At 66.6% G+C, this 51,201-nt stretch carries 45 protein-coding genes and 1 pseudogene; 26 read left to right on the forward strand and 20 right to left on the reverse strand.

Features of this window, described 5'->3' with window-relative positions:
• Positions 1–183: 183 nt before the first annotated feature.
• Together ABC766_RS32405 and ABC766_RS32410 are read right to left on the reverse strand one after the other, a co-directional pair.
• Positions 184–573, reverse strand: coding sequence for a PIN domain-containing protein (locus ABC766_RS32405; RefSeq protein WP_043388473.1), 390 nt, complete (start codon positions 571–573; stop codon positions 184–186).
• Positions 570–812, reverse strand: coding sequence for an AbrB/MazE/SpoVT family DNA-binding domain-containing protein (locus tag ABC766_RS32410; protein WP_043388476.1), 243 nt, complete (start codon positions 810–812; stop codon positions 570–572). Before ABC766_RS32410 ends, ABC766_RS32405 begins: the two co-directional genes overlap by 4 nt.
• A gap of 264 nt (positions 813–1,076) precedes the next feature.
• Between ABC766_RS32410 and ABC766_RS32415 the strand changes: the two genes are divergently transcribed.
• The 4 genes from ABC766_RS32415 (at position 1,077) to ABC766_RS32430 (ending at position 4,725) form a co-directional block, all read left to right on the forward strand.
• Complete coding sequence (locus ABC766_RS32415) at positions 1,077–1,673, forward strand: recombinase family protein (protein WP_059409752.1); 597 nt, start codon at positions 1,077–1,079, stop codon at positions 1,671–1,673.
• Positions 1,674–2,060: 387 nt separating this feature from the next.
• Positions 2,061–2,318: a hypothetical protein gene (locus ABC766_RS32420; protein WP_043388532.1), complete on the forward strand. Its 258-nt coding sequence runs from the start codon at positions 2,061–2,063 to the stop codon at positions 2,316–2,318.
• Positions 2,311–2,928: a hypothetical protein gene (locus ABC766_RS32425; RefSeq protein ID WP_133250946.1), complete on the forward strand. Its 618-nt coding sequence runs from the start codon at positions 2,311–2,313 to the stop codon at positions 2,926–2,928. Before ABC766_RS32420 ends, ABC766_RS32425 begins: the two co-directional genes overlap by 8 nt.
• 114 nt (positions 2,929–3,042) lie before the next feature.
• A complete protein-coding gene (locus tag ABC766_RS32430; RefSeq protein ID WP_059409751.1) occupies positions 3,043–4,725 on the forward strand; it encodes a type IV secretory system conjugative DNA transfer family protein in 1,683 nt (560 codons plus the stop codon).
• Positions 4,726–4,889: 164 nt separating this feature from the next.
• On the opposite strand, the gene ABC766_RS32435 is transcribed toward ABC766_RS32430, so the two are convergent.
• Genes ABC766_RS32435 through ABC766_RS32445 form a run of 3 tightly spaced genes read right to left on the reverse strand, consistent with a single transcriptional unit; the run spans position 4,890 to position 6,796 of the window.
• On the reverse strand, positions 4,890–5,489 hold the full coding sequence (locus tag ABC766_RS32435; protein ID WP_043388345.1) for a hypothetical protein: 600 nt from the start codon (positions 5,487–5,489) through the stop codon (positions 4,890–4,892).
• Positions 5,473–6,279, reverse strand: coding sequence for a hypothetical protein (locus tag ABC766_RS32440; RefSeq protein WP_043388347.1), 807 nt, complete (start codon positions 6,277–6,279; stop codon positions 5,473–5,475). The genes ABC766_RS32435 and ABC766_RS32440 overlap by 17 nt, the downstream gene beginning before the upstream one ends.
• 4 nt (positions 6,280–6,283) lie before the next feature.
• Positions 6,284–6,796, reverse strand: coding sequence for a hypothetical protein (locus tag ABC766_RS32445; RefSeq protein ID WP_043388350.1), 513 nt, complete (start codon positions 6,794–6,796; stop codon positions 6,284–6,286).
• Positions 6,797–7,067: 271 nt separating this feature from the next.
• Here ABC766_RS32445 and ABC766_RS32450 point away from each other — a divergent pair, with 271 nt between their 5' ends.
• Positions 7,068–7,361: a hypothetical protein gene (locus ABC766_RS32450; protein WP_043388352.1), complete on the forward strand. Its 294-nt coding sequence runs from the start codon at positions 7,068–7,070 to the stop codon at positions 7,359–7,361.
• Positions 7,361–10,306: a MobF family relaxase gene (gene mobF, locus ABC766_RS32455; RefSeq protein WP_345822935.1), complete on the forward strand. Its 2,946-nt coding sequence runs from the start codon at positions 7,361–7,363 to the stop codon at positions 10,304–10,306. Before ABC766_RS32450 ends, mobF begins: the two co-directional genes overlap by 1 nt.
• A gap of 63 nt (positions 10,307–10,369) precedes the next feature.
• Here mobF and ABC766_RS32460 read toward each other — a convergent pair whose 3' ends face one another.
• Both ABC766_RS32460 and ABC766_RS32465 read right to left on the reverse strand, forming a co-directional pair.
• Positions 10,370–10,798 (reverse strand): hypothetical protein, encoded by a 429-nt coding sequence (locus tag ABC766_RS32460; protein WP_053608552.1) that lies wholly within the window; start codon positions 10,796–10,798, stop codon positions 10,370–10,372.
• 175 nt (positions 10,799–10,973) lie between these two features.
• Entirely contained in the window at positions 10,974–11,792 is an 819-nt protein-coding gene (locus ABC766_RS32465; protein WP_053622403.1) for a GntR family transcriptional regulator, read from the reverse strand.
• Between the two features lie 851 nt (positions 11,793–12,643).
• On the opposite strand from ABC766_RS32465, the gene ABC766_RS32470 reads away from it, so the two are divergent.
• Positions 12,644–13,333 carry a ParA family protein gene (locus ABC766_RS32470; protein WP_043388460.1) on the forward strand — a complete coding sequence of 230 codons (690 nt, stop codon included), beginning with the start codon at positions 12,644–12,646 and terminating at the stop codon, positions 13,331–13,333.
• Positions 13,333–13,701, forward strand: a complete 369-nt coding sequence (locus tag ABC766_RS32475) for a hypothetical protein (RefSeq protein ID WP_051976340.1) — start codon at positions 13,333–13,335, stop codon at positions 13,699–13,701. Before ABC766_RS32470 ends, ABC766_RS32475 begins: the two co-directional genes overlap by 1 nt.
• Before the next feature lie 166 nt (positions 13,702–13,867).
• Here ABC766_RS32475 and ABC766_RS32480 read toward each other — a convergent pair whose 3' ends face one another.
• A complete protein-coding gene (locus ABC766_RS32480; RefSeq protein WP_238247135.1) occupies positions 13,868–14,278 on the reverse strand; it encodes a TetR family transcriptional regulator C-terminal domain-containing protein in 411 nt (136 codons plus the stop codon).
• Positions 14,279–14,497: a TetR/AcrR family transcriptional regulator gene (locus tag ABC766_RS32485; protein WP_306423994.1), complete on the reverse strand. Its 219-nt coding sequence runs from the start codon at positions 14,495–14,497 to the stop codon at positions 14,279–14,281.
• Positions 14,498–14,528: 31 nt separating this feature from the next.
• Between ABC766_RS32485 and ABC766_RS32490 the strand changes: the two are divergent.
• A pseudogene (locus ABC766_RS32490) lies at positions 14,529–14,699 on the forward strand (aldo/keto reductase); the annotation flags it as partial.
• A gap of 411 nt (positions 14,700–15,110) precedes the next feature.
• On the opposite strand, the gene ABC766_RS32495 reads toward ABC766_RS32490, so the two are convergent.
• Positions 15,111–15,437, reverse strand: coding sequence for a metal/formaldehyde-sensitive transcriptional repressor (locus ABC766_RS32495; protein ID WP_053622404.1), 327 nt, complete (start codon positions 15,435–15,437; stop codon positions 15,111–15,113).
• A 344-nt stretch (positions 15,438–15,781) separates the two neighbouring features.
• Between ABC766_RS32495 and ABC766_RS32500 the strand changes: the two genes are divergently transcribed.
• The 7 genes from ABC766_RS32500 to ABC766_RS32530 all read left to right on the forward strand — a co-directional run bounded on the left by ABC766_RS32500 (position 15,782) and on the right by ABC766_RS32530 (position 23,608).
• Entirely contained in the window at positions 15,782–16,006 is a 225-nt protein-coding gene (locus ABC766_RS32500; RefSeq protein ID WP_043388285.1) for a hypothetical protein, read from the forward strand.
• A gap of 258 nt (positions 16,007–16,264) precedes the next feature.
• Complete coding sequence (hisE, locus tag ABC766_RS32505; RefSeq protein WP_051976331.1) at positions 16,265–16,750, forward strand: phosphoribosyl-ATP diphosphatase; 486 nt, start codon at positions 16,265–16,267, stop codon at positions 16,748–16,750.
• A gap of 22 nt (positions 16,751–16,772) precedes the next feature.
• Positions 16,773–18,449 (forward strand): NRAMP family divalent metal transporter, encoded by a 1,677-nt coding sequence (locus ABC766_RS32510; RefSeq protein WP_043388287.1) that lies wholly within the window; start codon positions 16,773–16,775, stop codon positions 18,447–18,449.
• 258 nt (positions 18,450–18,707) lie between these two features.
• Entirely contained in the window at positions 18,708–20,480 is a 1,773-nt protein-coding gene (locus ABC766_RS32515) for a Na/Pi cotransporter family protein (protein ID WP_043388296.1), read from the forward strand.
• A gap of 13 nt (positions 20,481–20,493) precedes the next feature.
• The gene (locus tag ABC766_RS32520; RefSeq protein ID WP_081948878.1) at positions 20,494–20,943 is read left to right on the forward strand and encodes an SLOG family protein; all 450 of its coding nucleotides are present in this window, start codon (positions 20,494–20,496) and stop codon (positions 20,941–20,943) included.
• Between the two features lie 92 nt (positions 20,944–21,035).
• Positions 21,036–21,374 carry a hypothetical protein gene (locus ABC766_RS32525; RefSeq protein WP_053622405.1) on the forward strand — a complete coding sequence of 113 codons (339 nt, stop codon included), beginning with the start codon at positions 21,036–21,038 and terminating at the stop codon, positions 21,372–21,374.
• Between the two features lie 98 nt (positions 21,375–21,472).
• Entirely contained in the window at positions 21,473–23,608 is a 2,136-nt protein-coding gene (locus ABC766_RS32530; protein WP_051976342.1) for a carbohydrate porin, read from the forward strand.
• Between the two features lie 110 nt (positions 23,609–23,718).
• Here ABC766_RS32530 and ABC766_RS32535 read toward each other — a convergent pair whose 3' ends face one another.
• Complete coding sequence (locus tag ABC766_RS32535) at positions 23,719–24,303, reverse strand: response regulator transcription factor (RefSeq protein WP_053608462.1); 585 nt, start codon at positions 24,301–24,303, stop codon at positions 23,719–23,721.
• Positions 24,300–25,325, reverse strand: coding sequence for a sensor histidine kinase (locus tag ABC766_RS32540; protein WP_043388487.1), 1,026 nt, complete (start codon positions 25,323–25,325; stop codon positions 24,300–24,302). The genes ABC766_RS32535 and ABC766_RS32540 overlap by 4 nt, the downstream gene beginning before the upstream one ends.
• Positions 25,326–26,210: 885 nt before the next feature.
• Here ABC766_RS32540 and ABC766_RS32545 point away from each other — a divergent pair.
• From ABC766_RS32545 to ABC766_RS32560, 4 genes are all read left to right on the forward strand, one after another.
• A complete protein-coding gene (locus tag ABC766_RS32545; RefSeq protein WP_244538983.1) occupies positions 26,211–27,275 on the forward strand; it encodes an efflux RND transporter periplasmic adaptor subunit in 1,065 nt (354 codons plus the stop codon).
• Positions 27,276–27,327: 52 nt separating this feature from the next.
• Positions 27,328–30,501 carry an efflux RND transporter permease subunit gene (locus tag ABC766_RS32550; protein WP_053608460.1) on the forward strand — a complete coding sequence of 1,058 codons (3,174 nt, stop codon included), beginning with the start codon at positions 27,328–27,330 and terminating at the stop codon, positions 30,499–30,501.
• Between the two features lie 174 nt (positions 30,502–30,675).
• Positions 30,676–32,202 carry an efflux transporter outer membrane subunit gene (locus tag ABC766_RS32555; RefSeq protein WP_053608464.1) on the forward strand — a complete coding sequence of 509 codons (1,527 nt, stop codon included), beginning with the start codon at positions 30,676–30,678 and terminating at the stop codon, positions 32,200–32,202.
• Positions 32,199–33,191 carry a hypothetical protein gene (locus ABC766_RS32560; protein ID WP_210254069.1) on the forward strand — a complete coding sequence of 331 codons (993 nt, stop codon included), beginning with the start codon at positions 32,199–32,201 and terminating at the stop codon, positions 33,189–33,191. Before ABC766_RS32555 ends, ABC766_RS32560 begins: the two co-directional genes overlap by 4 nt.
• A gap of 1,068 nt (positions 33,192–34,259) precedes the next feature.
• Here the strand turns inward: ABC766_RS32560 and ABC766_RS32565 are convergent.
• On the reverse strand, positions 34,260–34,928 hold the full coding sequence (locus ABC766_RS32565) for a transglutaminase-like cysteine peptidase (RefSeq protein ID WP_053608458.1): 669 nt from the start codon (positions 34,926–34,928) through the stop codon (positions 34,260–34,262).
• A 594-nt stretch (positions 34,929–35,522) separates the two neighbouring features.
• On the opposite strand from ABC766_RS32565, the gene ABC766_RS32570 reads away from it, so the two are divergent.
• Positions 35,523–36,364 (forward strand): IS5 family transposase gene (locus tag ABC766_RS32570; RefSeq protein WP_091995207.1). Its coding sequence is split into 2 segments (ribosomal slippage): positions 35,523–35,913 and positions 35,913–36,364, totalling 843 coding nucleotides; the frame shifts between segments, so codons are not numbered across the junction.
• Between the two features lie 624 nt (positions 36,365–36,988).
• Here the strand turns inward: ABC766_RS32570 and ABC766_RS32575 are convergent.
• On the reverse strand, positions 36,989–37,471 hold the full coding sequence (locus ABC766_RS32575; RefSeq protein ID WP_078947056.1) for a MucR family transcriptional regulator: 483 nt from the start codon (positions 37,469–37,471) through the stop codon (positions 36,989–36,991).
• A gap of 609 nt (positions 37,472–38,080) precedes the next feature.
• Between ABC766_RS32575 and ABC766_RS32580 the strand changes: the two genes are divergently transcribed.
• The gene (locus tag ABC766_RS32580; RefSeq protein ID WP_238247141.1) at positions 38,081–39,169 is read left to right on the forward strand and encodes a PQQ-dependent sugar dehydrogenase; all 1,089 of its coding nucleotides are present in this window, start codon (positions 38,081–38,083) and stop codon (positions 39,167–39,169) included.
• Between the two features lie 406 nt (positions 39,170–39,575).
• Here ABC766_RS32580 and ABC766_RS32585 read toward each other — a convergent pair whose 3' ends face one another.
• From ABC766_RS32585 to ABC766_RS32595, 3 genes are read right to left on the reverse strand one after another with little or no spacing between them, the layout of a single operon-like run.
• Positions 39,576–40,547 carry an ExeA family protein gene (locus tag ABC766_RS32585; protein WP_127993251.1) on the reverse strand — a complete coding sequence of 324 codons (972 nt, stop codon included), beginning with the start codon at positions 40,545–40,547 and terminating at the stop codon, positions 39,576–39,578.
• Complete coding sequence (locus ABC766_RS32590) at positions 40,547–42,193, reverse strand: DDE-type integrase/transposase/recombinase (RefSeq protein ID WP_164891434.1); 1,647 nt, start codon at positions 42,191–42,193, stop codon at positions 40,547–40,549. Before ABC766_RS32590 ends, ABC766_RS32585 begins: the two co-directional genes overlap by 1 nt.
• 17 nt (positions 42,194–42,210) lie before the next feature.
• Positions 42,211–42,888, reverse strand: a complete 678-nt coding sequence (locus ABC766_RS32595) for a recombinase family protein (RefSeq protein ID WP_053609013.1) — start codon at positions 42,886–42,888, stop codon at positions 42,211–42,213.
• 207 nt (positions 42,889–43,095) lie between these two features.
• Here ABC766_RS32595 and ABC766_RS32600 point away from each other — a divergent pair, with 207 nt between their 5' ends.
• Both ABC766_RS32600 and ABC766_RS32605 read left to right on the forward strand, forming a co-directional pair.
• Positions 43,096–43,347, forward strand: a complete 252-nt coding sequence (locus tag ABC766_RS32600; protein WP_053609012.1) for a hypothetical protein — start codon at positions 43,096–43,098, stop codon at positions 43,345–43,347.
• A 157-nt stretch (positions 43,348–43,504) separates the two neighbouring features.
• Positions 43,505–43,984 carry a c-type cytochrome gene (locus ABC766_RS32605; RefSeq protein WP_345822934.1) on the forward strand — a complete coding sequence of 160 codons (480 nt, stop codon included), beginning with the start codon at positions 43,505–43,507 and terminating at the stop codon, positions 43,982–43,984.
• Between the two features lie 401 nt (positions 43,985–44,385).
• On the opposite strand, the gene ABC766_RS32610 is transcribed toward ABC766_RS32605, so the two are convergent.
• From ABC766_RS32610 to ABC766_RS32620, 3 genes are all read right to left on the reverse strand, one after another.
• A protein-coding gene (locus ABC766_RS32610; RefSeq protein WP_091994892.1) for an IS3 family transposase occupies positions 44,386–45,629 on the reverse strand; the annotation gives its coding sequence in 2 pieces (ribosomal slippage) (positions 44,386–45,305 and positions 45,305–45,629; 1,245 coding nt in all).
• 290 nt (positions 45,630–45,919) lie between these two features.
• Complete coding sequence (locus ABC766_RS32615) at positions 45,920–47,773, reverse strand: potassium transporter Kup (protein WP_053609008.1); 1,854 nt, start codon at positions 47,771–47,773, stop codon at positions 45,920–45,922.
• Between the two features lie 414 nt (positions 47,774–48,187).
• Complete coding sequence (locus tag ABC766_RS32620; RefSeq protein ID WP_053621441.1) at positions 48,188–48,772, reverse strand: recombinase family protein; 585 nt, start codon at positions 48,770–48,772, stop codon at positions 48,188–48,190.
• Between the two features lie 213 nt (positions 48,773–48,985).
• Between ABC766_RS32620 and ABC766_RS32625 the strand changes: the two genes are divergently transcribed.
• Together ABC766_RS32625 and ABC766_RS32630 are read left to right on the forward strand one after the other, a co-directional pair.
• Positions 48,986–50,392, forward strand: coding sequence for a Mu transposase C-terminal domain-containing protein (locus ABC766_RS32625; protein WP_083460988.1), 1,407 nt, complete (start codon positions 48,986–48,988; stop codon positions 50,390–50,392).
• The gene (locus ABC766_RS32630; RefSeq protein WP_053621440.1) at positions 50,389–51,201 is read left to right on the forward strand and encodes an AAA family ATPase; all 813 of its coding nucleotides are present in this window, start codon (positions 50,389–50,391) and stop codon (positions 51,199–51,201) included. Before ABC766_RS32625 ends, ABC766_RS32630 begins: the two co-directional genes overlap by 4 nt.

Below are 51,201 nucleotides of genomic sequence, written 5' to 3' on the forward strand. Positions count from 1 at the left end.
GCTCCAAAAACACTGCCATTTATCGCTGAAGGTCACACGCTAGTCGCTCGAAACAACCCCGGTTGTGTCGGAAAAACGTGTCGGCTTTTCTATTGGCGGGCAAACGCCGGTTTGGCACGATCCCGACATGCGCGTCGGCTTCGCGCGCATCTCCGCCGTCGACCTGGTCCTTCCGCGCAGCCCTCAGCGGATCATCTCGACCACGACACCAGCTGCCTCGGCGATCGTCGACCAGCGCCGCTCCGCCGTAAGCGCTGGCCGACCTTCACGTTTGGCAAGGGCCAAGCAGTAGCGATCCCCGAGCGACAGACCACCCGCAACCGTGAGCGGACGCAGCATGCCGGCCTCGTACGACAGCGCGGCATCGACGGCGGCCCACCGGATCGGCAAGGGGCGCAACAGCGCTTCGATATCAGGGCGTGCAGCCCCGAGCTTGGCGTAGTGGCTGACTACTTCGGCCAGATTGACGATCGTCATGACAGACCCGTCGAGCCCGGCCTTCACCCGATCCGCTCCCGGCTCAGCCAGCAGCAGGGCAAGCAGCGCGGACGCGTCGAGGACGAAGCTCGTCATTCGGCCTCGGCCTCACGGGCCCGGTCGGCGAGGAAGTCCGCCACGGACGCGCCTGCCTTGTCGCCGATCAGCCTGCGGCTCAGAGCCTGTGCCCGGGCGACGACCTGATCGAGCGTCCGCAGCACGATGGCGTCGCCCAAATCCTCGACGATGACCTCGCCTCCGTGAATGAGGCCATGCCGCTTGCGGAGATCGGCCGGCAGGCTCACGCGCCCATCGGGCATCACCTTGGCTCTCATGGGACGCCTCTACTGTCTGCCATGCAAACCAATGTACGCCAAAAATACCAGTTCACGCCAGGGTAAGCGACTGACGTCATGGCGTCGCGATGCTGGATCACTCTGGACGTGTGGTGCCGCTTAGCTATGTCCGCAAGGGGATCGGTCAACGGACGCTCGGAAGATCCGCTCGCAAAGGATCAATCCGTCTGCGCGGACGCTGTCTCAATAGGTTGGTACGATAAAAATTGCGGTGAGGGGACCCTGTACGTTACAGTCCCGCTCATGACGCATGTGCTGATCGGCTATGCCCGCTGCTCGACCGACAAGCAGGACCTCGCTGCCCAGCGCCACGCGCTGTTCCAGCTCGGGGTGGCGACTGACCGCATCTACACTGACAAGGGCTTCACGGGGACGAACCGGGCACGCCCGGGCCTCGACCAAGCGCTGGCCGCGGTCCGGAGTGGCGATACCCTAGTAGTACCCAAGCTCGACCGGCTGGCCCGATCGGTGCCGGACGCGCGCGCGATTGGCGACGCGCTCGCGGAACGGGGTGTGAGGCTCCAGCTCGGCGCCAGCGTGCACGACCCGTCCGACCCGATGGGCAAGCTGTTCTTCAACATCCTGGCGACGTTTGCCGAGTTCGAGGCGGACCTGATCCGGCTGCGCACGCGCGAGGGCATGGCGATGGCACGCGCCAAGGGGAAGCTGCGGGGCAAGAAGCCTAAGCTCTCGGATCGCCAGCAGAAGGAGCTGCGCCGGATGTACGACACAGGCGACTACGCGATCAGCGACTTGGCCGAGCTGTTTTCAGTCTCACGGCCGACCGTCTACCGGACCCTGGAGCGCCAATCTACGATGCCTGCTGTCGTGGCGACCTAAGTGGACGCGGCACGGCGCCCGGCATTGGGTTCACACATCACCGGTTTCCCTCGATACAGAGCGACAGAGACGCCGAGGATCAATGCCAAATAACGATCAAGATAACACCAGAGGACCGCCCGAGGGCCTCCCACTACCTTGATGCGCTCTCAAATGCCGTCAACCTCGCAGGCGGCAGGTTTTCTACATCCTGAGCAATATGTGAGGCGATGGGCGACGCGCATCTGAAGAGGATACCTTGGTTAATACTTATATCTCTTCGAAGCTTATGTGAACTGAGCAAATCGTATCAATTTTACCGATTTACCAGCCGCTTCAGAAACACGATCCTTCTATTGCGACTGTCATCGTTCATATAGATCGGGTGCAAGGATCGTTATGTCTCCCATGGACAAGGACGCGCTGCTGAGAGCGCTTTTCAAGGACTTGCTTATCGTCAATACAGAGATTCACCCCGACGTGCGGCAGGCCGAGGCCCGCTGGGCGTCCGAGCTTGGTCTTGTGCGCCCGAACTATAACGTGGTGTCGGCACGTCCCGGCCAGGATCTGAGCGGCTTTGGGGCCATCTGGACAGAGGCCGACGAAATGCTCTTTCGGACGCGGGGCGTAGTCGTGCTCAAGCCGCAGGTGCAGGGTCATGCCTGAACAGACAATGCCGGCGAGGACCGGGCGCGACATCATCCTCATCGACGACGCACGCCATCCTCAGTGGGTCGCTGCGGCAAACGCTTTCGCCCGGCGGATGGGCTCGACGACCTACACCGTACTCCAGGTTCACCAGCCCGACACGCGCTGGTTCGAGAACAACCGGCTTGCGGTGCCGCAACCTGAGCAACTGGAGGCCTTTGCAAGAGACGGGATCGTGCTGCTGCCCACGTGGCATCAGGTTCAGATGTTGGCCTACAATCCGAATTCTTTCGCCAGCATCGCAGTCACGACATGTATCAACGAGGCGGTGTCACGCTACGCGGGTCGTCAGGTCCGCCTCGCGCAGTTGGGAGGATCCGAGACGGATCTCACCGAGCAGCGCAAGTTGGCCACACGTGTGCTCCACGCGTTCGACGCCCTCGATGCTGATGGTCTTGCCGCACTGTGCGAGGCGGCCTTTCTGAACGATCCGGAGGTCGCATCGATGCATCTAAGATTTGATGATCTCAGGACTCGTCATCGTCCCATGTGGCTAGAACAACTCAATGCTGCCTGGCTGAAAGAAAAAATAAGTCTCGAAAAATTAGCCTCTCTAGATTATAGATAATTTCTTCCAAGCTTTTTGGTCCGCGAGGACATGCCGTCGTCGAACTTCAAGTGAGACAGAGGGGCAAGCTGTGCTTGCAGCGATGCTGCCTACTTTCCTCGTGACTGATCCGCAATGCGCCTGATCTTCTCAGCCTTCCTCGCGACCGTGCTCCTGGCCTACCCAGTCGCCGGTTTGATCCAGAACGGGCTCGACCCAGCGTATTGGCCCGCAGAGGTGACGCGCCCCGGTGCCTGGTTCGGGGCCCTATTCTCCCCGCATGCCGGTGACGCGCTCGCGATGCCGTACCTCATGCTGATCGGTCGCGCGCCCGAATTCGCGAATGGCGGCTGGTCGCTAGCCCCACTCATCGCCTTCTCGCCCCTCCTGATCCTGTTTGGCGCCGCGCTACTACGGCGCGCCAAGCCCGAACAGAAGCGGGACACCTCCGACCTGTTCGGCTCGGCCCGCTTCGCCACCGCGACCGAGCGCGGCCGCCTGCGCGGCGGGCTCGAACTCGGCCGCGACCCGGAGACCGGCCGTGCCGTGCGCCTCGCCGTGCAAGGCACGCTCGTCACCATCGCGCCGCCGCGCAAGGGCAAGACGTCGGGCTTGCTCATCCCCAATCTCGCCTTTCCCGAACCTCAGGGCTGGGGCGGACCCGCGGTCGTGTTCGATCCCAAGGGGGAGGTCTACCGCTCCGTCGCCGCACGGCGCCGGGCGCTCGGGCGCCGCGTCATCTGCCTCGACCCCATGGGTCTGGCCGGCGGCACCGACCACTGGAACCCGCTCCAGGGCCGCGACCCGGACGACGTCCTCTACCTTCAGAGCACCGCCCTGGCCCTTCTGCCCGAGGCCACCGGTGACGGCGAGGCCTCCGCCTACTTCCGCAATCGGGCCGTCGACCTGATCACCGGCGCGCTGTTGGTCGCCCTGCGCCAGCCGGAGGCGTGCACGGTCGTGGAGGTCCAGGATCTGCTCACCGACGAGGCCCGCTTCCATGGCCTCCTGCAACAGTACGTCACCCACTGGCCCGAGCCCGCGGCCTACGCCGCCATGGAGATCCTGCAGGCCGATCCGAAGACCAAGGACCCGATCAAATCCACCGCCCTACAGGCGTTCCAGTGGCTGGCCGACCGGCGCCTGCGCGACCTCGTCGGCGACTCGACCTTCCAGCTATCGGAGCTGTCCACCGGCGCCGTCGACCTGTTCGTGGCGGTGCCGACCGAGTACAAGGCGGTGCTAGCCCCGTTCCTGCGCTGGCTGCTGTCCGACCTTTTCGCTTCGGTGCGTCGCCACCGCCCGGCCGAGCGGTTGATGATCTTCGTCGACGAGGCCGCGGTGCTCGGCCGGTTCGACGCGCTGCTGACCGCGGCGGGCGAGTTGCCGGGCTACGGCGCCAGCCTGTGGACGATGTGGCAGGATCGCGCCCAGCTCGTCGGGCTCTACGGCGAGGCCGGGGCTGACGTGCTGCTCAACACCGCCGAGGTCGTCACCGTCTTCGACGTCCCGGCCGTCGATCCGGACGAGACCGAGCGCTGGTCGCGGGCGATCGGCGACTACACCGCCTTCGTCGAGACCCGGACGGCCCCGACCGGCGACGCCAAGGGCAGCCCGTCCACGACCCGGGCCTCGCAGGGCGCGCGCTTGATGACCAAGGAGGCGCTGATCGCGATGCCGGGCGACGAGCTCCTGGTGTTTCCCAACAGCGGCGGCCAGACCCGCCATCCGCTGCGCCTGAAGAAGACGGTCGCGCACACCGACCCGCGCTTTCGCAAGCTGATCACCGCCGTGCCGCCGGTCGGCCGGGCGCGCTGAGCCGGGGACGCCGCCACGCAGGCGCGAGCGCCAGCCGGACGCGCCTCGGTCGAGGGTGGAAAACGCGGCCGCCGCGGTTGGCAGGGCGGATCCACCCAGCGGCGCCGGACCGCCGGAACGCCACATGCCCGAGGTGAGCCGCAACCGATCGAGGGATACGGACCTCAGCGTGAGGCCGGTCCGGAGCGGGTCCGCAGCCAATCAGATGGCACACGCGTCGCGGCATAGCCCTCACCAGGGCGCCAGTCGCGCAGCTCGGCCATGCCGTCGGCGTCCCGCATCAGCGCGTAGGCGCGGCCCGCCACGAGGCGATCCCCGGCGGGTCGCCCGTCCGGCATGACCCAGGCGATGGCCACATCCCGGTCGCTCCGAACCTCGACCCAGGAGATCGGCGTGCGGCGATAGGCTAGGAGCAGCGCGAGCAGGAGACAGAGCGCGAGCAGGGCGTCACGGGTGAGCCGGCGTACGCGGAACGGCAGGCGCCCGCGCCAGACCGCGATGCGGCTGGCGTGGCCAGGAGCGGGCCGGGCGCCCGGCCCCACAGCGTCGGACCGGTCACGGATGGAGAGCAGGAGCTCGCGCCGATGTTCGGGCAGGAGCTGTACTGCGCCCTCTTCCAACGCCGCAAACCGCTCGTGGATCGGGCGCGTCTTCAGCCGGGTGAGCGCGGCGCGGCTGTCCCGCTCGAACCCGGCCGCAGCCTCGCGCGCGGCGCGATCAGCCCGCGTGAGGCGGGCGTGCACGTCCTCAGGCGTTGCGGGCACGCTTGCTCCCCCCTGCCGGCGTACCGGCCCGAGCCGGAACCGGCGCTTCTTCGACCAGCCAGAGGGCTGCCGGCTTGACCGCCTCCATCACGGCGAGGCGGAACGCGGTCAGATCGCGCAGCATCCGTCCGGCCTGCGCCTGCGAGGTCTGCTTGACCAAGCCCGCCCGGTCGAGCCGACTGACGCCGCGCAGCTGACCTGCCGCCAGCACCTCGCGCGTCCTGTCCTCCAGCTCGAATTGGCGCAGGTGCGTGACCACCGCGTCGCCGGCTACCCGCTTGAGCAGGGCCGGATCGACGGCGCCCCGCACCGCGTTGGCCACGACGAAGCGGGCGCCCGCCCAGTCCTTGGCCGCGTGCAGCAGCGCGCCGCCGTCGGCGAGCGCGCCGGCCTCGGCGGCGACCACCACCACGAGCCCGAGCTCGATCCCGGCCTCGCGCAGCGCCGGTGCCTCGTGCGTCAGGACCCCCAGCAGAGACGCCGAGGTGTTGGCGCCGATGTCCACCAGCGTGGGGGTCGCGACCTCGAAGAGCGCGTTGATCACGTCGTCGAACTCGGCACGCGCCGCCTTGCCGCCGCTGGCGTCGATCGCCTCGCGCGAGGCGCGCATGAGGAAGTGCTGCACGCTGCCCGGCTCATTCGCGGCCGTCGCGGCCTTGAACTCGGTCAGACGGTGCACCGACTCGATCTCCAGGATCGGGGCATCCGGCACCGCCTCGGCGAGGCCGCGGGTCACAGTTGACTTGCCGACGCCGCCGGTTTCCTGGGCGACGAGGAGGACGCGGGGCATGAGGTCAGTCCTTCTTGAACAGGTGGGCGTGCCGCTCGGCCTGCATCTGGCGGATCTCCGCCTCGGTGAGCGGTGCGTCTGTAGGCGCGGGGTCCGGTGTATCGCTGCCCGAGCGCAGCTCCGGGGCGAGCCGTGTCGGCCGTGACCTGGAACCGGTCGAGGCCGCGGGCGACGGTGCGGGATCCGCGCGGTCGGGGCGAGCCGCCCGCGCCGCCGTCCTGGAGGCGCGGGCGGCGGCCTGCCGGCGCACGCTGGAGATGACGCCGGTGAGGTTGCGCCCGGTGATCGGCTCGCCGGCGGCGGTGGTGAAGCCCTGCGCCGTGAGCCCGGCCGCGACCGCGTCCCAGGTCAAGCCGCCGGCCTGGAGGGCGACCAGAGCGTCGAGGTGGTCGCGCACGATGTCCATCAAGCCCGTGGCGGGCCGACCACCCGGCGCACCGGCCTTGCGGCGGCTGTCGGGGGTGGCGGCGGCGTCGCGGGCGAGGCGGCGTAGGTCGAGGCGGGGGCGCTGGGCCATGGCGACGCCCTAGCAAGGCGGGGCTTGCCAGGGCGTGCAGCCGATCGCGCGAATGCCGGGGGCGACGGCAAGCCGACGTTAAGGTCCGGCAGCGGACGGCAGGCTACGGCTGAGGACGGCAGCGATACGGTAGCGTGTACGGCAAGGGGAGGGGTATCACACCACACGCACTGAAGTGGTGAAGCGTTAACCGCGCGGCCATGCGAGCCTCGCCAGGCCGTCGCGACCGTGCCAGGGCTGCCGTCCGGATCCGCACGCAGCAGGTACGCCGATGGCCGATCAGGTCAAGCTCACGATCACGCTGGAGGCATCCCTCGCCGCCCGGTTGAGCGCCGCCGCGGCCGAGCGCGGCTGGGCCTCCGAGAGCCTGGCGGCCGACTGCGTCGCTCAAGCCCTGGAGGTGGCGATCCGCCACCGTGTCCTGATCGAGCGCATGGAACAGGTCGACGCCGCGATCCTCGACATGGCACAGGCCGTCGGTGAGCTCGGGGCCCCGTCGACCGGCATCGACCTGTCCCAGATCTGCCGCTATCGCAAGGGCACTGGCGGCCCGGATCTGGCCTGATGACCGCCTCGCTGCACCGCCTCGGCGCCGGGGCCGAGGCCGGGCTATACTACACCAATGACAGCGAGCGCGAAGCCAGGCCGGACCGGCGCGACGAGTACTACCTCGCGGACCGCGGCGGGGTGTGGTGGAGCAGCGGTGAGAGCGTCGTGCGCCACGGCGCGGCGATCGACGCGAGCTCGTTCCGCGACCTGTGCGCGGGGTTCCATCCCGGAACCGGCAAGCCGCTGGTCCGCGGCGCCGGTCCAGGCCACTGGGCCGGACAGGATTGCACCCTGACCCCCGGGAAATCCGTCTCCGTCCTCTGGATGGCCGGCACGCCCGAGCAGCGCGCCGCGATCGAGGCCGCCCACCGCGCCGCCGTCGAGCGGGCGCTCGCCTTCGTGGCGGCGGAGGGACTGGTCACCGTCCGAACCGGTGCGGGCGGCGTCGAACGGCACCGGCCGAGTGACATCATCGTCGGCCGCTTCGATCATTACACGACCCGAGAAGGCGATCCAAATATCCATACGCACTGTGTCTTCATCAACGCTGCCGGTGCGCCGCCTAAATCTGGATCCGGACGTTACAAATCACAGACACATCTGACCATCGAGGTCGAACAACTCTACGCTTACCAGATTTGCGTGGGTGCCGCGTATCGCGCTGCCTTGGCCGAGGACCTGCATCGCCGTTTCGGCCTGCGCTACCGCGAGGCCGGGCGCGGGCAGTGGGAGATCGCCGGCCCGCCCGAGGCGGTGCTGGCGGCCTTCTCCAAACGCTCGGAGCAGATCCTCAACTACGCCGGGGCCGGCGCCACCAGCGCCCAGCGCGAGATCGCCGCGCTCGCCACGCGCCGCGGCAAGCACGAGCTGCCGACCGGCGCCGAGCTGGAGGCGCGCTGGCGCGAGGAGCTCGCCGTCTGCGCGCTCGATCCGTGGGATGCCGCGCGCCATCCCGAGCGCGACCCCGCCATCGCGATGGCCGCCGCGCGTGAGACGGAACGCGACCCCCCGTTCGATCAGCCCGAGATCCCCGGCGACAGCCCGGTCACGCGCGCCGCCTCGGCGTTGTTTCGGCACGAGAGTGTGGTGACGCGCAAGGACCTGCTCCAGCGCGCTCTGGAGCTCGCTGGCGTGCAGGGACTCGGGGTCGATGCCGTGGAGGCGGAGCTCGCCCGCCTGGAGCGGGACGGCACGCTGCTGCCACTGAGCGCCGCCGAGAGGGTGCCGGGCGCCCACGCGTGCTGGACCAGCCCGGGCATCGCCGCCTGCGAGGCCGCGATGCTGCGCGCCGCCGACCGCCCGCTGGAGCGGATCTGGATCACCCCCGAGGCGGTCGAAGCGGCCCTTGCGCGGGCGGGCCATCTCAGCCCCGAACAGGGCGAGGCCGTGCGCCATGCTGCCGGTCCGGATGGGGTGTCTCTGCTCCAGGCCGGCGCGGGCACAGGTAAGACGACCACGGCCGCAGCCCTGGTGGCCGCGGCCCACGACTCTGGATTGCGCGTCGTCGGCTTGGCACCATCCTGGGTCGCCGCCGACGAGCTCGCGCGCTCCACCGGGATCCTGGCGCAGGCGATCGCGCGCTGGCGCCACGATCGGACTCGGGCGACGGATCCGGACCCCGCGCCTCACCCCGATCCCTCGCCGGCATTCGGCGCCGACACCCTGGTGCTGGTCGACGAGGCCGGGATGGTATCAACCCGTGACCTGGAAGCCGTGCTGAGCGCGGCGCAGGCGGCCGGGGCCAAAGTGGTGCTGATCGGCGACCGGCGTCAGCTCGCCTCGGTCGGGGGCGCCAGCGCGCTGCGGGCGGTCGCCGAGGTGGTCGGACGCTCGGCCGTGCTCGAACACGTCCGCCGGCAGACGGTGGATTGGCAGCGTGCCGCCTCGGTGGTGATGGCGCGCGGCGATGCCGAGGCGGGTCTGCGCGCCTACGCCGCCAACGACCGGGTCGAGCTGATCTCCGGAGCCGAGGCGGCTCACGCCCGGGTGATCGCGCTCTGGTCCGAGCAGCGCGTGGTCCATAAAGGCGACGCGCTGATTGTGACCCGGCGCAATGCCGATGCGGCGGCGCTGAACGCGCGGGCGCGGGCCGTGCTGCGGGCGGAAGGACAGCTCGGACCCGACGTAGTCGCGCTGCCGTCGCGCAACCGCGCCGATGAGGTCGTACCGCTGGCGCTCGCGATCGGCGACGTCCTGCGGTTCGGCGAGAGCCTGCCGCACTTGGGCCTGCGCAACGGCAACCGCGCCCGGGTTGAGGCGATCACCACCGATCCGGACGCGGGACCGCGCCTACGGCTGCGGCTGGAGGACGGGCGCGCGCTCGACACGGCCTGGGAGCAGCTGACGCGGGAGCCACGCTTCGGCCGCCGATCATCACAACCCAAGATCGTACACGCCTACGCAGGTACAACTTACGCGGCGCAGGGCCGAACCTGTTGCGCGGCGGTGGTGTACCTCGGGGCCAGCACGGACGCGCGCGAGGTGTATGTCGGGCTGACCCGCCACCGGCACGATGCGCGGGTGGTGGTCGAGCGCGACCGGCTCGACGCCCTGTGTCGGCAGCGGCAGGCGGATGCGCGCGTGCCGGCGACCGACACGCTGGTGCTGGAACGGCTGTTCCGGGAGGCACGGACCTACCGCGAGAAGGCCAACGTGGTCGACTACACCGCTGACCGGGTGGCGTTCGTGCGCGACGGGCTGCTCGGACTGACAGAGCGGGTCAGCCCGGGCGTCGACGTGCGCCGAGCGATCCGCGCGGCCCGGGCTCTGCGCGAGGCCGTGGCGTGGCTCGGGGTGGATTGCCTGATTGTGCCCGCTTGGCGCTTGGTCGACGCCTGCGGGCGCCGCCTGAGCCGCGCGTCGGCGCCGGTGACGCGCGCCCTGGTCATGCGGTTCGCCCGCCACCTCGGCCGCCCCAGCTCGGTGCCGCCGCGCGATCGCGACGTCGGTATCGAGCGATGAGCTCCATTCCTGTGGTCCGCGACCGATCCGGATCCGTGCCGCACTGATCCAGGCCGCCTGCGCTCAGGCGTAGGGTCCGCGGAACAGGTCGCCGAGCGCCTTGCGGCGAAACAGGGTCGTCCAGCGGCGTCGGCGGTGTTCGGGCCGATCGTGGATGATATGGCAGCGCTGGCAGAAGGCGGCGAGATTGGCATCGGCGTTGTTGGCGGTGTCGTGGTCGCGATGGGCCGCGGCCAGAACCACCCGGGTCCGGCGCACGGTCCTGAGGACGTCCACAGCACCGGGCTGGACGCGCACCCGCCGCCCGCGCCTGTCGCGCCAGGAGGCCGCGTCCGCATCCCACCATCGCCCGTCGCCGAGGTGGACTACCGTCCGCCCGTGCGGTCGCCCGCAGCCCTCGCAGCGTCCCTGAGCGCGCCCGAACCGGATTACGGCCGAGAGCTGGGGCCAGTCGATCGGGTAGAAGAAGCGGTGCTCGGGCCGGATCGGCATGGGGATCGGGATACGGGATCGAAGCGTGACCGTAGAGCGAGACGGGTCGTCCGCACAGGGGTCTGGGCGGGGATGGCATTCGGTCGGTGGGGGCCTGATGGGCTTGAGGCCGAAGAAGCCCTGCCCGTCTCCCGAGGAGAGGGCGGCGTTCGTTAGACCGCACGAGCTCAGACCCTCAGCGCATGGCTCGGCCCGTGCCACGACCCGCGCGGATTCGCGTGTGCCCGCTCCGGTCGAGGTCGACCGCTGCCCCCCGACAGCCCTTCGACGGTTCCGTTTTCCCCGATTCTGACAGGATGAGAACTCCAGTACTCGTGCGCTTCGCGGATTTGCACCCTCCCCCATCGCTCAGCGTGGCCCGGTGATCCTCAGCACCCGAGAGTTCTCTGCCCGGCTTGCGCGCCAGCCGCATCCACGCCTGCCACTCGGGCGAGACGATGCGCACGACGTTGGTGTCGTTCCTGAAGCCCGTCACCCGCCGCTCCTCGACGGTGACGAGCCCGAGTCTCTTGGCCTCGCGCAGGGCGTTGCGGACGGTAGTCTCGGCCACGCCCGCGATCGCCGCGAGCTGCCCCACGGCCAGTCGGCAATCGCCTCGTTTTGAGGTTTCCGTGGCCACCAGGGCCAGCACCGCCTGCTCGGCCAGGGTGAACTGGGCCGCTAACCCCGGCGGCAGCCTTCCCGAAGCCGCCCAGCGGCGGCGGCGCTCCAGCGAGGCCTCCGTGCGCGGGCGTGAGCCGACGGCCCTCCTGGGTGCTCCTGCGCCGTCCTGGAACGTGGGCGCGATTGCAGCCTCAGGGCTGGGTCGTAGACCCGCCGGTAGCCGACGAGCCGCGGGCGCGTCCGTGCGCGCCTCGATCAGCCCGGACAGGGTCTCGGCCTCGGTCTCCGTGACGTGCCCTTCGCCGTAAGCGCGCCAGAGCAGCGCCGTCACGGACGGAAGGGTGATTCGGTCAGCCGCCTCGATCGCGCAGCGGATTTTTTCGGCAAACACGTGTCTTGGCCCTTTTCCATAGGGCCACAGGGGGACGTTTGGCGGCGCAAGCTGTGCGCTCCGTTCAAGACAAGCCGATATCGTTGCCGGAACCGGGGTTCCGACTTGACGCCTGAGGGCGCTTTATGGCTTGTGAGGGATGCTGTTGTGCCTCACAGGCCATCTCGATTTCGAAGGCCTCACCCTTGCCGGGGTGGGGCCTTTGGCTTTTCAGGGTCCTACTGCGGCGATTGCTCTCCTGAATGGCTGGCTCACGACTCGCTTGGGCGAGCACGGCCATGACAGCCCATGTCGACCGGGCGGCACGGCTAAGTCAACGTTGCGGGTGGCTGATGACCTTTTTCCTGCCGTCCTGAACCACCCCATATTCCGGTAGGCACTTCTCCTTATTCGATGAACGTAGCGCGCGTGCCCCTCCGGCGAGGCGAGAGCACGCGGCCAGGCGGTGACCGCCGCGACGGTTTTGGCGGTGGCGCGCACCATCTCGGCCGAAAATTCGGCCCGGTTGAGCCGGGGAATAAGACTCGCTCGCTTTGTAGGACAAAACGGCCAAGGTTTAGTATTTAGTGGAAACCAATCAGCTGTCTGACAGCTGTCTGATACCCTCATACGAATACCGGGGAGGGCGCCTAGCGCCGTTCAGTCAGACATACGCCAGGATCCAGACAGCTTTCCGAAAGAGAATGGCTATCTGACAGCTTTCTGGTTATAAACAGGGTGTCGCCGGGTTAAGGTGGCTTTTACCGCAGAGCTGGAAGCTTCCCGGAACCGGATGGCTTTCCGACAGCTTCCCGGCACCTAACGGCTGCCCGGCAGCTTCCCGGTGCCTGACAGCTTCTAACGAGGTGTCTATGCCTGTCATCACGTTCTCATCGCCTAAGGGCGGTGCCGGCAAAACCACGGCTGCCTGCATCCTCGCCAGCATGCTGGCGGAGCAGGGAGCGACCGTAACCATCATCGACGCCGACCCCAATCAGTTCGTCCAAGAATGGGCGCAGCTGCCGGGCCTGCCCGCCACCCTTCAGGTCGTAGGCGGCGCGACGGAAGAGACGATCATGGACAAGATCGAGGAGGCGGCCAGCATGACCGCCTTCGTGATCGTGGATCTGGAGGGCTTGGCGAGCCTCATGGTCAGCCACGCAATCTCGATGTCCGACCTAGTTGTGATCCCCGTCCAAGGCTCGCAGTTCGACGCCTCGCAGGCTGCCCGTCAGATCGGGCTCATCAAGCGGACGGAGAAGCGCGGGGGGAGGGCCATTCCCTACACGGTGCTGATCACGCGCACGAATCCCGCGATCATGCCCCACACCCTCAAGCACATCTTGCAGAGCTTCGACGAGCGCGCGATCCCGGTCCTGAAAACCCGCTTGTGCGACCGTGAGGCCTACCGTGCCATGTTCTCCTATGGTGGCACGCTGCAGGGCCTAGCAGGGAAGGGGGTCGCCAACACGACCGTGGCGATCAACAACGCGGCCGAGTACGCCGCGGAGATTGTGCAGCGCCTGCGCGACAAGCGCGAGCAGGCCAAGGAGGTTGCGTGATGCCCGGCCAGCCCAAGCCTGAACGCACCGATCCGCTCGGCAAGCTCGACCTCGGTGGACTGGACGACTTCAAGCCCACGCCACGCGCTGCCCAGCAGCCGAAGCCGCCGGTCGAGGCAATTCGTGCCGTCTCCGAAGCGGAAGGTTTCCCCAGCCGCGAGTCCGCCCCACGCGAGAAGGCGAAGCCGGCATTGGCCAAGGTCGAACAGCGCCGCTACCGCACCGGCCGCAACAAACAGCTCAGCCTCAAGGTGACGGAAGAGACCGCCCAGCGCTTCACCCGCCTAGCCGACGAACACCGCTTGGTGCTTGGCGAGCTGCTGGAAAGAGCGCTTGAAGCCTACGAGGCCGCCCACAAAAGGAAATGACCTTCTCAAAAGCCTATCGGGCACCGAATAGGAAGCCAAAAGAAACCAGACAGCTGCCAGGAAGACCCACGGCGCCTCCCACACAGGGCACAATCAAGGTCTGGAAGGCCAAGCCAAGCTGGTTCGTTGTCATGCGCATAAGGGCAGCTTACGGAGCGTTGAGCTCTCAAGCGTGAGATCGTGGTGATGGCCAAACGAGCATGGCCAATTTCGCCACCTGCTGGAGCTTCGCGCGGCTCCCGCCGTCGCGCGCCAGGGTGGACAGTCCCTGGATCGCCGTTATGACGAAAGCTGCCAGCGCCGTCGGATCCGCCGTGCCCGGGACGTCTCCCGCGTCGATGCCGGCGGCGATCTTGTCGCGCAACGCGGCTTCGATCTCCCGACGGATCGCGGCCAATTCCTCTTTGACATCCTCAGCCTCGGCCGAGACCGCGATCGCCGAGCTGGCCAGCAGGCACCCCGCCGGCGTGTCCGTGCGGGTGAACGCCATCGCTGCGCCGTTAATCAGCGTGCGCGCGGCTGCCTCGGCGGTGGGTGCCTCCGCGATCACGTCAATGGGCGACTGCGGCTGCGCCAATTAGCGCCGGACCGCAGATCGGAACAGCCCCTTCTTGTCGCCGTAGGCGACGTAGATGCTCGGCGGTGTAACCCCCATCGCCCGCGTAAGCTCGGCAAGGGAGGTGGCCTCATAGCCGTAGCGCCAGAACAGCAGCATGGCCGGGAGCAGGGCAGCATCTGGGTCGAATGAAAGCGGGCGGCCGGTCTTGCGCCTGGATGTTGGGTCGATTGGTTTCATATCAAACAATACGAAAATTTAAGCAATGTAGCTGACCGACAACCGCACCTTGGGCCGCTCTGACCTCGCCGTGAGCCCCCTCGCGCTGAGCACGATGACCTTCGGCACTGCGCCTTGGGGCTCGAACGAGGCAGACAGCCGGGCGGTGTTCGACGCCTACGTGGACGCGGGTGGCAACTTCGTCGACACTGCCGATGTCTATGTGTGAAAGAGCCTCAAAGGCTGACCGCTCTCTCAGGTCACTTTAAGTCATTGCTCTTAAATTAAAATTTGTACCGAAGGTGGGGCACGATCGTGCCCCACCTTCGGTACAAATTTCTTAGCTTCCATAATGGATTACATCTGCTTTGCGCGGCTTCATCCTTCGACGCCTATCTACACCACAGTCAACTTCAGTTAGATGTCGACTTCCAAAACTCTTGGCGGGGAGCATCTGAACAGTGACGCCAACCTCGTAAGGAAGACCCCGGAGGAGCGCAACCGCGTCCTGACAACTCTCTTAATACATCTCGCTGAGGCAATGATACATGAAATTATTTAATTGATATTGAGTGTTTTTTGAACAACGATGCCTCTTGGAGTTATTATTCAAATTACAAAATACTTACGTCATTTAAGTCAAGTACGAATGAATGATCTCGATCAATTCCTCGCCGGCGTCCTCGCGCGTCTCCTCGGGCAAGTTGGCCTGCGGGATCAGATACTCACGGACATGTTCCTCCAGAACCTCGGCCATCAGACCATTGATCGCACCCCGTGCGGCGGTGATGCGCTGCAGAAGATCGGAGCAGCTCGACTCGCCCTGCAAGGCGCGCTCGATGGCGTCGACCTGACCGCGCAGGCGCCGCACCCGGTTCACCAACCCGCGCTTGTCCCGCAGTACGTGCGTGTCACTCCGAGCCTGTGATCCCGCGTCGACACTGTCATCCCGTCTCGCCATCGAATTCGTCCGACCTGCCAGTTTTAGAACTTTTCCAAAGAACCCGGCTTGACAGCCGTCAGCCTCGTCACCATACCCGGTCAGGTATCCGGCCGTGCGCCGGGTCCGATGTCAACGCCTCGGGACCGATGAACCCTCGATCTAGACCCTCATCCTCCATCGGTGAAGGCCGCGCACCGTCCGGTGCGGGCTCGCGCCGGCGGGGGATGGTCGACCCGCGCGGAGCGGAGCGCCATCATCTGACGGTCTGAGCCGGCAAGACCTCGTCTCGCCAGCTTCGTCAGCTGGCGCTCAAACCTCCTCTCGGGTCGCATCCGCAACCACCCGACGAACAGGAGGTGACCATGGCTTTCGTCCACGCCCTCGCGCCCGCGCTGCCCTACGCGCTGCGGTCCGGGCTCTTCCCTCAGCGGCGCAGCGGCGCCAGCCCGGCCGCTCCCACATCGACGCGTCCCGTCACCGGTGACACGTTGGCACCGGCCAAGTGGGCGGGCGATCACGTCGTCGCCGTCTGGCGACGCGACGAAGCGGATCGTCTCGTCTGCGCCTGGCAACTCGCACCCCGCTGATCCGACAAGCCGCCGATACCCGCTGAGGTATCGGCGGCTCCGCGCTGTGAAAGCACCATGACAGGCCGATCTTCATCCACTGTGGAGCCTCCCAGTCGCGCGCGCGACCGACGGATCTCCCACACCCGCCCCGGCTCGGATCGCGAGCACGGCGTCATCTGGCGCGACAACCTCTCCTCGCGAGCGGCCTGAACCGCACCGGAATGCCTTGCCCGAGCCCAGCCGGTCGCACGCGACCCAAGCTCGGAGTCATCATGCATGGTTTCTCTCGTCCGCGATCCCCTGCCGCCGCGTCGCGGCGTGCCGTCCTTTGCGGCGGCGGATGACGATGCCGACCCGGGAGGCCGGCTTGCTCCGTCCTGTCCCGGCGCGCCCGAGGGTGTCCGCGCGACAGGGCCCGATGAGATCGCCAGGCTCTACGCCGCGCTCGATCTGGTCTCCCCGCAGACCAATCCGCGCACGGCGCGACTGCTCGCGGCCGGCGCCAAGCGCATGGCGCAGAAGCTGATCGAGGAGGCGGGCGAGGTCGCACTCGAGGCGTCGCGCCAGCACGCTCGCGCCACCGTGCGCGAGAGCGCCGATCTGCTCTACCACCTCGTCGTGCTCTGGCGCGAGTGCGGCATCGCCCCGGACGAGATCTGGGCCGAGATGTACCGGCGTGCCGAGCGCTTCGGCATCGCCGAGAAGCTGCCCAAGGGCAGCTCTGAAGCGGGCGGCGTTCGCGCCGCCGACGATTTCACCTGATCCTCGGCGTCGGACGACACCTATGACCGCTCACACCTCGGCGCTCGACGCGTCCAGCCTTCCCGCCACGGCCGTCTTGGACGAGGCCCATCGCGGCGACATTCGCGGCGCGCTCGGCACCATCGCCGAGGGCGATCACGCACCCCGGATCGGCTGGGGGGCGCGCCTCAAGACGCTCCTGGCGATCCTCGGTCCCGGGCTCATCGTCATGGTCGGCGACAACGATGCCGGCGCCTTCGGCACCTACACCCAGGCCGGCCAGAACTACGGCACGGCGCTGCTGTGGACGCTGGCGCTGCTGATCCCGGTCCTGTTCGTAAACCAGGAGATGGTGCTGCGCCTCGGCGCGGTCACGGGCGTCGGGCACGCCCGCCTCATCCTAGAGCGGTTCGGCGGGTTCTGGGGCGCGTTCAGCGTCATCGACCTGTTCCTCCTCAACGCCCTGACGCTCGTCACCGAGTTCATCGGCATCAGCCTCGGCCTCGATTATCTCGGTGTGCCAAAGCTCTGGGGCGTGCTCGCAGCTGCAATCCTCGTGATCGCGGCCGCGAGCACCGGCGACTTCCGCCGCTTCGAACGCTTCGCGCTGGCGCTCGTCGCCGGCAGCCTCCTGCTCGTGCCCGTGGTGCTGATCGTGCACCCGCCGGTAGGCCAGATCGCCCGGGACTTCCTCGTGCCGCGGCTCCCCGCGGGCGCCAAGCTCTCGGAGGTGATGCTGCTGATCATCGCCATCGTCGGCACCACGGTGGCGCCCTGGCAGCTGTTCTTCCAGCAGAGCTACGTCATCGACAAGCGGATCACGCCGCGCTTCATGCGCTACGAGAAGGTCGATCTCTGCCTCGGCATCGTGCTCGTCATCGTCGGCGCGGTAGCGATGATGGCCTTCTGCGCCGCGACCTTCGCCGGAAGGCCCGAGTTCGGCAATTTCGGTGACGCGGGCGGGGTCGCAGCCGGGCTGGAGCGGTATGTCGGCCCGGTGCCGGCGGTGCTGTTCGCGCTCGCGCTCATCGACGCCAGCATCATCGGTGCGGCCGCCGTGTCGCTGGCTACCGCCTACGCCATCGGCGACGTCCTCGCCCTGCGGCACTCGCTGCATCGCAAACCCGGCGAGGCCAAGGGCTTCTTCCTGGTCTACTCCGGACTGATTGCACTGGCCGCAGGGTTGGTGCTGACGCCCGGCACGCCGCTCGGCCTGCTCACCAACGCCGTGCAGACGCTGGCCGGCGTGCTCCTGCCCAGCGCCAGCGTGTTCCTGCTCCTGCTGTGCAACGACAGGGCCGTGCTCGGGCCGTGGGTGAACGGGCGCGCGATGAACCTGTTCACCGGCGCGGTGATCTCCGTGCTTGTGATGCTCTCGCTGATCCTGACCGCGTCCGTCCTGTTCCCGGACGCCACGAACGAGACCGTCATCGTCGGCGTGCTCGTCGGCGGCAGCCTCGTCGCGCTGGTCACCGCGGGCGCGCTCGCGCTCCTGCGTCGGCGCACGTGCGCCGACGGGTTGGCCGTCGATCCCGCGGCCGGCGACCGGGCAACCTTGCCGCGCGAGCGCTGGCGGATGCCGCCGCTGGATCAGCTCCCGCTCGCCAAGCTGTCGCTGCCGGCGCGCGTGTGGATGGTGGTGCTGCGCGCCTACCTCGTCGTCGCTGGCGGCCTCGTCCTGATGCGCATCGTCGGCCTCGCCCTCGGCGGCGAGGGCTAGACCGGTGCGGCGGCGCTTCATCCCGGCCGCCGTCCGAGCCGGCCTGCTCCGGTGGCTCAGGTCGGACCTGGCCGCGCTCCACCTCGGCCTGCACGACCCGGCTGTGTGGCGGCGCGCGGCGATCCTCGCGTGCCTGCGCGATCGCCGGCCGGATCTGCTGACGGCCGACTCGCAGGGTTCGGCTGCCCTCGCGGACCGGATCCTGAGTGACGCCCTGGGCGACTTCACTGCGGCCTCGAGCCGATGCGGACGGGCGCCATGACCGGCACGCTCACCCTCTTGCACATTGCGGGCGCCGTCGCGCTGCTCCTGTGGGGCACGCACATGGTCACGACCGGCCTCGCCCGCGGCTTCGGGCCGGAGCTGCGCGACCTGATCGGGCGCGGGCTCAAGGGCCGAGCACGCGCCTGTTTCGCGGGTCTGCTCGTCACGGCGGTGCTCCAGAGCAGCACCGCCACCGCGCTCATGGCGACCGCCTTCGCCGCGAGCGGCACCCTCGACCTCTCGGCCGGCCTCGCCCTCATGCTCGGCGCCAACGTCGGTACGGCGTTGATCGTGCAGGTGCTGTCCTTCGACGTGGCCGCGGCCGCCCCCATCCTGATCCTGTTCGGGTTCCTGTTGTTCCGCGCGCGCGCGGATCGGTCCAAACCGCGCAATCTCGGCCGGGCACTGATCGGCCTCGGCTTGATGCTGACGGCGCTCGCGTTGCTCGGACAGTGCCTCACCGCCGTCGAGGCCACGCCGATCCTACGCAGCCTCGTGGGGGCGCTTGCGGCCGAGCCGGTCCTGGCCGTCCTGGCGGCGGCGATGCTCGCCTGGGCGGCTCATTCCAGCGTGGCGGCGATCCTGTTCATCGTCTCGCTCGGGGGTGCAGGCGTGATCACCCTTGAGGGTGCCCTCGCCCTCGTGCTCGGCGCCAACCTCGGCGCGGCACTGCCGCCCTATCTTGAAGCAGCCGGTGCGCCGGCAGCGCGCCGGCTTCCCCTGGGCAACCTGCTCGTGCGAGCGGCCGGCTGCGCCGCCGCGCTGCCGCTCCTCGACCCGATCACCGCAGGTCTCGCCGAGTTCGGCGTCGCTGACCCCGCGCGCGGAGCCATGGCGTTCCACCTCGCGCTCAACCTCGCGCTCGCCATCCTCGTCCTACCCTGGACGGCCGCGCTTGGCCGCCTCACCACGCGTCTCTTGCCCGCGCCGATCATGCCTGAGAGCGCACGGCAAGACGCGCCGATCGCGGAACTCCCGCACCACCTCGACCTCACCGCCCTGGCGACCCCGAGCCTGGCCCTCGCCAACGCCGCCCTTGAAGCCCTGCACATGGCGGATCTGGCCGGCGCAGCCCTGCGCGATGCCCTTCAGGCGTTCCGCACCGGAGATCGGACCTTGGCCGGTGCAGCCGGGCGGCGGGACGCGGCCATCGACCGGATCGGGCTCGCGATCCGGCGTTACCTGGCCGACCTCGGCGGCGAGGAGGTCGGCACCGTCTCGGCGGATGCGCAGGCGCGAGCCCAGGAGATCCTGACCTTCGTGCTCAACCTCGAGCACGTCGGTGACATCATAGCCCATAACCTGGTCGCGTTCGCCAGCCGGCGGCTGAAACGGACCGGCGAGCCGTTCTCCGTCGAGGAACTCGCCGACATCGAACGGCTCCACGCCGAGGCGCTCACCAGCCTGCAGCTCGCGCTCGCTGCGTTCCTACGCGACGACCTCGACGCCGCGCGGTCGGTGGCCCGGCGCAAGGGTCTCCTGCGCGCGCTGGAGCGCGCGGCCATCGACCGGCACGTCGCGCGCCTGCGCGATGCGCCGCACGACGCCGATCCGGCCGCGATGGCGGAGGCGAATGCGCTGTTCCTGCGGACGCTGCGCGATCTGCGCCGGGTGCACTCGCACGTCGCCGCGCTGTGCGCGCCCCTGCTCGAACGGCGGCACGAGGCGGTGCTCGGCGGCGAGGACGAGACCATCTCGGCCGGCGGTCCGGGCGGCGACGGCGAGGATCCGGTTCAGGAGGCGTCGAGCCTCCGGCCGGCAGCTTGAGCGGGAGACGACCATGCGGCTTGTCATTGGGGGCAGCGGTCATCTGGAATACCGGGATCTCGTGAGCTTCGAGTTGGCGAAGCTGCACCGCCGCTGCCGAGTCATGGTCCTGATCCACGGCGGTCTGGGCGGCGTCTGCGCGGCGGCCGAGGACTGGGCGCGGCGGGCCGGTGTGCACGTGGTGCGCTACCCGCCGAACTGGGTTCGCTACGGTAAGACGGCGGAGGCGGTGCGCAACCGATTCATGCTGAAGGACGCCCGACCCGATCTAGTGGCGGCCTTCCCCGGCGGCCCGCACACGCTGGATCTCGTGCGATGCGCCCTTCGGGCACGGCTCGCCGTCTACGAGGTGCCCGAGCGCGACGTGCCGGCCCAGACGATCCTCGACCGTGCGGACGGGCCGCCGGGTCGAGATCGCTCGAACGGGCTTCGAAGCCAGCGCGCTATCGTGCTGCACATCTGAACATCGACCGACACAGGGAGATCATCGTGGTTCGGCATCCCAACCTCGCGAGGCTGCTCTCAGGCCTCGGTCGATCGGCGTTCGGGCTGACGATGCGGGCCTACCGCGCCGGCCTGATCGGGCGGCGCGGCGCCCTGATCGGGACGCAGGTCGCGCATCAGCTGAGCCGAATGGGCTTGCAGGTCGCGCTCGACCACCGGCCGCTCGCGCGGCCACCCCGCGCAGGGCCGGGGACGGAGCGAGGCTCGACCGCGGGGCCAGCCGAGCTTCCGGTGCTGGTGCATATCCTCGAACACGCACTGCACGTCCTCTCGATCCTGCCGCGGATCATGCGCTCACGCCGTTTCGGGACGGCTCTGCTGATCCGCCTCGCCGTTGCCGGTCTGGGCGACGTGGGTTTTGCCATGCTCCGTCATGAACATATCGCGTGATCCAAGCTCCCGAATGGATCCGAGATCTCATCAAACATTCGTTTTATCGTAGATGCACAAAAAGATGAAATTCATACAGTAAAAATTGAGGCTATGCCATGAGATATCTGCAAATTCAGATCTTATCGCCGATCGAGAAGCTTTTATCGCTTCTGGGTGGCGCCGTCGCGATCCTATGCTTGGACCAAGCGCGGGCCGCCGAATGGAGAGGTTCATCGTCGGATCGCCCGACCGTCGCAGACTGGTCCGGCGGGTATCTGGGCGTCGAGGGCAGCGCCGGAGACGCCTACGGCAGCTTCAACTTCGACGCGGGCTCGGTCGAGCGTCGCTCCGTGCCGGCGTTTCGAAGCGGGGATAGCACTGGCCGCAGCGATCAGGGACGCAATGCCACGACGGTGCTGGGCGGTGTCGTCAGCGGCTACAACTGGCAGACCGGTCCGTACGTCTACGGCCTGGAGGCGGACCTCTACGGCGCAAACCTGAAGCGGCCCGTGTCGTCGACCGTGCCGGGGTTCGGCTTCGAGAACGGCGACGCCTCCTTCAGTCTCATCCGCGCTCAGGCAGATCTGTTCGGCGCTGCCCGCGCCCGTATCGGCTACGCGTTCGAACGCAACCTCGTCTACGCCACCTTCGGCCTCGCGGGCGCCGAGACACGCTTCCGCTCCACGTTTCCCGACCTGGATACCGGCTTCGCCGGGATCGCAAGGCGTGACCACTCCTATCTCGGCTTCACACTCGGGGCCGGCGTGCAGTTCGCAATCGCTGAGAACCTCGCCCTGGGCATCGACTATCGCTATGCCGATTACGGCAGGAGCGCTCGCTTCGGTCTCGGCAGCGTTGCGGGTCCGGACGGCGGGGCGTTCTCGACCCAGGCCTCGTTCACCTCAAACCAAGTGATGGCGCGGCTCCTCTGGGTTCCCGGAGGACTGCGCCTGCCCCCCGAACCCGACGAGCTCGCCCCCCACGATCCGGACAACGGCGACACCGGCCGCTTCTCGCTGCACGGCCAGACGACGTTCATCGACCAGGGGGTGACGGGCTTCCATTCGCCTTACCGCGGCGACAACAGCCTCGTGCCGCATCAGGCGCGCGGCACGCTCACCGCCACCGCCTTCCTCGGGTTCAAGCTGACCGACAACACCGAGCTGTATTACAATCCTGAGTTCGACCAAGGCTTCGGTCTGAGCCGCACGCTCGGCGTGGCCGGCTTTCCCAACGGCGAGGCGCAGAAGGCCGGCTCGTCCTCTCCGAAGCTGCGCTCGCAGCGCTACTTCGTGCGTCAGACCTTCGGGCTCGGCGGCGAGACCGAGACCGTGCCGGACGGGCCGAACCAAGTCGCGATCACACGGGATATCGAGCGGATCACCGTCGCGGCGGGCAAATTCGCGCTGGGCGACTTCTTCGACGGCAACATTTATGCCCACGATCCGCGCGTCGACTTCATGAACTGGTCGCTCTGGGAGTCGGCGGCCTACGATTTCCCGGCCAACCTGCCCGGCTACACCCAGGGCATCGTGGTCGAGTACAACCGTCGCGAGTTCGCGCTGCGCGCAGCCTATACCCAGGTCCCCAAGCTCCCGAGTACGGATCCGCTCGATCCGCGCTTCCCGCGCCGGGGCGGGGCCGTGGTCGAGTTCGAGGAACGCCACGTGCTCCCGATCCTCGACCAGCCGGGAAGGCTGAGGATCGGCGCGTTCTCGCACGAGGGACGTACCGCCAACTACCGGCAGGTGGTCGCGCTCGCGGACTCGATCGACATCCCCGACGTCAACACGGCCGTGAACCTCAGCCGGAGAACCCGCAACAAACGGGGCGCCTACATCAATCTCGAACAGGCGCTCACGCCGGAGATCGGCCTGTTCGCCCGGGTCAGCGCCGCCGATGGCCGCAATGAGAACCTCTCCTTCACCGATGTCGATCGGAGCGCCTCCGGTGGGTTCTCGTTCAAGGGCTCCCTGTGGGAGCGACCGAGCGACACGATTGGCATCGGCGCGATGATCAACGGCCTGTCGCGCGCGCATCGGGACTACTTTGCCGCAGGCGGCCTCGGCCTCGTGATCGGTGACGGGCAGTTGCGTTACGGGCCAGAGCGCGGCATCGAGACCTACTATGCGCTGGGTTTGACAAACACGGTGACAGTGTCGTTCGACTATCAGTTCATCGACAATCCTGGTTACAATAAGGATCGCGGCCCAGCCAATTTTTTCAGTAGTCGTCTACACATCGATTTTTAGTTTCTATTTTTGAAATTCACAACCAGTCCAGATGTATATGCCTCACATACTCTGAATCATTATTTCTATCATGTATATCTCGATCTAACCGATCCGTGGGATCCGCGCGTTCAGGCAGACATCAGCCCGAGGCGTACGCAAGTAATCGCGGCCTGCGTGCGCGTCGTCACGTTCAGCTTGCGCATCACGCGGTCTACGTGGAAGTTCACCGTCCGCTCGCTGATACCGAGGAGGGCGGCGATGGCGACAGAGGATTTGCCTTCCACCACCCGGGCGAGGACCTCCCGTTCGCGTTCGGTCAGCGTCGGGCGCTCGGTGTCCCCCACGGCCGGCGCTGTCCGCTGCAGGACGTTGTGCAGGACGGCCAGCAGCAGCTCGAAGTCGATGGGCTTGGCGACGAAGTCGTCGCAGCCCAGCTGGCGCGCCTCGATCTGGTTCTCCCGGCCGGCGAAAGCCGTCAGCAGCACGAACGGGGTCCGCGAGCCGGTCTTGCGCAATGCGCGCAGCAGTTCGAGCCCGCTCAGGCCCGGAAGGTCGATGTCGCAGAGGATCGCGTCGTGCGCCTCGCCCAACCGCGCCAAACCTTGCATGCCGGTGATCGCAAGATCGACACGGAAGCCCGCCTCTGCGAGCACCTCGTTGGTGAGTTCGGCGATGTCGGGATCGTCCTCGATGCACAGGATGCGCCGCGTCACGGCTTCGCTCCGGGCAGATGCAGGTGTACCGTCGTGCCCCGGTCGACCTGGCTCTCGATGCGAACCTGGCCGCCATGCGCCTCGACGAAATGGCGCACGAGATGCAGGCCGATGCCGAGGCCAGGAACACCGCCGCTGTTGGCGGCGCGATAGTAAGGCTCGAAGACCCGATCGAGTTCCTCCAGGGCGATCCCGACGCCGTGGTCGGCCACCGTGATCTCGCTTCCGTCGAGTAGGGCCGAGCGGCCGGCGTGGATGCTGATCGCGCAAGGCTGCGGCGAGTACTTGATCGCGTTCGAAACGAGGTTCGACACCGCCTGATGGATCAGGACGCGGTCGCCGTGCAGGGTTGGCTCGGCCACGCACACGGCGATGTGAACATGCGCGGCCTCATATTCGGCCACGAGCGCCTCGAGGAAAGGGACTGCCTCGATCGCCTCGCGGTTCAGCAAGATCTCTCCACGGCCGACTTCGGCAGCGAGGCGGACGCGCTCGACCAGACCCTTGAGGCGCGTCGCGGCGTGTCGGATCTTCTCGCTGCGAGCGATGATGTCCATCGGCTCGATCGTCTGCGCCAGCTTGCCGAGGCGATAGCCTTGACCGTCGATCGCAGTCAGCGCCGTCGCGATCTCGTGAGTCAGGATCTGCACGAACCGCCGTCCGGTCTCGGCCACCAGCCGTTCTTCGGTCAGACGTGCGTCGACCAGGGCGTGGTTGCGCCGTCGTTGCTCGACCAGGAAGGCGACGAGCCACTGCGCGGCGACCGCGATCACGCGGTTGACGACGAAGCTGAGGACGATCCCGCCCTCCGGCGGTCGAATGAACGAGCCGACCAACGAGGCGGCGGTGGCGAGGGCGGCGAGACGGAACGTGCTGCCGGGACCCATGTAGACGCCGAGGAGGATCGGCAGCGTGTAGGCGAAGCAGATCGAGACGTTGTCGGCGGGCTCGAAGAGATCAGCCGTGAACACGCCGACCACGAGGAGGAGCGCGAGGGCGAGCCTCGGCTTGAGACTAAGCATCGGCAACGTGGTAATTTGGAAGAGCGCTCGTCGCGCCGCGCGACTCGGCTCGATGAGCAGAGGGCGCGCGCGCATGAGACCGACAGGGCTAGCGGCGCGCTTGGGTAACGCTCGGGTTCCCGTATGGTGCGCGCTCGCCAACGCTTTACCCTCCTTACCGACGTAACCCAACACCGATTGAAAGCTCGGGACGGATCGCCGCTACCAATCTTTCACAGAACCTGAGCTGCGACATTCTCGCCGGAACTTAGGGTAGTAGAGCGAGGATCGCGCCGACCTGCAACCTGTCAAACCTGACAGTTAGACGACCCGCGCACGCCGCCCACCGCTTGTAAAAATCATCATACACTTGCCACGGTCCGATATAAAAACCCTAACACTAGGTTGCTAAGCTCAACTTCCGAGGGTGTGCGCCTGTCAGAACTGACAGTTGCCGAAGGAGGAGCAACGCTCTACCGCGAAGCTGCGCCTGTGTGAGCCGGCCGCTCGGGCGTCGGTGCCCGCGACAAGCCAGCGCGATACACGCTGATGCTTCCTGTTCGCAATGTTTAGTTCTGTATGCATCGAGCTGCAAAAGTATGCGCGGCAGTCGTTTAGAAAGGTCGCGGCATGGATGTGCGTAATCAGCTCCGGCCTGATCTTCTCGATGCTGAAGCCGGGACACCGCTGAGGCCATTCGGCTCGCCGACGCTGAAGATCGCCGCCGCGTCTATGCTTCTGATCGGCACCGTCGCGGCGGTTGCCATCTGGCCCGACGCCGCACGCGACGTCGCTGGCAGGACGGCAGCACTCGTCACCGGCCTGTCCGGCCGCCGCGCGGACAGAGCCGATGCTTCCGAACCGGCGACGACAATCGCGGTCGAGCGCAGCTTTCGGCCGACGCCGATGCAGCTCGCGTCGTTCGGGATCACGAGCGTTCAGGCGACCGAGTTCCGACCGCAAGGACTGGCCGAAGGGCGCATCGCGCTCAACGATGACGACAACGTGCCGGTCTACTCTCCCTATGCTGGGCGTGTCACCAAGATCACCGCCAAGGCAGGTGACGACGTGAGGGCGGGCCAGCCCCTGTTCACCGTCGAGGTGACCGACATGGTCCAGGCGCAGAACGATTTCCAGAGCGCGATCAACGCCCTCAACAAAGCCCAGGAGCAGCTCAAGCTCAACCAGATCATCGCCGCGCGCCAGCAGGTGCTATTCCAGGCCAAAGCCGCCGCGCTCAAGGATTATCAGAGCGCCGAGAACGACGTCATCTCGGCCCAGAGCGACAAACAGACCGCGGAGGCGGCCCTGGAGGCGGTCAAGAACCGCCTGCGGATCCTGGGCAAGACCGACGCGGAGATCGCCGCGTTCCAGAAGAACAGCAGCATGAGTCCGGAGACGGTGATCCGAGCGCCGATCGCCGGGACAGTCGTGCAGCGCAAGGTCGGCCTCGGCCAGTACCTCGGCACCGGCAGCGATCCGGTCTTCACCATCGGCGATCTCGCGACCGTGTGGCTGATCGCCAACGTGCGCGAGAGCGACATCCCCCGCATCCGGCTCGGTCAGCCGGCCGTGGCGACCGTCAACGGCTTCGGCGACCGCACCTTCCGCGCGCGTGTCACCTACATGGCCGCGAGCCTCGATCCGGCGACGCGCCGGCTCGCGGTCCGGTGCGAGGTCGAGAACCCCGATCAAGAACTCAAGCCTGAGATGTTCGCGCGGTTCGCGATCATCACCGGCGACGCCGTGAGCGGCCCGGCGGTCCCAGAGAGCGCGGTCGTTCAGGAGGGGGACCGCGCGCATGTCTGGGTGCTGCGCCCGGACGGCGCGGTCGAGGCCCGCGAGATCAAGCTCGGGCTGCGTGACGGTGATCTTCTGCAGGTCACCGAGGGCTTGCAGACCGGCGAACGGATCGTCTCGCGCGGCGCCCTCTTCATCGATCGGGCCGCGAGCGGAGAGAAGGCTTCATGATCACCGATCGACGAGCTTCGGCTTGCACCGCAACCGACCGCGGGAAGTTGTCATGACCGGCGTCATCACCTTCGTCCTGCGCCAGCGCGTCCTCGTCCTCCTGCTGTTTCTCGCGACGCTGGTAGTCGGCGCGGCCAGCTATGCCCAACTGAACATCGAGGCTTATCCCGACCCCGTGCCGCCGCTCGTGGACGTGATTACCCAGAACCCCGGCCAATCGGCCGAGGAGATCGAGCGCTACATCACCATCCCGCTGGAGGTGCAGCTCGCCGGCATCCCGAATGCCACCGTCGTGCGGACGATCTCGCTGTTTGGCCTCTCCGACGTGAAGGTCCAGTTCAACTACAATTTCACCTATGAGGAGGCCGAGCAGCGGGTCCTCAACCGCTTGTCGCAGCTCAGCCCCCTGCCGAACGGCGCCCAGCCCTCAATCTCGCCGGTGAGCCCGATCGGCGAGATCATGCGCTATCAGCTGGTCGGACCGAAGGGGTTCTCGCCCACCGACCTCAAGACGCTCCAGGACTGGATCCTGCAGCGGCGGTTCAAGGCGATCCCCGGGGTCATCGACGTCACCGGCTTCGGCGGCAAGACCAAGGAATATGAGATCGCCGTCGACCTCGCCCGGCTTCAAGGGCAGGGCCTGACCTTGGTGCAACTCGTCACGTCCCTGAACAACTCCAGCATCAACGTCGGCGGTCAGACGCTGAACATCGGCGAGCAAGCGGCCGTGGTGCGCGGCATCGGTTTGATCCGCGATCCGGACGACATCCGCAACACCATGCTCACGCAGGTGAACGGAACGCCCGTGCTCGTGCGCGACGTCGCCGAGGTGCGGGTCTCGAACGCACCCCGGCTCGGCATCGTCGGCCACGACGATCAGGACGACATCGTGCTCGGCATCGTGCTGCTGCGCCGCGGCAGCCCGAGCCTGCCGACGATCCAGCGCGTGGAAGCCGAGATCGAGAAGATCAACGCGAGCGGCATTCTCCCGCCCGACGTGCGCATCGTGCCGCTCTACGACCGGTCGGGGCTGATCGGCAAAACCACGCACACGGTGATGCACAACCTCGTCTTCGGCGTGGCGCTCGTGTTCGTGGTTCAGTGGCTGTTCCTGGGCTCGCTGCGAAGCGCCATCATCGTGGCGGCGACGATCCCGTTCGCCCTCGCCTTCGCGGTGGCGATCTTGGTGATCCGCGGCGAGTCGGCCAACCTGCTGTCGCTCGGTGCCATCGACTTCGGCCTGATCGTCGATGCGACCGTGATCATGGTCGAGAACGTCTTCCGACACTTGTCGGAGCATCCCGGCGGTCCGATCACGCACGCCGATGACGCTGGCGATGAGGGGTCGGCCCTGACGGGCAAGCTCGGCACCATCAGTTTCGCCGCGTCCGAGGTGAACCGGGCGATTTTCTTCTCGGCGACGATCATCATCGTCGGCTTCCTGCCACTGTTCACGCTGAGCGGCGTTGAAGGGCACATCTTCGGGCCGATGGCCAAGACCTACGCGTACGCGCTGATCGGCGGCCTGCTCGCGACCTTCACGGTCTCGCCGGCCCTGTCGGCCCTGATCCTGCCGAACGAGATGGAGGAGCGCGACACGCTCATCGTGCGCCTCCTGCACTTCGGGCACACGCGCTTCCTGCGCTTCGCCTTGGGCAACAAGATCCTGACGCTCGGCGCCATGCTCGTCGTCCTGCTCGTCGCCGGCACGATGGTCCGCTCGCTCGGCCTGGAGTTCCTGCCCAAGCTCGAGGAGGGCAATCTCTGGATCCGCGGGACGATGCCACCCTCGATCTCGCTCGAGGCCGCGAACACCTACGTCAACCGGATACGCGCCGTGCTCAAGGCGTATCCGGAGGTGGAGACCACGATCACGCAGCATGGCCGGCCCGACGACGGCACGGACGCGACCGGCTTCTTCAACGTCGAGATCTTCGCACCGCTGACCGACGAGGAGACTTGGCCATCGGGGCTGACCAAGGAGCGGCTCGTCGAGGATATGTCAAAGACGCTGGAGGAGCACTTCCCCGGCGTCGAGTTCAACTTCTCCCAGTACATCCAGGACAATGTCGAGGAAGCGGCTTCCGGCGTGAAGGGCGAGAACTCCGTCAAGGTGTACGGCAACGATCTCAGCGCGATCTCGCAGGCGGCCGAGCAGATCAAGGCGGCCCTGGCCGAGGTGAAGGGCATCACCGACTTGGCGATCTTCACCTCACTGGGTCAGCCGACGGTCCGCATCACCGTCGATCGCGAGAAGGCGGCCCGGTACGGGCTGGCGCCCGGGGATGTGAACACCACGGTTCAGGCCGCGATCGGCGGTCAGACCGCGGGTGACGTGTACGAGTATGGCTCGGATCGGCACTTCGCGATGCGCGTGCGCCTGGCCTCGGCGTACCGCCGCGACCTCGCCACGATCCGCAACATCACGGTGGGCGCCCAGAATCCGAGCGGCGGCGTGATTCCCGTGCCGCTTTCTGAGATCGCCACGGTCGAGCTCGTCTCGGGCGCCTCGTTCATCTATCGCGAGGGTCAGCAGCGCTACATCCCGGTCAAGTTCTCGGTGCGGGGACGCGACCTCGGCGGCGCCGTGATCGAGGCGCAGAACCGGGTCGCCCAGCAGGTCCAGTTGCCGCCGGGCTCTCACCTCGAATGGGTCGGCGAGTTCGGGAACCTGCAGGACGCGATCGCCCGACTGAAGGTCGTCGTCCCGATCACGCTCGCGCTGATCGCCCTGCTCCTTTACATCAACTTCTCATCGGCCACCGACATGCTGCTGACGCTGTCGGTGATCCCGATGGCGATGATCGGCGGCATCTTCGCCCTCGTGCTGACGGGGACGCCGTTCTCGGTCTCGGCGGCGATCGGCTTCATCGCGCTGTTCGGCATCTCGACCATGGAGGGCGTGATCCTGCTCGCCTACTACAACCAGCTCGTCGAAGACGGCTGGCAGCGCCGCAACGCGGTGTTCCAGGCCGCGACGGTGCGGATGCGCCCGGTGATGATGACCTGCGTCGCGGCCTGCGTCGGCCTGCTGCCGGCCGCCTTGTCGACCGGCATCGGCTCGCAGGTCCAGAAGCCGCTGGCGCTGGTTGTGGTTGGCGGCATCCTCCTGGCGCCGGCCCTGATCCTGGTCGTTATGCCGATCCTGATCTCGCTGTTCTCGCGGCGGCGACCGGCCAGGAGCACGCAGGTTCGACCCAAAGTACAGGCCGTGTCCGCCCCTTAAACGTCCCGCAATCGCCATAGAGAACGGTCAAGCTCAGATGCTTGCCGTCGCTCGACGGACCACGCCTGCAGAAGTGCCTCGATGCGTCCCGATCTCGATCATCATGCCGCGCGATATCCGGTGCGGGACGGGATGTTCGTCCGCGTGTCGGAAGGATGGGTAATCCCGCTGACGATGGCCCTCGGTCGTCTCTCTCGGTATGGCGGCGTCATACTGCTGGCTTGGAGCGTCGCCGCCTGCGCGGTGGGGCCGAACTTCATGCCGCCGGAGGATCCGCCGGTCAGCCGCTACACCAGGGAGCCGCTGAAGAACCCGTCGGCCGCCGACAAGATTCGCACCCGGCAAGGCGGCTCGGCCGACCAGAGCTTCGCCTCGGGCGCCGACATCCCCGGCCAGTGGTGGACGCTGTTCCATTCCAAGGCACTCAACCGCCTCGTCGAGCAGGCGCTGGCCAACAACCCGACGCTGGAGGCCGCGCAGGCCTCCCTGCGGGTAGCGCAGCAGAACGCGCTCGCCCAGAAGGGCACGCTCTATCCGAGCCTGACCGCGACGCCTCAGGCCGAAGGCATCCAGGCCCCGGGCCTCGACCTGCAATCGCCGCTGCAGAACCAGACCCAGTACCTCTACAGCCTGTTTACCCCGCAGGCGGTGGTCTCGTACAATCCAGACGTGTTCGGCGGGAACCGGCGGCAGATCGAGTCGCTGGAGGCCGCCACCGAGAACCAGCGCTTTCAGCTGGAGGCGGCCTATCTAAGTCTGACCGCCAACGTCGTCGCCGCCGCCATCCAGGAGGCATCCCTGCGCGCGCAGATCGATGCGACGCAGAAAGTGATCCAGGCGCAGATCGAGGTGCTGCAGCTGTACAACAAGCAGCTGTCGCTCGGGCAGATCGCCGGGGCCGACGTGGTGCAGCAGCAGGCGGCGCTCGCCCTGTCGCAGCAGCTGCTGCCACCGCTGGAGAAGGCGCTCGCGCAGCAGCGCAACCTGCTCACCGCACTCGCCGGGCGTCTGCCCTCCGACGAGGTCCCGGAGACCTTCCGTCTCTCGGCATTGAGGCTGCCGACCCGGCTTCCGGTGAGCCTGCCCTCGCGGCTCGTGCAGCAGCGCCCCGACGTCAAGGCGGCGGAAGCCATGGTGCAGCAGGCGAGCGCCAGCGTCGGCGTCGCGGTCGCCAACCGCCTGCCCCAGTTCACGCTGACGGCCACGGGCGGATCGAGCGCGACGCAAATAACCCAGATTACCAACCCGGCCGCCTCGTTCTTCACGATCGTCGGCCAGGCGACGGCACCGATCTTCGATGCCGGCACCCTGTTCCGACGCCAGCGGGCCGCCGAGGAAGGCTTGACCCAGGCGCAGGCGCAGTACCGCGCCACGGTGATCACCGCCTTCCAGAACGTCGCCGACGCGCTGCGAGCGCTGCAGGCCGACGCCAGGGCGGTGGCCGCCGCCGACGCAGCGGTCAATGCGACGAACCAGAGCCTGGAGCTGGTCCGCAAGCAGTTCACGGCCGGCTCGGTGACCTCGACGCAAGTGCTGATCGCCCAGCAGGGTTACCTGTCGGCGCTGGTCACCGCGGCGGGTGCTCGCGCGACCCAGTACGCCGACACCGCGGCGCTGTTCGTGGCGCTGGGCGGCGGCTGGTGGAACCGCGCCGACGTGGCGCCGCCGCCCCCGGAGAAGGATCCGCTGAAGTTCCTGTGATCCAGCATCTCTCCGTAACCCGAGGCGATGGCAGTGTTGGTTCGTCGAACCCGTCCGCTGTTCTCGGAACGACCCGATCCAGTGAATACAAGGGCACAGAGCACATGCGGCATCGACGACCTCGCATCGATCGGATCGGTCCCTCCCATGATGGCGAGGGACTACTGTACGACCAGTCCGGCAGGCTCTCTGAAGCGCTGGATCAGGTCGGTCTCGCCTGCCGGGACTTTACGCCCACCTCCGCCGACGATCATCGGCGAGCCGCGAGGGTTGCGAGAATGGTCTGCGCGACGGCACTCGGCCTTCTCGTTGGAATGGCCGGCCTCAAGACCGCGTCGGCCGCCGACCTGATCGTCTCAGAGCCCGTCGGTCGGTTCCTGGCGACCTGCGAGACTCTCGCGCGGTCCTGCTACGCCGACGCCTGCGGTCGAGATCAGATCGATGCGGCTTCGGGCTGCCGAGGCCAGTGCCCAAGCTCGGTCGTGATCAGCGTCGTGCCCGCTGCCTGTCCGCTAACCGATCCGCGCGCGAGCATCGACGCCGCCGCGCGATCATCGTTCGTCCACGATGAACCTCGCCTATCCTCCGCGCGAGGTGCGGTCGAACTGGTGCTGAGCCGGCGCACGGAAGCGCTGACGACGGTGGCTCAGACCCTGCGCTACGCCGAGCGCGCGAGCAACGGAGCCTTCGCGGTCGAGCGGGTGCACGCCGAGCACCGGCTCGGTGAGCCGTATACCCGGGTTCACATCTGCTACCGCCTCGGCGACCGATCGACGGCGCCGATCTGCAACATCGATTATCTCGTGACTCGCGATCCGCCGCACGTCGAGCCGGCCGACCGGTTCGACGGCATCGGTCGCGACCTCGAGCAGGGTCCCCAGGCCTTCCTACGGGCCCTCGCCCGCGAAGCGGAGCACCAACAGCAGCCGGCCCCGCTGCAGGCGTTGCGTCGGGTCCTCGAGCCGCTCAATCCCTACGACTGGCGCTGACGGCAAACCCATCGCGCTCGCCGCCTCCGGTCCGGTGTGGGGTTCGAACGGCTTCGGACGTCGCGCGACGCCGGCGCTTTACCGACCTGTACCAGATGTCGAACCGGTACCGGGCGTGACCGACTTGCCCCCCTGCGAGATGTTGGAGTTGCCGGTGCTGCCCGCAGGCAGCCCAGAACTCGTGCTTGAGGTACCCGGTGATGTCGCCCCGTTGACGGCGCCCGTGCCACTGACGCCGCTGGAGCCCGTACCACCGGTTCCAGAAGCAGAGCCGCCGGCACTGCCGCCCGCCCCAGCTCCGCCCGCGCCACCGCCGGCTCCGCCACCCGCGGCGGCTACACCGGCTACCATGCCGATGACCATCAAGGCCGCGATCAGCGGCGTGCGGATATCGACTCTCATTTTGCCTCCGGTCATGGCGTGGACGGCGCGTTCGAGACGCGCTGCAATCGAGCCAACCGGACCGGGGATGGCGCTGTTCCGAGATCGGGGATTCTCACGATGTCGGTAGCCGCATCCCATATCTCATCGAAGCCTTTGTCAGCGCCGTGACGGCCACCGCCAGCATGCCGATGCCGAAAGCGAGGCGTGCGACGACACGATGGGGCGCACGATCGCGGCAAACGCTGCGCACGGTGCAGGATCGTACGATCAGAAGCCGGGCCACGCACCGGGGATCGTCTCGCCATAACCCCAACCTGTGAACGGCGGAGCGGATACCCGCTGCTTGGTCACAGGCGGGAGGTAGCTGGACAGCGGCCTGTGCACCTCCCAGTCCATCCAACCTCGCGCACGATCGGCGGCGGCCCTGCGTCTGAGCGTGAGGTCCATGTCACTTGCGCGTGAAGCCCTGTGATCATGGTGAGCCTTGACGCCGCGCACACGTGCCTCGGCAGACACGTCTGTCAGAAACATGACGAGCGGGAGGACCATCACCGAAATTAGCCGCATCGGAGTTCCCTGCGCATGATATGAGGGGTAATCATCGCAGCACGGGCACGAACGGCATCGAGCCGACGGTCGCCTCATCCTCGCCGAGGCTGTGCCCGGTCGAGCGACTATCCCCTCTCAACGGTTCGCCGTGGTGACGGGCGAGGTGACCCCGCCCAGCGACACCCAGGCGATGGCGTCCTGGCTCTCGCGCTTGACGAAGACATAGCCGGTCCGGTGCCAGGGTAAGATGTCGTTGGTCTTGTTGTCCAGGACGAGGTCGCCGCGATCGGTCAGCAGGGTGAGTACGGCGTGACCCTCGCCGTTGGCGTCCACGACCACGGTCATCCGCATCGCCCGGCGCGGCAGACCCGCCTCGGCGAGCAGATGGCGCTTCAGGAGCTGATAGTCCTCGCAGTCGCCGAAGCCGTCCTCGGCCAGGTTCCATTGATCGGCTACGTGCCAGTGGTCCATGTCGGTCATCGGCTGCACCGCCTTATTCACCCGGCGGTTGATCGAAACGATGGTCGACCAGGTCGCGGGCGTGAGGGTGATGCGGGCAGGCTCCGTGCGGTCGAGTACGCATTCGGCCGGATAGTTCTCGCAGAACGTCACCCATGCCGCGATCGGTCGGGCCGTTCCCAGAGGCTGCGCCACGCTCGGGGCGCTCGGCAGCGACGCGAGGGTTTGAGCCTGCACGGCGCCGATCCCGAGGCCGATGGAGAAGGCTGCCGCGAGGGCAGGCCTGAGGCGACGCGCGGCGTGGACCGAGACCGCATTCCGCCTCGTGAAAGCCGCAAACCGCATCGCCGAGACCCAACCGTTAAGCTTTCGTTAACGGAAGTTCTCACGCCGACGCGCCGGCGGCAATCCAGCGCTCAACGAAAAATTAACCCTGTGCGTAGCGCGGATAATATCGGTCGGCGCTAATCGTCCTGTCAGATCTGACAGTATGCATAGCCTTTCCCGGGGACTATGAGAAACAGCTTGGATTTTATTGCAGGGATAAGGTAGAGCTTGAGTCCGGGCGTGTCGAAAGTCTGACATCCCAAACGCTTGCGCATTCCCAGCTCGTTTCGAGGATCTACGGTGCGTCCGACACGATGGAAGCGCCGTGTGAGGCGAGGCCCGATCGGCGAACGCCCAGGCTCGGCAGCCCAAGCCGACGTGAGTGCAAGAGGATGAAGACGAAATGCGTCGCGCTTCAACGTGTCGATAAGGTCGAGGTCAGAGTGTGACGTTCGTCCAGCTCCGACTGGTCGCATTCGGCCAGGCAGCTTTCATGGTCGGCTGCGCACGAACGCTGACGGAGCTGGGCATCGATCACTCAGTGTCTGTCCGGCGACATATTGAGTGATGTAAGGGGTTTGTGATTCAAGGCGGCCTGTGTGGAGGCTGCTGATGTGGACGACCGAGAACCGGGCCCGCTACGATCGAAGCGAGCTTCGGTATCCGAGCGATCTGACGGATGACGAGTGGGCGCTGATTGAGCCCCTGATCCCTCCAGCCAAGCGTGGCGGCGGCAAGCGCAGTGTCGACATGCGGGCGGTGGTGAACGGCCTGATGTACGTGCTGAGCACCGGCTGCCAATGGCGGGCGATCCCAAAGGATCTGGCGGCGCGCTCGACGGTTCACGATTACTTTGACCTCTGGGACTATGACGGCACGCTGGAGCGGATCCATCACACGCTCTACGTCGCCTGCCGGGAACGGATGGATCGGGAGGCCAGCCCGACGGTGGCCATCATCGACAGCCAGAGCGTGAAGGGCGCGGAAAAGGGGGGCGCTCGATCGACCCGCCCGGCTACGATGCGGGCAAGAAGATCAGGGGCAAGAAGCGCCACATCCTGGTCGACACGCAGGGCCTGCTGATGCACGCGCTCGTCCATCCCGCCGACATTCAGGATCGGGATGGCGGCGTGCTGGTGATGGCCACGCTGTTTGGCCTCTACCCGTTCCTGCTCAAGCTCTTCGCCGACGGCGGCTACCAGGGACCGGCCTTCCAAGATGGCCTTCGCAAGGTCTGCCGCACCCTCACGGTCGAGATCGTCAGGCGCTCCGATCAGGCCAAAGGCTTCGCTGTGCTGCCCAAGCGTTGGATCGTCGAGCGAACGATCGGCTGGCTCAACCGCTGCCGCCGTCTCGCAAAGGATTGGGAATGCAAAAGCCGGAAAGCACGAGCGTTCGTCCTCTTGGCCTCCATCCGCCTCATGACCCGAAAGCTCTGTCAGAAAACATCATGATGCCGGACAGACTCTCAGAGGCGGACACAGGTTGGCAGCCTGCGTTCAGTCTCGTTGATGCATAAGGGCGGTTCACGCCGTCAGCTACAGGCCTTACATATTTTTGCATGAAATATTATTTACTCGATTCTGATGAGGACAATGAATAAATCGTGCTGAAAAATCATGCGCGGTATCGGATCCATGTATTATCGAGGGCTAACTCTGTTATTTTTGATATCAGGGATTGCTTTTCACACTGAGTCATGCGCTGCGCAGTACAACTCGGGGCAGCTGCGGAAATCGATCGAACCGGTCTATATCAGGCCCACCTACGGTACCTATCACCAGTGCGGCGGCGCATGCCTGAAGAGCGGGTTGCTGACGTGGTTCTGCGAGGAGAACACCGGCTGCGCCCTGAACTGCGCGATCGGTCCGCCGGTGAGGCGGTGTGTTACGTCAGGTAGCGTCATCGAGGATTTTCGCATTCTAAATTAGTTTTCGCAAAGTGTAGCTGAACTCGGCACGATTCAGTTCAGCGATGGATCGACGGTCCTGCGCGGATGCACAGGGCCGTCCGAGTTTTGTATCTAGTATGGCCTTAACCCGTTACAGCGGTTGCCGGCGGAGCCACGGCAGACGGCTTCAAGTGGTCTTCCGGCCGCGCTTCTTAGGAGCTTCAGCGCCGACCGTAATTGTTGCCTTAGCCGTGGTCTCTCGGCGCTGACTGCCGAGACCGAAACTCTTGGCGAGAGTCGAGCGTTGCTGAGAATAGCTAATTGCTACTGTGGGATAGTCGCGGGGCAGACCGTAGCGCTCGCGGTATTGCGCGACGGTCATACCATTGCCGGTGAGATGCCGCTTCAGTGTCTTGTACGGCTTGCCGTCGATGAAGGAGATTAGCGCGTCGTGCGTAATCGATTTGTGGATCTGAGCTGGGGTTGGTTTCTCGACCATCGGAGCTTCTGATGCGCCACCCTGGCGGAGGCCGGACAGAGCGGAGTAGATCCCGAAGATCAAGCTTGGCAGCTCAGCCGCCGGCAGGCTGTTGTTCGAGATGTATGCTGCAACGACCTTGACTGTCTGCCGAATATGATCATTCCGCAGTGTGACCGCTTTCTCGTTCATGAAGTAATCCTTTTTGGAGATCAAGTGCACAAATGACGCAATCTTCCTCCGAATTCAAGTAGAAATCTCATAATACAGATTTGAAACTTACCTCCGACCATCTGCATAATCAAATTAGATATTTGCCGCAACATCTCGCTCACAATCATCTATCTCACCGGACTCTGTTAAATTCATGAAGGTGAGCCATATCAACGATAAACATTAGGCTGGGCAATAATTTCATCGTATTCAGTTTTCCGCTAGACACTGCGCTTCGAACGCCCGAGGTCTGCTCAGTCAGATCAAGCGCAATCGTAGATAAACTATCAAACCGGCTTCGGGACACAGCCCGTCACCGTCTGGTCACTGCCGCGGCCTGAGGCATCGTTGCAGCTAGACATCAGTCTCGTTCAGCACATGTTAGTGGGCGCGATGAGTGTCAGGGAGGATGACATGCTAGGCGAAAGACGCCGACTGCCAGCTACTATCGCAGCTGGGGCAATTTTGTGGGCTGGAACGGCGCTGGCGCAAACCACCCCACCGTCTCAGCCGTCGACTGTCACTCAGCGCGGCCAACAGCTGCCGCCGGGCGACCCTCTGATCGGGCAGCCGGATAATCCAGATGCGATGAAGCTGGCTCCGGTATCTGGCCCAGTTCTGCCCACCCGTGCCGACAAGCTGCCAACGGCGATGCTGCACGTACCCGAGGGATTCAAGGTCGAGGTGTTCGCCAGCGGGCTGCCGGACGCCCGATCCATGCGCCTGGGCGACAAGGGAACGCTGTTCGTCGGCTCGCGCGTGCGCGACAAGGTGTACGCCGTCGTGCCAGGCCCGAACGGCAACGTGGTCAAGGTGATCGCCAGCGGTCTGCATCGGCCGAACGGCCTCGCGTTCCACGACGGCGCGCTCTACGTCGCGGAGCTGTCCAAGATCTGGCGATATGACAACATCGAGGCGAACCTCGACAGCCCGCCCAAACCCGTGCTGGTCTACGAAGATCTGCCAACGGACGAGCCGCATGGCTGGAAGTTCATCGCCATCGGCCCCGACAACAAGCTCTACGTCCCGGTCGGCGCGCCCGGCAACATCGTCATGCCGTCATCGCGCCACGCGCAGATCCGGCGCATGGACCTGGACGGCAAGAACGTGGAACTGGTCGCGACCGGCGTGCGCAACTCAGTTGGATTTGATTGGAACCCTGTTACCAAAGACTTCTACTTCAGCAACAACGGCCGCGACTGGATGTCGGAGGATCTGCCGAACGACACGCTGCACGTGGTCAAGGCGGGAACGACGACGGCGCCCAACTTCGGCTATCCCTATTGCCATCAGGGCAACTTCACCGACCCTGAATTTGGATGGGGTCACTCGTGCGACGAGTTTGCCAAGCCAGCCGGCTTGATGGGCCCGCACGTGGCGACGCTGGGGATGCGGTTTTACACGGGCGATATGTTCCCGAGCAGCTACAAGAATGCGATCTTCCTGGCCCGTCATGGCTCGTGGGATCGTACGAAGAAGCTCGGCGGAGATGTCGTGGTCGTCAAGCTCAAGGACGACGGCACTATCGCATCGTACGAGCCGTTCCTGACAGGCTTTCTCCAGAACAATGCCTACGTGGGCCGGCCCGTCGATGTGCAGCCAATGCCGGACGGATCGCTACTGGTATCCGACGATTGGAACGGCGCTATCTGGCGCATCACCTACAAAGAGCCCTAAGTGACTTGGCCGAGGTGAGACCTCCTCGCCCCGGCTTAATCACCCTCGCCCGCCATCGGACCCGCCGTGCGCCTGCTTGTTGGTCTATCAGCCTTGATCTTGCTCGATAGCATCGGCGTGCCGGTGTGTGCGCAGCCGGCCACGGAGCAGTTGAGTATCTGCCTCAGCTGCCACGGCGAAAACGGCACGTCCCAAGCGGAGCACGTGCCGTCGCTCGGCGCCCAGAAGAGCGACTACGTGTAGCGGCGCGCAATCGAACTGTGGCGGAGGCGCAATCGAGGGCGTTTTCCGGCGCACGATCGGTGAGACTGGAGACGGTCTCCGACGCACATTCCGTGAGACTGGGCGCACGATCGGTGAGACCGACGCGAGATCATCCGAGCCGACGCACGCTGCGTGAGACGGATCAGGTCGGCAGGCCGGCGGCCCGCATCTCGTCCAGGAGTTCGGCGGCCCGGGCCGCTTCGAGTTCGCCGCGGAGGAGCCGTCGGACCTCGCCGGGCTTGGCGTCGAACTGCTCGGCCAGACTGCGAAGGTCGTAGCCGTTCCGCGTCAGCCGGGGCTCCAACTCGTCGAGCTGGCGCGATAGCACAGCATCGATCATGTCGGCATCGACCGGCTTGGCCCCGATCTCGAAGGCGGCTTCGAAGGCGCGCACGAGATGCTGCCCGATCTGGAGCGGCGTCTTCAGCTTGGCGGCGAGCAAGGTGGCGGCGCCGTCGGTCAGTACGTCGGCCTGCGCGATGCCATCCTGGAGCGAGGCCTTCATCACCCAGTCGATATAGTCGCGTTGCCGATCACGCAGCCCTCCGAACTCGAACACCGTCGTGCGGTCGCCGATTTCCTCCATCTTGGGACGCCGCAGGTCGTTCTTCAGCTTGGGATGGCCGATCAGCACGATCGAGAGCTGCCCTCCGCCCTCCGCCACCAGCTCGATGAGGCGCTTGAGCGCCGTCAGCGTCTTGGGGTGGAGGTCGTGCGCGTCGTCGATGAAGAGCGCCACGGGCTTCCTGGCGCGCCGGAACAGCTCCTGCAGGTCTCGCTCGCGGCGTTCCGACTGGCTGGAGATCGTCACCGTCTTTTCCGGCGACAGGTCATAGAACAAGGCAGCCAGCAGGAGCGGCACGGTGATCTTGGCCTTGTCGACCGACAGCGAGCGCGACACGATCACCCGGCCTTCTCGCTCGAGGTCGGCACGCAGGCGGCGCGACAGCAGTGTCTTGCCCGAGCCGATGACGGCCGTGACAGCGATCAGGCGACCACCCGCGATGGCGGCGCGGATATCGCGGGCGACCTGGGTATGGTGCTCTGTCTCGAAGAAGCCGACGTCGGTCGGCGGTCGCAACAGGTCGTAGAAGCGCATCACTTCGGTGAGCATCAGCCGACGCCTCCCCTCTGCCCGGGCGGGAAGCGCTCTCGGACGGCGGCCAGGACCTCGGGACGGGCCAAGGTCCGCGCCAGCAAGGCGTCGATGAAGGCGCGATCCTCAGCCGGGAGGGTGGCGAGGGGCAGCCTGATGGCCTCGGCGATGGCGCGCCGGGCGACGAGCAGATTGGCGAAGCTCAGCTGTCCGAATGGGTCGGGATCGCGGAAGGGACGCACCGGGACGGACAGAGGCGGTCGCGCCTCGGCCATGACGACGTCGGCCTCGCCCGACAGCGCCGCACGCGGCAGCGCGAGCCGGCGCGCCAGGTCCTCGACCCGCTCGGCCTTGACCTCACGCCTGGATTTGCGGTGCTTGCGATAGCGATGCAGCGGGATCGGGCCTCCGACCGGAAGAAAGGGGCCGGACCGCCGATCCTCGCATTCCACCCAGAGTTCCTGGTCGAAGAGGCCCCACCACACCACGACCGTCTCGCCGGCGAACTCGGGATCGATCTCGTAGGTCACGCCGGCGATCGTCATCCGGCAGTCGAGCGCCACGACCCGTCGTTCCGGTTCCCGGGCAAAGGCGCAGAACCGATCCCAGCCGCACATCTCCCGCAGACCGTCGTCGGGCAGGTGCGCCAGCCAGTCCTCGATACGGCTGTGCGGTTCGATGCGATGATCGCCACGGTTGTAGCTGTCGATGAAGCGCGCCAGCCACCGATTGGCCTCCGCCTCCGTCTCGGGCCGGTGGAAGTGGTACAGGGTCTCGTGGGCCTCCTTCACGGTGCGGAAGGGCCGCTCGACCTTGCCCTTGGAGCGTGCCGTGGTGCGCCGACCATCCGACCCGGCCGGCCTGTGCGTCGTCACCGCGACACCCAAGCTCTCCATCACGCGTCCGAACACAGCCGACTTCGCGACCGGGCCGTTGTCGAGGTAGAGAGCCGCCGGAATGCCGCCGAACGGGCTCCCGTTCTCGTCGGTCTCCTTGCGGGCCATGGCGTTGAACAGGAAGCGCAGCGCGCTCTCGACGTCCTCGCCGTAGACGCACCGATATTCCTGGTAGGCGACGCCGGAGCGGTCGTCGACGACGCTGAACAGCATCAGCATGGGCGCGCCCGAGCGGTCATGATCGAGCCAGGGCGGAACTTCGATCTGCTTGAGATCCGAGGGGCTCATGTCGAAGTGCCAGAGCGCGTTGGCTTGCGCGGCCTGGAAGCGGACGGCGGGCGGCTCGCGGACCATGCGGGCATGATCGTAGCCGAGACGCCGCAGGTGTCGGTTGAGGGTGGATGCGGTCAGGCGGCCTGGTGCCAGCTTCATGAAGCCATCGGGCGTGTCGACCCCGTGCTCGACAAGCAGGCCGAGGATACGCACCGTCGACAGGTGGCGGCCCTTGCGGTTCGTGGTGCGGACCTTCATGGCCGCGACGATCTCGCACCAGCGTTCGATCTCGGAGGCCGACATCGACCTCGGCCGCCCCTGGTCGGCGCGGTGAGCGGCATGGGGGCGACGTCCGCCACGCAGCAGGCGGTACAAGGTCGCCCGGCTGACGGCATAAAGCGCGGCGGTCGACCGGATCAGGGTGGTCCGTTCCGGATGACGGGCGGGGAGTGCGGCAAGCCGCTGCCGGAGGGTCACCAGGGCCTCGGTCGGCACGGCGCCCCCGGCCGGCATCACGCCAGACCGGTCTGGCTGGATGGTGAAGGTGCGCTCGGCTTCGCACCCTTGCGGATCGTGGCCGCGCCGTCCAGCAGCACCTGCCCGGCCGCCTTGGGTGTGCCGTCGCCGTTCACATAGGCGTAGAGTGTCGTGGTGGTGACGCCGAGGCGTTTGGCGACGTCCGCCGCGACAGCCTTCGGGTCGGCCATGGCGGCCATGGCCATGGTCAGCGTTGCATGGTCCATCTTGCGTGGCCGCCCGCCCATGCGCCCACGGGCCCGGGCCGCGGCGAGCCCCGCCGTCGTGCGCTCGGTGATGAGCGCCCGCTCGAACTCGGCGAAGGCCGCGAAGATGCCGAAGGCGAGACGGCCGTTGGCGGTGGTGGTGTCGATCTGCGCTCCGGCCCCGGCCAGAACCTTGAGGCCGACGCCACGAAGGCGGAGGTCCTCGGCCGTGGTGACGAGATGCCGAAGGTCGCGGCCAAGACGATCGAGCTTCCACAACACCAGGGTGTTACCCGGCTGAAGGGCTTTCAGGCAGGCCAGCAAGCCGGGGCGGGCATCATGCCGGCCGGAGGCGAGATCCTGGTAGATGCGTTCATCGGCGACGCCGGCGGCGAGAAGCGCGTCGCGTTGCGGAGCGAGCGTCTGGCTGCCGTCGCTCTTCGAGACCCGGACGTAGCCGATCAGCATGAGCTCCCCGAGGCCGCCAGGAAAGATACTGTCCATCCTGCAATCTCGCGCTCATTTCCGCAACGAGTTTTCTGACGCTCCCCGAGCTTTGTTCAGCGGCACCCGAGCCTCACAAGAAAACCGGCCGTTTTCCTTGTCGTCGTGGTGCGTGAGGCGCTACGGCCAGGGGCCGGATGAACGGCGCCTGGTCCGGAAAAGAGATCGCCCATGTTCGCCATTCTCCGACAAGCCGGCGGCCGGCGGTATGAGGTGGACTTCGAAGACGATCCCGTCCTGCTCGATGTCGCCATGAGCGCGACCACGATCCAGATCACGATGACCGCAACCGAGGATCGCGATCCCGAGAAGAACCGCTTCGTGACCGTCACGGTCCCACGTGAGGCGTTGATCGCCGCCCTGGCGGCTGCCGGCAGCACGGCCAAGTCAGGCAACAGGAAGGGACCTACACGCGTCGGATAACAGGCTCATCTTGCCTGCCGACCTGATCCGTCTCACGCAGCGTGCGTCGGCTCGGATGATCTCGCGTCGGTCTCACCGATCGTGCGCCCAGTCTCACGGAATGTGCGTCGGAGACCGTCTCCAGTCTCACCGATCGTGCGCCGGAAAACGCCCTCGATTGCGCCTCCGCCACAGTTCGATTGCGCGCCGCTACAACTACGTAGTCGCGCAGCTGCTGATGTTCCGCGAGAAGCAGCGAATTGCTCCGCCGATGAACGATATGGCGGCAAACCTGTCGGATGATGATCTACAGTCGCTCGCCGAGGCAATCTCCAAATTGCCCGCGCCGGAAACTTCTGCTCCGATCGAAGCTAAAGCGGCCGAAGAGGCGCGCGCACTCATCGCGCGCTATCGCTGCGGCTCGTGCCACGGTGCCGACCTCGCGGGGCAGGGACAGATCCCAAGGGTCGCTGGGCAGCGCGAGGACTATCTGACGGCCGCGCTTGAGGGCTACAAGAGCAACGCACGCCCTGGCTACGAGCCGGCGATGAACGAGGTCTCACGAGACATCAAAGATGAGCACATTCCAGTGCTTGCACGCTACCTCGCCCAATACCGCTCGGAGCAGAGTACGGCGGGGCAGGTTCCAAAACCTTGAACGGGGTCGCGGGCGGTCAAGTTGAGCTCTGATAAGCCTCATGTCTAAGAGCATATCAACGAGTTAGAATGATAGGATTATCTATGGATTTATTTTGTCGATAAAACGATCAGTTTTGCGTTGCTACGGATCGTTTGCGTAGCTTGTGTGATCGCCTGATGTTCACAGTCTCGGGACCACGGCGTCGAAGTCGCAAAGATGGTCTTGCCCGCATCGCATGTCTTCAGGGTATACGCTTCAACGGCCCTCTCCTCATGAAGCCTGATCACCTCGAGGACGTCCGCGAATTCCTCGGCTGGCGCGGCCTCGTCGAGTAGTTCTGCAGCATCCCATCCTGAATAGAATCAAGCGGATACCTCCTCACTGTACCGCCCGCGGATTGTGAGACACCGATCTGAAGCCTACGCGGCCAAGGCCGCGGGTGGAAGCTGCGCGGCACGAACGGCGGCTGGGGGTCGGAACCCGTGCCGCTCGATCAGCCACGTCTCATTGTAGAGGTCGCGAAACGCCAGCAGCGCGCGACGCAGGTCCTCGACCGTGTCGAAGTGCTCCACCCACAGCAGGTTCTCCTTGAGCGTGCGGATGAAGCGCTCGGCGCAGCCGTTTCCTTCCGGTGCGCGCACGAAGGCGGGCGAACTCGCGATACCCAGGAACGCCAGCTCCGCCTGGAAATCGTCCGACATGTACTGGCTGCCGTGGTCGTGCCGGACACTCAGGCCGGAGGCGATCTCGGCCGTAAAGCCGCCGAAGCGCTGCCGCACACCCTGGCGGATCGGCTCCAGCGCCTCGAACCGTGTGGCCCGACGCGCCGCATGGATGCCCACGCACTCGGCCGAGCAGTGGTCGACGGCCACGAACACCGCGACCTGTCCCTCAGCCGTCCAGGTGGTGGTCAAGTCCGTGCCCCACATCGTGTCCACCCTCTCCGGGATGATGGTGCCGTCGTGATTGCGCGGGCCGCGCGGTGTGCCGACGCGAGAGGGGGCGAGCAGATCATGGGCGCGCATCAGGCGCAGCACGCGGCGTTTGGAGGTGCGCACGCCCTTGAGGCGCAGCCGCGCCCAGACCTTGCGGTGACCCTCGCCGTGGAAGGGGCAGTCCGTGATGATGGCGCGGATCTGCGTGAGCAGCGCCGCATCCGGCATCGGCCCGACTGGGCCGGGACGCCGCGACGGCACGAGCCGGGCGGGTGAGAGGTGCCGGTGGACGGTAGCGCGCGACACGCGCCAGATCCGGCACACCCGGGCCAGTCCGTAAACTTTGCCGCTGGCAGGCGAGACGGCCCGGCTCATGGCCGCGACCGCCTGCGGGCCAAAGGGCCGGGGCCGCGCGCCTCCAGGGCGGCGATCTTGGCCTCCAGCAACTCGCGCTCGATCAGCATCTCACCGAGCTTGGCCTTCAGCCGCCCGCTCTCCAGCGCGTCCGCATCAAGGGGCCGGGTCGCCAAGCTCGCTTCGCCCGCCGTCAGGAACGCGTCGCGCCAGCCCGACAGGGTCGCGGCGGTCACGCCCAGACTGCGCGAGACGCTCTCCAGGTCCTCGCCGCGTAGCAGCCGCAGCACTGCATCCCGTTTGCGCTGCCGGGACATGCGCCCGCCGCGACCAGGACCGACTGCGCCTGCATCTGCCCTCGTATCCGTGCTCATCATCCTCACCCCTGTCGCGGCGACCGTCCGCTAACGGGGTGTCTCAAGCAACCGGGAGGCGGAGGATCACTGACCTGCTCAGCGGCATCTTGCACAGCGCATGCCCAGTGCGGACAGGTGTGAGTCTTAAGATCAGCGCGGTGCCTGCGCTCCTGAACGTGCTGGCAGCGTCGCACGAACGCGTCTGTCCAGATTGCGGCCGCTGCAAGCCCACCGTCCGCCTGCGGCCCAACCTCGAAGTCCTTGAGCCCGCACACGGGGCATACGATCGATCCCATGAGAGCCTCCGTTCACACCTCCATCTCGGCGCCGACCTCCATCACCTGCTGGGCCGGCACGCACAGGTAGCTCGCCGTCTCCTCGGCGTTACGCTGCATCAGCGCGAAGATCTCCTCGCGCCAACCCGCCATGCCGGGACGTTTCTCCGAGGCCACCACCGTCTCGTGGCTGATGAAGTAGCTCAGGTGGTCGCAGTCGATGCCCTTGAGCCGGCCGTCCTCGACCGCCCGTCGCAGGGCGCGCGGGACATGAACCGTGTCCATGAAGCCGAACCGGAGCAGCACCCGTGTCACGTCCGGAGCGACCGGCACCACCTCGATCCGCTCGGCGTCTGCCGCGTGCGGCACGTCCAGGATCTGCAGCGTCACGAGGAGCACGCGCTCGTGCAGCACCTGCAGGTGGCGCACGAAGTTCATCAGCGGCAACGGCATGCCGTCCTCGGCCGAGGTCAGGAACGCGCCCGTGCCCGGGATGCGCGGCAGGTGCTTGGATTCGACGCGGGTCAGGAACTCCGCCTCGGGCATGCGGATATCGGCCCGGGCCGCCTCCAGGAGCTGTGTGCCGCGCCGCCAGGTCAGCATCAGGAAGGCGACGCCCGCCGCGAGCAGCAGCGGAAACCAGCCGCCCTCGAACAGCTTCAGCGTGTTGGCGCTGAAGAAGGTCAGATCGACGAGCAGGAACGCGCCGTTGACCGCGAGCACGAGGGCGAGGTTGAAGCCCCAGCGAAGCGCGATCAATGCCGCCAGCACGGTCGTGATCACCATCAGCAGTGACACCGCGATGCCGTAAGCGCCCGCCAGCGCGTCCGACGAGCCGAAGGCCAGCACCGCGCCGAGGGTGGCGAAGGCCAGGAGCCAGTTCACGATGGGCACGTAGATCTGCCCGGCCTCCTGCGAAGAGGTATGGACGATGCGCATGCGCGGGAAGAAGCCGAGCTTGATCGCCTGCTCGGTGAGCGAGAACGCACCGGAGATGATGGCCTGGGAGGCGATGACGGTGGCCAGCGTGGCGAACGCCACGAGCGGGTAGTGGATCCAGCTCGGCGCGAGCTGGAAGAACGGGTTGTCGACCGCGGCCGGGTTCGAGAGCAGCAGCGCGCCCTGGCCGAGGTAGTTCAGCACCAGGGCCGGGAGCACGATCGCGAACCACGCGAGCCGGATCGGTGCGCGCCCGAAATGGCCGAGGTCGGCGTACATCGCCTCGCCGCCGGTGACCGCCAGGAAGGCTGCGCCCAGCATGGCGAAGCTGACCGGCAGATGCGCGGTGAGAAGGTAATAGACGGCGCGGAACGGGTTCAGGGCCGCCAAGATCTCCGGCTTCTGCCGGATGCCGGCCGCGCCGACGGCCGCGATGGTGGCAAACCACAGCAGCATGACCGGTCCGAACAGGCGCCCGATGAAGCCGGTACCTTTGCGCTGGACCGAGAACAGACCGATCAGGATGACGACGGTAGCCGGCACCACAAAAGGCGTCACGCCGGGGGCATCGACCTTCAGGCCCTCGACAGCTGAGAGCACCGAGATGGCAGGGGTGATCGCGCCGTCGCCGTAGAGTAGCGCGGCTCCGATCAGCCCGACGACGAGCAGGATGGCGCGCCACGAGCGTGGCGGTGCATGCCGGGCCCCGAGCAGAGCAAGCATGGCCACGATGCCGCCCTCGCCGTGATTGTCCGCGCGCAGGATCAAGACGGCGTACTTGAGCGCGACGATGAGGAACAGCGACCAAAGGATGAGGGAGACGGATCCGACCACCGCGTCGTGCTGGAGGGTGCCACCTGCGGCTGCGACCTTGACGGTCTCCTTGAGCGCGTAGAGCGGACTGGTGCCGATATCGCCGTAGACGATGCCGAGCGCGCCGAGGGACAGGGCGACGGAGGCGGTTCGTGCCGGGAGCTGCGCTTCGCCTGCCTGGATCGCGACGGTCACCAGTTCATCTCCATCCACAGCCAGCCGAGCGCGACGGGCGCTATGCTCGGTAGCTCTCTTGGTCTCAGACGCTTGGCGAGCCGAAACAGATCCGCGTGATCGGTGGCAGATACGCCCCCGATGCCCCCGCAGCTCTCCGGCTGTCACAGAGGAAAGGAGAAGCGGTTTTAGAGGATCTTGGACCGATTATCTTAGAAAAGGACTTTGAGCCTATCGCCTAGTGTGTAGGCAAACCGACCGTTTCCCCGACGATCCGGCGGGGCGGATCGCTAGTTGTGACCTTCAGCGATAAGTGGCGCGTTTACTTCAGAGCTTGGTGACACACCCGCCGGTGCGCCGGGGACGCCGATGCGATCAGGCAGGTGCGGTCGCGTCCCTGATCCTCAGAATAGTCTGCCGGCTGGTTTTGAAGGTCCGCGCCAGGGCCGACACGCTCGCGCCGTCCCCGATCTGGCGCGTCACCGCCTCGCGCTGCTCGCCCGTGAGACTGGCCGGCCGGCCGAGCCGCCTGCCTTCCGCCCGCGCCCGGCTCAAGCCAGCCTGGGTGCGCTCAATCAGGAGATCGCGCTCGAACTCCGCGACGGCGTTGATCACGTTCATCGTCAGCTTGCCCGTCGAACTCGTCAGGTCGACCCCACCCAGCGCCAGGCAGTGAACCCGCACCCCGAACTCCTCGAGCTTGGCGACGGTGGCGCCCACGTCCATGGCGTTGCGCCCGAGCCGGTCGAGCTTGGTCACCACGAGAACATCGCCCGCCTCCAGCCGGTCGAGCAGGCGCGCGAAGCCGCGGCGCTGGCTGGCCGCGATGGAGCCCGACACGGTCTCGGTCACGAGGCGGCGCGGTTCGATGGTGAACCCGGCCGCTTGGATCTCGGTAAGTTGGTTGTCCGTGGTCTGACCAGGAGTGGAGACGCGGAGATAGGCGAAGGTGCGCGGCATGAGGCGAATTCGTCCGAAAACCATGACCGGAACTAGACACCTGTCCGGAACTCGAAGAAGCTAGTTTGTGAACAGGTCGCGTGACCTTGTCCAGAACCGGTCGGTTCCGGACAGGCCTCGTCCTGTGACGTGCGGGTCAGGGACGGCCTCATGCGGAGCGACACAGCCGCAGCATCCCTCGTGGAACTGACCGAGCCTCAACGCCAGCGCGCCATGGCCCGCTTTGCCGTGCTCCGGCCGACCCTGGAGGAGGGCGTGCCTCTGACCCGGGCCGCCGCGGACGCCGACGTGCCGCTGCGAACGGCCCGGCGCTGGCTGACACGATTTCGACGCGACGGACTGGCGGGCCTGGCCCGTGCCGTCCGTTGCGATGTCGGCCGTTACCGCTTGCCCGCCGACCTGGTCAGCCTGATCGAGGGGATGGGCCTGAGAAAACCGCGATCCTCGGCCGCCGCCATCCATCGCAGGATTACGGCCGTCGCCGAGGCGAAGGGGTGGCCCCCGCCTTCCTACGGTACGACCTGGGCCATCCTCTCCCGCCTCGACCCGGCCATGGTCACCCTGGCCCTGGACGGACCGACCGTCTTTCGGGACCGCTACGAGCTGATCTGCCGACATCGGGCGAGCATGCCCAACGCGCTCTGGCAGGCCGATCACACCCTGCTCGACATCATGGCTCTCGACGAAGACGGCAGGCCGGTCCGGCCCTGGCTCACGACGGTGATCGACGACCACTCACGGGCAATCGCGGGCACCATGCTGTTCCTGGGCGCGCCCTCAGCGCTCAACACCAGCCTCGCACTCCGTCACGCGATCTGGCGCAAGGCCGATGCGGCCTGGCCGGTCTGCGGCATCCCGGACGTGCTCTATGTCGACCACGGAAGCGACTTCACGAGCCGCCATCTCGATCAGGTGGCTGCGAGCCTGCACATGCAAATCGTTCATTCCGGCGTCGCGCGACCGCAGGGCCGGGGTAAGATCGAGCGCCTGTTCGGAACCATCAACACCGAACTCCTCCCCGAGCTGCCCGGCCACCTCGTCGCGGGCGGGCCGGTCAGCCCACCAGCCCTGTCACTGGCGGATCTGGATCGCGCAATCGGCGCCTTCATCCGCGACGCCTATCATCGGCGCACGCACGGCGAGATCGGGCAAGCGCCCCTCGACGCATGGCGGGCGAACGGTTTCCTGCCCCGCCTGCCCGAGAGCCTGGAGGCGCTCGACCTCCTGCTGGTGATGGTCGCCAAGCCACGCTGCGTGCGTCGGGACGGCATTCACTTCCAGGGCCTGCGGTACGTCGCATCGACCTTGGCAGCCTATGTCGGCGAGACCGTCACGATCCGCTACGACCCACGCGATGTGTCGGAGATCCGGGTGTTCCACCGTGAGCGCTTCCTCTGCTGGGCGGTGAACGAGGAGCACGCTGGAGAAGCTCTCAGCCTCAAGGACATCGAGGCGGCGCGCCGTCTGCACCGCCGCAGCCTTCGCGCTGCGATCAACGAGCGCGTGGCGCGCGTCGCGGACTTCCTGCCCGATCCCGTCCGTCTCAACCGTCAGATCGCCCCGGCCCGCTCGCCGCCGCGGCTCAAGCTGCGCGTGTATCAGGCAGAGGACGAGGGATGACCGCCAGATCGGGCGCCTTCATCGCCACCAAGGAGCATCGCCGCTTCATCGAGTTCGCCGATGCGGTGCGCAAGCACCGCTACATCGGCCTCTGCTACGGGGCGGCCGGGGTCGGCAAGACACTCTCGGCACGTCGCTATGCGCGCTGGGAGGTGGCCGAGCCCTTCCTCGACACCTGGGGACCGCGACAGCCGTCGGACGCCAAGATCTATGGCGTGCTCGCCCAGAGCTGTAGCGTCTTCTACACTCCGGCGGTCGCCTGCTCGTTGCGGGTGCTGCGCAACGAGGTGACCTTTCTCACCGTGCGGATGGATGCCTGTCTCGGCGAACACCATGCGAGCGGGGAAGGGAGGCCAACGGGCTTTGCGCGCGGGTTGACCGAGCTCCTGATCGTGGACGAAGCCGAGCGACTCTCGACCACGGGCCTGGAGCACCTGCGCGATGTCTTCGACCGGACGGGGATCGGCGTGATCCTGATCGGCATGCCGGGGATCGAGAAGCGCCTGTCGCGCTATCCTCAGCTCTACAGCCGTGTCGGGTTCGCCCACCATTACCGTCCCTTACAGGGCGACGAACTCACCTTCGTGCTGACGCGCCACTGGCGTCAACTCGGCCTTGCCTTGGACGACGCGGACTTCACCGATGTGCAGGCTGTGGCCTCGATCGCGCGGATTACGGGCGGCAACTTCCGGCTGCTTCAGCGCCTGTTCGTGCAGATCGCACGCATTCTCAAGATCAATGAGCTCAAGGTGATCACGGACGATGTTGTCGAGGCCGCGAGGAGCACCCTCGTCATCGGTGCCACATAG

Origin of the sequence: Methylobacterium fujisawaense, assembly GCF_039619325.1 — a bacterium.
Classification (GTDB): domain Bacteria; phylum Pseudomonadota; class Alphaproteobacteria; order Rhizobiales; family Beijerinckiaceae; genus Methylobacterium; species Methylobacterium fujisawaense.

Bases quoted from the DNA above. Each gene is read 5' to 3' on its own strand.
- ABC766_RS32580 (WP_238247141.1), top strand. From the start codon at position 38,081: ATGAAGCTGGCTCCGGTATCTGGCCCAGTTCTGCCCACCCGTGCCGAC.
- ABC766_RS32440 (WP_043388347.1), bottom strand. From the start codon at position 6,279: ATGCCCCGCGTCCTCCTCGTCGCCCAGGAAACCGGCGGCGTCGGCAAG.
- ABC766_RS32500 (WP_043388285.1), top strand. From the start codon at position 15,782: ATGGCTTTCGTCCACGCCCTCGCGCCCGCGCTGCCCTACGCGCTGCGG.
- ABC766_RS32410 (WP_043388476.1), bottom strand. From the start codon at position 812: ATGAGAGCCAAGGTGATGCCCGATGGGCGCGTGAGCCTGCCGGCCGAT.
- mobF (WP_345822935.1), top strand. From the start codon at position 7,361: ATGACCGCCTCGCTGCACCGCCTCGGCGCCGGGGCCGAGGCCGGGCTA.
- ABC766_RS32485 (WP_306423994.1), bottom strand. From the start codon at position 14,497: ATGAAACCAATCGACCCAACATCCAGGCGCAAGACCGGCCGCCCGCTT.
- ABC766_RS32565 (WP_053608458.1), bottom strand. From the start codon at position 34,928: ATGCGGTTTGCGGCTTTCACGAGGCGGAATGCGGTCTCGGTCCACGCC.
- ABC766_RS32475 (WP_051976340.1), top strand. From the start codon at position 13,333: ATGCCCGGCCAGCCCAAGCCTGAACGCACCGATCCGCTCGGCAAGCTC.
- ABC766_RS32430 (WP_059409751.1), top strand. From the start codon at position 3,043: ATGCGCCTGATCTTCTCAGCCTTCCTCGCGACCGTGCTCCTGGCCTAC.
- ABC766_RS32460 (WP_053608552.1), bottom strand. From the start codon at position 10,798: ATGCCGATCCGGCCCGAGCACCGCTTCTTCTACCCGATCGACTGGCCC.
- ABC766_RS32555 (WP_053608464.1), top strand. From the start codon at position 30,676: ATGGCCCTCGGTCGTCTCTCTCGGTATGGCGGCGTCATACTGCTGGCT.
- ABC766_RS32450 (WP_043388352.1), top strand. From the start codon at position 7,068: ATGGCCGATCAGGTCAAGCTCACGATCACGCTGGAGGCATCCCTCGCC.
- ABC766_RS32515 (WP_043388296.1), top strand. From the start codon at position 18,708: ATGACCGGCACGCTCACCCTCTTGCACATTGCGGGCGCCGTCGCGCTG.
- ABC766_RS32495 (WP_053622404.1), bottom strand. From the start codon at position 15,437: ATGGCGAGACGGGATGACAGTGTCGACGCGGGATCACAGGCTCGGAGT.
- ABC766_RS32425 (WP_133250946.1), top strand. From the start codon at position 2,311: ATGCCTGAACAGACAATGCCGGCGAGGACCGGGCGCGACATCATCCTC.
- ABC766_RS32625 (WP_083460988.1), top strand. From the start codon at position 48,986: ATGGCCCGCTTTGCCGTGCTCCGGCCGACCCTGGAGGAGGGCGTGCCT.
- ABC766_RS32545 (WP_244538983.1), top strand. From the start codon at position 26,211: ATGCAGCTCGCGTCGTTCGGGATCACGAGCGTTCAGGCGACCGAGTTC.
- ABC766_RS32595 (WP_053609013.1), bottom strand. From the start codon at position 42,888: ATGCTGATCGGCTACGTCCGGGTCTCGAAGAGCGACGGCAGCCAGACG.
- ABC766_RS32445 (WP_043388350.1), bottom strand. From the start codon at position 6,796: ATGGCCCAGCGCCCCCGCCTCGACCTACGCCGCCTCGCCCGCGACGCC.
- ABC766_RS32540 (WP_043388487.1), bottom strand. From the start codon at position 25,325: ATGCTTAGTCTCAAGCCGAGGCTCGCCCTCGCGCTCCTCCTCGTGGTC.
- ABC766_RS32470 (WP_043388460.1), top strand. From the start codon at position 12,644: ATGCCTGTCATCACGTTCTCATCGCCTAAGGGCGGTGCCGGCAAAACC.
- ABC766_RS32585 (WP_127993251.1), bottom strand. From the start codon at position 40,547: ATGCTCACCGAAGTGATGCGCTTCTACGACCTGTTGCGACCGCCGACC.
- ABC766_RS32520 (WP_081948878.1), top strand. From the start codon at position 20,494: ATGCGGCTTGTCATTGGGGGCAGCGGTCATCTGGAATACCGGGATCTC.
- ABC766_RS32550 (WP_053608460.1), top strand. From the start codon at position 27,328: ATGACCGGCGTCATCACCTTCGTCCTGCGCCAGCGCGTCCTCGTCCTC.
- ABC766_RS32525 (WP_053622405.1), top strand. From the start codon at position 21,036: ATGCGGGCCTACCGCGCCGGCCTGATCGGGCGGCGCGGCGCCCTGATC.
- ABC766_RS32575 (WP_078947056.1), bottom strand. From the start codon at position 37,471: ATGAACGAGAAAGCGGTCACACTGCGGAATGATCATATTCGGCAGACA.
- ABC766_RS32620 (WP_053621441.1), bottom strand. From the start codon at position 48,772: ATGCCGCGCACCTTCGCCTATCTCCGCGTCTCCACTCCTGGTCAGACC.
- ABC766_RS32405 (WP_043388473.1), bottom strand. From the start codon at position 573: ATGACGAGCTTCGTCCTCGACGCGTCCGCGCTGCTTGCCCTGCTGCTG.
- ABC766_RS32420 (WP_043388532.1), top strand. From the start codon at position 2,061: ATGGACAAGGACGCGCTGCTGAGAGCGCTTTTCAAGGACTTGCTTATC.
- ABC766_RS32415 (WP_059409752.1), top strand. From the start codon at position 1,077: ATGACGCATGTGCTGATCGGCTATGCCCGCTGCTCGACCGACAAGCAG.
- ABC766_RS32600 (WP_053609012.1), top strand. From the start codon at position 43,096: ATGTTCGCCATTCTCCGACAAGCCGGCGGCCGGCGGTATGAGGTGGAC.
- hisE (WP_051976331.1), top strand. From the start codon at position 16,265: ATGGTTTCTCTCGTCCGCGATCCCCTGCCGCCGCGTCGCGGCGTGCCG.
- ABC766_RS32530 (WP_051976342.1), top strand. From the start codon at position 21,473: ATGAGATATCTGCAAATTCAGATCTTATCGCCGATCGAGAAGCTTTTA.
- ABC766_RS32630 (WP_053621440.1), top strand. From the start codon at position 50,389: ATGACCGCCAGATCGGGCGCCTTCATCGCCACCAAGGAGCATCGCCGC.
- ABC766_RS32510 (WP_043388287.1), top strand. From the start codon at position 16,773: ATGACCGCTCACACCTCGGCGCTCGACGCGTCCAGCCTTCCCGCCACG.